Here is a 57,671-nt window from a genome sequence, read left to right as displayed (position 1 = left end):
CTTTCTCGAGAAGATTTCGCCACTAGGTCCGGTCTTTATGGTGAAAATGACATTTCCACGGCTTGTGAACGCAGGAAAAGCCATAAAGAATGTGATCAATCCATAAATCATCGCCAGTAATCCGCCGCCCAAATAAAGCAGGGCATATTTAGATTCAAACGTGAGGGCTTCAGACACCAGCCAGACGCCCACAATAAAGGCGCCCCCTGTAGCGAGGAACAGCCATATTCTAAAAAACAGTCTGCTTTTGACCTTAATTACTTCATTGTTTTTCAATTGCTATTCTCCTTTATCGCTCTTTAGCAAAAAAGTATTCCTTTTATCACATCTTTATTTGCTGTTACGATAGAAAATTCATTTTGGGTAATACCTGTTACCAGCCAAGTATGATGGCTGCCAGGCAGAACGAAAGCCATGTCAGCCACTTGCGGGGAGTTGTCTTTATCATAAACCAGCCGCATCAGCGTATCCATTTTTCCTTTTCGCAAAGCCAGATCATTTACAAAACGGGTAACGTCCTCTTGGTGATCATGCTTATCTAGAAACTCCTTGAGATGTGTGGGAGTGTCTGAAGCGCCCTCCAAAAGCAATTCAAATTCAGTTGATGTCAGAGAGATCAGTGATTCTTTGTGATCTTCTGCATCTATTATATTTAAAAACTCGGATGTTTTAGAGAGTAATCCATTAGTTGAATCCATTTTTTTGATTCTATGCACCTGTTCATCAAACAGCAATTCATGAGAGTAAGTACCAAACTTTGAAACATGGCAGGATATATTCTGTTCTTTGCCTTGTTCATCAAATTTGGACAGCTTCACTGTATAGTCGGCGTCGTTTAACACATGGATAAACGGACAGTATTCGTCCTTTAGCCGATATTGATGATTCCGATATTCCGCCGCATCTTTGGCTAAGAGTGAGCGGCACGCGGCTTCAAATAAGGCGCCGAGCTGTTCATCTTCTATTTCGGGAAAATAGGCTTGTTTTAAGGCCATTCCCTGTTCGAAAAACCCTTCGCTGTAAAAACAAAACAAGAGTTCTTCTATGCTGATTGTAAACTGCTTCATTGTTTATTCTCCTATCCAAATGAAAATTTCCCTTTAAGGAAATGGGTTGCGCCGTGTATGAGCGAATCCGCTGTTTTCTTTGCTTTTTCTATTCCTTTTTTCGCACTGTCTATCCCTTTATGTATCGTTTTATTCGCCGCATCTATGCCGTCATTCACTGATTTGACGACTTTGCCGGCTGATTCCAGTCCTTTTTTGGCTGTATCAACGACAGCATGGATCGGTTCTTTAAGTTTTATCGCTGCTTTTTCAGCATAGACTGATGTGAATTTTGCGATTTTTTCCCCAACAAACCCTCCTACTGCCGAACCAATTGTGCCTCCGATTACTGTGCCGACAGGACCTAACACACTTCCTACGGCACCGCCCACAACAGCACCAGCTGTGGCACCGCCGGCAACAAAAATCGTATTATTCACAGCATTCCCGACGGCCTTGGCGTTTTCACGCTTGAGAACTTCGGGTTTGTCCTGGTATTTTGCATAATTTTCAGCAATTTTCACGCCTGCTCCGAATGTTTCGGTCGCACCGGTAATCAGTGTGGCGGTAATGGCATTTCCTTTCGCGAATCTCAAGCCCGTTTTTCCCACATCCTTCAAAGTGGAGCGTACGCCGGCTTCATTAAGAAATCCTTTTGTGTAGCTTCTGACGCTGTTTGAAAAATCCACCGTGTCCTGAGGGAAGTATTTTGTAAACTTTTTATGTACCAAATCTGAAAATGGACGGTTTGTCTTTTTCAACAAATATTTAGGATTCAAAAGCACTCTTGCCGCTTTTTGATAACGTGAGCTGTCAACGGCCCTGGAAATATCCAAGAGCAGTTTTGAGTGCTGGGCTGTATGCAAGCCGCTTGGCTGTTTCACAAATTTCGTAAGCCCTAATCCGTAATATTTTCCCTGCGTCAGCATAAGAGCGGTTAAGCTTGTCATCGTACCGTATTTGTCGTAGGCATTGTAGAGCTTTCGCAAAATATCATCTTGTTCCACAAATTTATCGCCCGTTTTTCTGATGAAAATCTCATTGTCACTTAGCTTGGTGACGAGCGCTTTTCCTGAGCTCCACGCATCGCCCACTCCGGAAAAACAGCTGCTGTAGCGGGGATCGCATTGCAAAATCATCTGCCCCAGCTCCACATGCAGGTCCTTATATTTGTTTTCCATATCAGTTAATTCAGTGACTACATCATTTGCAAGCTGTTCGAGCTTATCCGGATCAATTGCAATGTTTCCTGACACACCGTTCACCTCCCGAGTTTATGTCTTTCCTCTCTTGCTTTACGCTCCAGTTCTTCCATTCTGGCAATTTCAGCTTTTCGTTCTTCTATTTTGACAGCGGCAGCCTTCAGCTCTTGGCTTGTTTCAAGCAGCTCCTGTTCGAATTGATCGTAGGCGGCTTTCGTTTCCTCGAAATCCTGGTCAAACGAATCTCTTGATTTGCCCTGCCAAGCATCTCCCAATGCAGATAACCGGGATTCAAGCAGCATTTTGGAGCTTCTGACCTCTTCTGCGGCCGCACTGTACTTGTTTGCCAGCTCAATGACTTTATATGAGTCCAACTTTTGTCCCCTGCCTTTTCTAAATTCACGCACAATTGGATGTTTTATATAAATGATTATAAATAATTCGGCATGTATCCGAATCGTACAAAAGAACCTTTTCATAAGAATTGGAAGGGCGTATATTCACTTAAAATTCACAGTTGGTGAGACTTTAAGATTACAAAAAAGGTAAAAAAAACAAATCCCTCAGACATAAGGCAAATGAGAAATTTCCCGCTCTATGGGAAAAAACACTAAAGTTGATCAAATGACCTAAGTGCGCCAAACGTGTTACGGGACGGGCTATCTCATGGTATAAATGGAATTGTAAACGTTATCAAGGAGGTCGTCATATGAAGAAAAAATCATTCTCAATCGTAATAGCGGGCGGAGGGAGCACTTTCACTCCAGGGATCGTACTCATGCTCTTGGACCATTTGGAGGAGTTTCCGATCAGAAAGCTGAAGCTGTATGATAATGATAAGGAGAGACAGGATCGAATTGCAGGCGCCTGTGACGTTTTTATCAGAGAAAAAGCGCCGGATATTGAATTTGCAGCGACGACTGACCCGGAAGAAGCTTTTACAGATGTCGATTTTGTTATGGCGCACATCAGAGTAGGGAAATACGCGATGCGTGCGCTTGATGAGCAAATTCCGTTAAAGTACGGAGTTGTCGGCCAGGAGACGTGCGGGCCGGGCGGGATCGCATACGGTATGCGTTCGATCGGCGGTGTGCTTGAAATATTAGATTACATGGAAAAATACTCGCCTGATGCGTGGATGCTCAATTATTCCAATCCGGCGGCAATTGTGGCTGAAGCTACGAGACGCCTTAGACCGAATTCTAAAATTCTCAATATCTGTGATATGCCGGTTGGGATCGAAGACCGGATGGCGCAAATTCTTGGCTTATCCTCAAGAAAAGAAATGAAGGTCCGCTATTACGGATTAAATCACTTCGGCTGGTGGACATCAATTCAGGATCAAGAGGGCAACGATTTAATGCCGAAGCTGAAGGAGCATGTATCTCAATACGGCTATATTCCGAAAACAGAGGCTGAAGCGGTGGAGGCGAGCTGGAATGACACATTCGCCAAAGCGCGTGACGTGCAGGCAGCAGATCCTGACACACTGCCGAATACGTATTTGCAATATTATTTGTTCCCGGATGATATGGTGAAAAAATCAAATCCGAATCATACGCGGGCAAATGAAGTGATGGAAGGGCGCGAAGCTTTTATTTTCAGCCAATGTGACATGATCACACGTGAGCAGTCCTCGGAAAACAGCGAAATCAAAATCGATGATCACGCATCATATATCGTTGATCTTGCCCGGGCGATTGCCTACAACACAGGTGAAAGAATGCTGTTGATCGTTGAAAATAACGGCGCAATTGCGAACTTTGACCCGACTGCGATGGTCGAGGTGCCATGCATTGTCGGCTCAAATGGGCCTGAACCGATTACCGTCGGCACCATTCCGCAATTCCAAAAAGGGCTTATGGAGCAGCAGGTATCCGTTGAGAAGCTGACTGTTGAAGCATGGGCGGAGAAATCGTTCCAAAAGCTGTGGCAGGCGCTAATTTTGTCAAAAACAGTGCCGAACGCGCGTGTGGCAAGACTCATTCTCGAGGATTTAATGGAGGCCAACAAAGACTTCTGGCCTGAGCTTGATCAAAGCCCGACCCGTATATCATAACTGAAATTCCCCCATTTTCGAATCTGTAATTGTATATAATAGAAAGAAAATGGGGGGATCTGATATGCAGCTCGAAGAACTGATCAATCAGCACTACAGCAAATTGAATGACAACGATTTTCATATTTTAAAATATATATTGAATCATAAGCACACATGCTATCACCTTGGAATCGACGCGCTGGCCAAAGCTTGCAGTGTATCGCGTTCCTCAATTTTACGGCTTGCCCAAAAGCTCGGTTTCAGTGGCTACAGTGAATTTCGCGTCTTTTTAAAGTGGGAAGATCAGCCGGAAGAAGGCGAGAGTATGAGTTTTGAAAAGCTGCTTGATGATATTGAAGCAAATTTGAAGTTCTTAAGGACAAAGGACATGACGGACATGTGCCAGCTGATTGATGAAGCTGACCGCATTTTCGTCTACGGTTCTGGAAATGCGCAAAAGATATGCGCCCGCGACCTGCAAAGAATGTTTATTCCGCGTCATCGCTATCTTATTTTGATTGAAGACACGAATGAATTTAATCTGATGCGCGGGGATTTTAAAGTGAACGATCTGTTTATCATCATTTCTCTTTCCGGAGAAACACCGGAGCTGATTCCTCAGGCAAGAATGCTTTCTGCAAAGGGTATTCCCTTTATTTCCATTACGAATTTAAAAAACAATGTCCTCGCCCAGCTGACTCCGCATAATCTTTATGCGACAAGCAAACCTGTGACATTAAGCGATAAAACGGAAATTGTCGCTTTTGCACCGTTTTTTCTCGTTGGCGAAGCATTGTTCCGCGCATATGTTGATTACAAAGAGGCAGAAAAAAATGACAATGAGTAGCAGGGGGTTCTGGTATGATGCAAAAAATTCAGCGCTTTGGAAGCGCGATGTTTGTGCCTGTTTTATTATTCGCGTTCGCCGGCATTATCGTCGGTATCAGCACGCTCTTTAAAAATAAAACCCTCATGGGACCGCTCGCCGATCCTGACGGTTTTTGGTATCAGTGCTGGTATATCATTGAGCAGGGCGGCTGGACTGTCTTTAACCAAATGCCGCTCTTATTCGCCATTGGCATCCCGGTTGCTTTGGCGAAGAAAGCTCAGGCACGCGCTTGTTTGGAAGCGCTTACCGTCTACCTGACATTCAACTATTTTGTCAGCGCGATATTGACGGTATGGGGAGGAGCATTTGGCGTCGACATGAATCAAGAGGTCGGCGGAACGAGCGGGTTAACGATGATTGCGGGCATAAAAACGCTCGATACCAACATTATCGGAGCCATCTTTATTTCTTCGATTGTCGTCTTTTTGCATAATCGCTATTTTGATAAAAAACTGCCCGATTTTCTCGGCATCTTTCAAGGCTCAACATATATCGTGATGATTTCCTTCTTTATTATGATCCCAATTGCCTTGGCTGTGTCTTATATTTGGCCGATGGTTCAATCGGGAATCGGCTCGCTTCAAAGCTTCCTGGTTGCTTCTGGGGCGGTGGGCGTTTGGATATACACGTTTTTGGAACGGATTTTAATTCCGACCGGCCTTCATCACTTTATTTACACGCCGTTTATTTATGGCCCGGCTGTAGCGGAAGGCGGGATCGTCACGTATTGGGCACAGCATCTTGGCGAATATTCGCAAAGCGCCAAACCGCTGAAGGAGCTCTTTCCGCAAGGCGGATTCGCGCTTCACGGCAACTCGAAAATCTTCGGTATTCCGGGTATCGCCCTGGCTTTTTATGTGACAGCCAAAAAGGAAAAGAAAAAACTCGTCGCAGGGTTGCTGATTCCTGTCACACTGACAGCGATTGTCGCCGGTATTACAGAGCCAATTGAGTTTACGTTCTTATTCATTTCACCTTTCTTATTTGCGGTTCACGCCGTGCTTGCCGCCACAATGTCGACAGTTATGTATATGGCCGGCGTCGTCGGAAATATGGGAGGCGGGCTGATTGAGGCGGTGACCTTGAACTGGATTCCGCTCTTTGGCAGCCACGGTATGACATATGTGTATCAAATTTTGATCGGGCTCTCGTTTACAGCAATTTATTTTTTCGTCTTCAGATTTTTAATCCTCAAATTCAATATCGCTACACCAGGACGGGAAAAGGATGAACAGCAGGAAACAAAGCTATATTCGAAAAAGGAATACAGAGAACGAAAAAACAAGGATGAAACGGCCTCCGCTGCTGAAACGGCTGATGACACCGCTTTTCTGTATATTGAAGCGCTGGGCGGAAAAGACAACATCACTGAAGTCACAAACTGCGCCACCCGCCTCAGAGTCAGTGTCAAGGATGAAACAAAGGTTGAACCCGACAGCGTATTCCGCGCGCTTGGCGCACACGGCGTTGTCAGGAACGGGAAGGCGTTTCAGGTGATTATCGGATTAAGCGTACCGCAGATGCGGGAGCGTGTGGAAAAAATACTAAATGAATAGGTGAAATTATTTGATCAGTGCGCTGTTTAAAGACAGCGCTTTTTTGTTTGTCATACGTTTGCCACTTATAAGTGCAAGGGATGTTATGTTTCTTAAAAATTGAAACCAATAGGGGGAGTAAAAATGGAAAATTATACAACGTTTTTAGGTCTTTACAAACCTGAAAGCACTGAAAGTATTGAAATTGATTCCAAGCTTGCCGAGAATTTCGAAACGATTGATAGTAAAATTGGGATTGCATTAAGTAATGGAATAACAACTTTTGAAAACTTAAATGAAAGACTCAAAATGTATGAGAACAGATTTGAGTACCTTGATGAACGAAACGTAATGGATTATGGAGCTAAAGGAGACGGGGTCACAGATGATACGCAAGCATTTCATGATGCGATGGCCGAAGGTGGCTATCTCATAAAAGTCCCTGCAGGCGTATTTAGGGTATCTGGCTTGCTCGTTCCTTCGAATACAATGCTGGTTGGAGCGGGTAAAAAAAGGACCATCATCAAGTTATTAGACGATACGCCAGTTGGTCACTCTGTACTCACCAATAGTGATCATACAAATGGTAATGAAAATATCTACATTGGACATTTGACACTGGACTGGAATAAAGATACGCGTCCTGCTGGATGGAAGATCCCTAAGGGGCCCACTTCAAGCTGCTTGCTTTTTGCAAATGTGGATTACTCTTTTGTAGAGCATGTTTTTGCAAAAAATGCCGGCCTTCACGGGTTTGATGCTACAAGCCCTAATTATAACAGACACGGAGAAAATGATGATCCTACCTTTTATCAGCCTGGTGGCTGCAACTTTGTAACCTTCTCATATTGCGAAGCAACAGGCTCTGGCGATGATAATTTCACATGTCACTTTGGAAAGCATACGACTTTCAGTCATTGTCTTTCTTACCATCCGATGGGGTTAAATGATGGGTCTTCAAATACAAACTGTTTTGAAATCGATGATGGCTCTCAGGATGTAATGGTTGATAGCTGCATCGCAATTGGAGGAGTTCGAGGATTTGAAATTAAAGCTCATGATTATGCTCCGGCCGCAAAAAGAGTTCAACTTGTGAACTGCCGCGCCTATGAAAATGCAATTAGTTTTTGCATTCGGCATATAGGACACCACACAGCAAGTGATCCTCAATCAGCATCAGCTCATGACGTTCAGCTGGCTAACTGTATCGCATATAACCCTAAGCCGAGTGATCTGTACAAAGGGGCAGGGCCGAATGCATTGCAAATTTCAGGTTACGATGGCGTCAATGTGGTTAATTTTCATGCTATATGCGATGATTCCTCCATTAACTATAAGGGAAATTCAGTCGTAAGCGTGTATTATAAAGGGCGTCTAATCAATTTAAAGAATATAACGATTCGAGGATTTAAAACTGCTGATAATGATCTTTATATTGTAGGTGGCGACAATTCCGTCGGCAAGGTAATGATTGATGGTGTGACATTGATCGATTCAGCCGAAAAGGGTGTTGTTTTTGGGAGCGGTATGTACGAGTCTGTAGTTAGTAATGTATGGGGGCAAAGATCGCCTAAAAATAACAGTGGTACAGTTGGGATTTTTTCTGTTGACCCTGATCTTAATGTTTCTAATTGTGACTTTTCAGGCTACGAAACAGATTTTAAGATTGGCGGCGTTGTGACGCCGTACTTTTTGTTTAAACATAAAGGAAGCGGGATTATTGGCTCTCGTGATTCCCACGCTACTGGAAATAATAATTTTGTAGCTGGATCTGTTCGAAGCAGAGCAACTGGGGCTGCTCAATCTTCTGTGATAGCCTCATATAATACGATCAATCCGAACTCAGACTCAGTTGCTCTAGGATGGGCAAGTGGGAGCACACCATCCTCATCAAACAGAAAGATAGAATTTCATGCAAAAGATGGAACGATTAAGGCTTCAGGAAGCATAAAAAGTTCCCAAACGTTCTCGGATTACGCTGAATATTTTGAGAGCCTAAGCGGTGAAAAAATTCCGGCAGGAACCCTAGTTACATTGGAGGGTGATAAAATTAGACCTGCAAAAAAAGGTGACTTTATGCTTGGAGTTATTTCTGAAACAGCTGGTGTGATACTTGGTGAGTCAAGCTTCCATTGGTCTGGAAGATACCTGAAGAATGATTTTGGCGGGTATATTTATGAAAAACAGAAAGGTGCCAATGGCCAAATCGTCATGGCGCCTATGGAAAACCCTGATTATAAGCCAGATAAGAACTATGCCTCTAGGGAAGAGAGGGATGAATGGAATGTTGTGGGCCTTGTAGGACAGGTTTATGTAAGATGCGACAGCACAGTAGAAGCCGGAGACTTTATTCAAGCGCATAACAACGGAATTGCTACAAAAACGGTATCTCCTAAACAAAGGTGGCAGGTCATGAGAGTCATCAAAGAGTTCGACAAAAGTAAGGGATATGGAGTGGTTTTAGTTTTTATTCGGTAACATTAAAATGTACAGATTCTAAATAGAGTGCTTAACAATGCACTCTATTTAGAGTTTTAATTAGATTTTAGAAATTTTTCACCGCATTTTTATGAGATTATATTCCTCGCAAAAAGGTCTTCATTTTAAAATTTATCTTTTTCATTATTCCTACGGTTCCAGCAATCTTCCTAATTTATCTAAGTCTATCCAGCACCTCAACTTGAGTAGAGTAAAATCTTTGATATTTTTTAATGAACGCAGATCAGCAGTGAATAGCTCTCGAATAAAAGATAAAGTGATTTTGGTTATAGATAAATTCAGTGCTTTTCTATGCTTTCATAACACTTCATGACAGTAAAATTCTTTCATCAAGCCCTATAAACAATTAAAATAAAAAGTACATATTGCTAAAAGGGGTTTGGAGGCTTTTACATGCAAAAGGCTTTGTCGTTTTTAAAACCACATTCATTGCTGGCGGGAATTGCTCTGATTCTTATGCTGACGGAGCTTGCAGTTGAACTGATGCAGCCTTTATTGATTGCAAAAATCATCGACGATGGGATATTGAAGCAAGATCTGCGGCATGTATGGATATGGGGCACGGTCATGATCGGGCTGACCGTGTTATCCTTTGCGGCGGGGATGCTGAATTCCTTTTATGCCGCCCATGTCAGCCAAAGCTTTTCCTATGATACGAGAAAAGGGCTTTTTCAAAAAATCCAGTCCTTCTCCTATTCCACATTTGGACAGTTTTCGTCCTCTTCTTATATTACAAGGCTGACGAACGACGTCACACAGGTTCAAAATATGATTTTTATGAGTTTGCGGTTTATGCTGCGGGCTCCCTTAATGATTGCAGGCGGCATTGTGCTATCGCTTGCCGTTAATGTGAAACTCGGCTTTTTTCTGCTTGTGACCATTCCGATCCTGATCTTGTTTTTGCTATGGGTATTAAGGAAAGGCGGGGCACTGTTCCGCTCAGTGCAGAAAAGGCTGGATCAAGTGAACACTATCATGCAGGAAAATTTAATTGCAATCAAGCTGATCAAAGCGCTGCTTCGCGGCAGCCACGAAGTCAAACGATTTATCAAAGCCAACACAAGGCTGATGGAAAAAACGGTTTCGGCCTTTCAGCTTGTGGAATTCACGATGCCTGTACTGATGCTTTTGATGAATCTCTGCATCCTTTTGATTTTGTGGGCGGGGTCCTACAGTATCACGAGCGGAAGCACTCAGGTTGGCGATGTTGTTGCGATAATTAACTACGCAACACGAATTACAGGCGCGCTTTCGATGTTTCCATTTTTGATTATGATTTTCACCAGGGCGAAAGCTTCAGGGGATAGAATCGGCGAGGTGCTTGAAACAGAAGGCGATGAGCGGGAGGAAGGCATCATATCTGATCGTTTGTCAGGACGGATTGAGTTTCAGCATGTATCCTTTCGCTATCCTGAAATGGACAGAGAAGCGCTCAGGGATGTCTCATTTTCTGTAAAACCAAGAGAAACGATCGCGATTCTCGGTGCGACGGGCTCGGGCAAGTCCACGCTTTTTCAGCTCATTCCGCGGCTTTATCAGCCGGATTCAGGCCGCATTTACATAGATAAAAAGCCGGTTCAAGATTTTCCGGCTGAAGGGCTGCGCAGGCAAATTGGATATGTACCTCAGGAAGTCCTCTTGTTTTCCGGCACAATCAAAGAAAACATCGCTTGGGGCAAAGAAAATGCTTCACTAGATGAAATAATGGATGCGGCCAAACATGCGCAAATTCATGAAACGATTTTGAAGCTCCCAAATGGATATGACACAGTTTTGGGGCAAAGAGGCGTCAACCTGTCCGGCGGCCAAAAACAGCGAATTTCCATTGCGCGGGCACTGATTCGAAAACCGGCTATCCTTCTATTAGATGACAGCACAAGCGCGCTTGATCTGCAAACGGAGGCGAAGCTGCTTGAAGCAATCAGCACATACCATTGCACAACTTTGATCATTACACAAAAAATAACCACGGCGATGAAAGCTGATCAGATTTTGCTGCTTGAGGACGGCGAACTGATTGAAAAAGGCACTCATAGTGAGCTGCTTTCTGCATCTCAGTTATACAAGCGCATTTACGAGTCACAATTCGGAAGGGAGGGGAGCGAGTCATGCTAAAAGACATCCGCAAGCCTTTCCAATATCCCAAACTGCCAATTGACAAAAAAGAAGGCGCGAAAAAGCGGGCGAAAGCAAAGGATACAAAGGGCACACTGAGACGAATCTGGTCTTACTTGGCTGAAAGAAAAGGACTGCTCATACTTGTCATGCTGATGGTTGTCATCAGCGCGATATTCGGGCTCCTTGGCCCCTTTGTGATCGGAAAGGCCATTGACCATTTTATCGTCGGGAAAACGGTCAGCGGCTTGATTCCCGTTTTGCTTCTTCTGCTCGCTATCTATATCATTCAGTCCCTGTCGCTTTGGTTTCAAAACTATTGGATGATTACGATCTCGCAGGGCACGGTTTTCAGAATGAGAAGCGAATTGTTCACCCATCTGCATGAGCTGCCGATTCCATTTTTTGATAAACAGCGGCACGGCGAGCTGATGAGCCGGGTGACGAATGACATCGAAAATGTCAGTTCTACCTTAAACACGTCAGTCATTCAAATTTTGTCAAGCGTGATCACCTTTGTCGGGACGATTGCGGTGATGCTGTACATGAGCCCGCTCCTTACATTGATTACGCTGACCATTATTCCGGTGATGGCAGCGAGCCTGAAATGGATCACCAACCGAACGGGAAAGCTGTTTAAAGAACAGCAGAAAAACCTTGGTGATCTGAATGGGTATATTGAGGAATCTGTTTCAGGCGCAAAGGTCATCAAAGCATATTCACGTGAGAAGCAGATTACTGCTGAATTTCTCGAAAAAAACGCTGCACTCAAGACGTCGGGCTTTTGGGCGCAGACGATTTCCGGGTTTATCCCGAAGGTCATGAACTCTTTGAATAACTTAAGCTTTACAATGATAGCGGCAATCGGCGGTTTGTTTGCGCTGAAAGGCTGGATCTCGATCGGCTCCATCGTCGTCTTTGCCGAGTATTCAAGACAATTTACACGCCCTTTAAACGATCTGGCCAACCAGTTTAATACGATGCTGTCCGCAATCGCCGGCGCTGAACGGGTGTTTGACGTGCTTGATGAAAAAGAAGAGCGCGAGGATGAAAAGAACGCCGTGCATCAGCCCATCCAAACAGGCAGCATTGAATTCCGGGATGTGTCCTTCGGTTACGATAAAGGGCAGCAGACGCTGAAGCATTTACAGTTTACCGTGCCTGCCGGGCAGTCCATCGCGTTTGTCGGGCCGACGGGGGCGGGGAAGACAACCGTCACTAACCTTCTCGCCCGTTTTTACGAGCCTAACGAAGGAAAAATTTTAATCGACGGTACAGATATTAAAACCCTTACTAGAGCAAGCCTCAGAAAAAACATGGGGTTTGTTCTTCAGGATTCTTTCTTATTTCAGGGAACGATCAGAGAAAACATTCGCTATGGCAGGCTCGATGCTTCTGATCAGGAAGTCGAAGCCGCTGCAAAAACAGCGAATGCCCATAGTTTTATTGAAAGGCTACCAAAAGGGTATGACACCGTGCTGACGCAAAACGGTTCGGGCATCAGTCAAGGACAGAAGCAGTTGATTTCTATAGCGCGGGCGGTGCTTGCCGATCCGGTTCTTCTCATTTTGGATGAAGCGACAAGCAACATTGATACCGTAACAGAAGTCAACATTCAAGAAGCGCTCGCCCGTTTAATGGAAGGAAGAACAAGCGTCATCATTGCCCACAGGCTGAACACCATTCAAAGAGCGGACCAGATTGTGGTGCTAAAAGACGGTGAAATGATTGAAAAAGGCAGCCATGACGAGCTGATTCGGCAAAAAGGATTTTACGGTGACTTATATGAAAGCCAATTTGAGAAATAGACCTTTGTCCTGCACAGAGGTCTTTTTTGTTACAGATTTATAGTACTTTTATTTCATTTTCGTAAAATGTAACAAAATTACTTGACGTAAACAAGTTATGTATATATACTAGCTTACATTAAGTAAGTGATAACATTTATCAAGGAGGATAAAATGAATAAATCATTTGAAATTGGCACATTACTTTTAAGAGTTATTACAGGTATTATCTTTTTTGTTCACGGTTTATCAAAGTTTCAGGGAATGGAGGGCACCATCCAATTTTTCGGCAGCATAGGCCTTCCAAGCTTTATGGCGTATGTCATCGCAGCGATTGAACTCATTGGCGGAGTGCTGGTCTTCTTCGGATTGGCTACACGTATTGTCGGTGTACTGTTCGCTCTTACACTGATCGGCGCCATCATCACTGTTAAGCTGAAAGCGCCATTCATGGGCAATGCAGAATTTGATTACCTTCTGCTTTTGACATCCATTCACCTGGCGCTTACTGGAAGTCGATTCCTGGCGCTGGACCCATTTGTGTTTAAAGGAAAAAAGAACGGAAACGTTTCAGCATAAGAAAAGAGGCATGCAGCATGACCAGCATTCATGAGGATACACACATTGGCTATGCCAAACTCACAATTCGCAGTCTGGAGCGTTCGCTTCAGTTCTACTGTAACGTCATCGGTTTTCAAGTCTTAAAAAAGACGGATCGCCAAGCTGAATTAACGGCTGACGGGAAACGCGTACTGCTTATTCTTGAAGAAAATCCGAGCGCTGTCGTCTTGCCTGAACGGTCTGTGACAGGCCTTTATCACTTTGCGATTCTTCTTCCGGACAGGAAGGAACTTGGGATCGCGCTCGCCCGCTTGATTGAACACGGCATTGCTATCGGACATGGGGACCATGCTGTCAGCGAAGCGCTCTACCTGTCTGATCCTGACGGAAACGGCATTGAAATGTATGCTGACCGCCCCCGCAGCACGTGGCAGCGTGATCTGGAAGGAAACTATGTCATGACGACAACCGCTGTTGACATTGAGGGCCTTCTGGAAGAGGCAGGAGATGAGCGGAAAACATCGCTTCCGAACGATACAATCATCGGACACATTCATCTGCATGTCAGTGATTTGAAAGAAGCAAAGGCGTTTTATACAGATGTACTGGGCTTTGACATTGTCGGAAACTATGCGGGCATGTCCGCCCTCTTCGTTTCAGCCGGGGGGTACCACCATCATATCGGCTTAAACATTTGGGCGGGAAGAAATGCGCCGCCTAAACCGACAAATGCCAGCGGACTAGACTATTACACTGTTGTCCTGCCTCACCAAGAGGAGCTGGTTTTAGTGGCGAACCGAGTCAAACATGCCGGGTATTCGATTGAAGAGACGGAAAACAGTTTTCGTGTGAAAGACCCTGTTTCCGGCGCCTATATTACATTTGTGATTTAACTGCAATCCCTTTGCCGAAAAAACGGCAGAGGGATTTTTTATTTTCCAGAAACTCCTGTCAAAAATGCCCTCAGGCAGGTATGATAAGAAGGGAATTGGGCATCGGGAGTGATGAGCGTGAAGGCTCTTTTTTTTACTAGGATTTTCACCTTAATGGTAAGCTGTTCGGTTTATTTTTTTCTTGTAGAGGATGACAGCTGGTTTGAGTATTTGTTCATCGCTGGCGGTGCGAGTGTATTCTTAGCAAATCATCTCTTATTAAGGGTACAGAAATATGCAATTATTTTTTGTCTAATTGATATTGCAGTTGGCTTTTCGTTCGGTTTCATGTTTCCGGGTACAGGTTTATATATTACATTGCTCAGCCCGGTTGCTGTTACCTTTTTTCTGAAGGGATTTGACCGAAAAACGGTATGGTCTGTCCTGTGTTTTTGTTTTATGATGTGGCTGATTGTTCTATTACGCACATATCATATGCTTGGTGATGAATATGTGATGGATCATTGCATCAGCATGACATTCGTTGTCTTCTGCGGTGTCGTGGGCAAATTAATCCGCAAGCTGTTGGAGGCTCAGGATACGGCAAAACAGCAGTTTCAGGAACTGACGGAGTCCCATCTGGCGCTGTCTGCCGCACATCAGGAGCTCCATTTATATGCGAAGCAAGTTGAAGAGCTGACTGCCATTTACGAGCGGAACAGAATGGCGCGGGAAATCCATGATACAGTGGGGCATAAAATGACGGCCCTTCTTGTCCAGCTGCAGCTTTTGCGTGAATGGCAAAAAAGAGACAGCCAAAAAGCGGATGAGACAGTAGGTGTCTGTGAAACACTTGCCCGTGAAGCGCTTGATGATGTCCGCTTATCAGTACGCACTCTGCAAACTGAAAACGATCCTTCGCTAATCGAATCGCTGAAACAGCTGACAGAGGACTTTTGCAAAAATGCAGGAGTCACAACAGAATTTGCGGTCAGCGGCGATCCTGCAATCATCCCGCTGTCTCTCCATCCGACCCTGATCAGAACGGCGCAGGAAGCACTGACCAATGCCAAACGGCACGGCGGCGCCACAGCTTGTTCGATACAGCTTGCCTGCACAACGGACAGCATCAACCTTGTCATTAAGGATGACGGCAAAGGCAATCCCGAGGCAGCACTTGGTTTTGGCCTCTTGAATATGAAAAAGCGGGCAGCGGAACATGGCGGAATGATCCGCTTTGAAAGCGAACAGGATCAAGGATTTACTGTAAATGCAGAATTTTCACTTGTCAATAAAAAATGGAGCTTCAGGCCCGTGCAGCAAAAGGAGAGTTTATCATGATTAAGATCATCATTACCGACGATCAGGATATCGTCAGAGAAGGGCTGGCATCCCTGCTCCAGCTCCGAGAAGAGCTCGATGTGATCGCAACGGCGCGAAACGGACAGGAAGCATTCGAAAAGGCGAAAGAGCTGGAGCCGGATATCGTATTAATGGACATCCGCATGCCGGTTTCCAACGGGGTGGAGGGAACAAAATTAATCACAAGCTCGCTGCCCGGCGTAAAGGTTTTGATGCTGACAACCTTTAAGGATTCAGCGCTGATTGCTGAAGCGCTTGAAGAAGGAGCAAGCGGGTACCTGCTGAAGGATATGTCGGCAGATACGATTGTAAAAGCGGTGATGACTGTTCATTCTGGCGGAATGGTGCTTCCCCCGGAATTGACTGCCCAAATGCTGAATGAATGGAAGCGTGAAAAACAGCTGAAAGGAATAAATGAGATAGAAAAACCTAAGGAGCTGCTCGGCCTGACCGAGCGCGAAATCGAAGTTCTGGCTGAGCTGGGGTACGGGCTGAATAACAAAGAAATTGCCGAAAAGCTTTACATTACAGAAGGCACAGTCAAAAACCACGTTTCAAATATTATCAGCAAGCTGGCTGTCAGGGACAGAACCCAAGCCGCCATTTACTCGGTCAGATATGGTGTATCTGTCTTTTGACATATGACGTTTTGCATATACGCTTCTCTGAAAAGGCCTTTTACAGGCCTTTTTTTCATGCCCTATGTTCTATCTGCCGCTACATGCCGCACGCCTTTCTTTCTTCTACAATGGCAATGGATCAAAAAAGGAGTGAGACGACGTGCTGCAAGCAGAAAATATCAAAAAGGCATATGGGAAAAAAACAATCGTGAAAGGTATTTCTTTTTCCCTCCAAAAGGGGGAGTCGTTCGGTCTGCTCGGGCCAAACGGTGCGGGGAAGTCCACAACCATCTCGATGATTTCCGGCCTTGTGCCGCATGACAGCGGGAACATCACGGTGGGCGGCTATGTCATCGGAAAAGAAACGGCCAAAGCGAAACAAAAAATCGGCATTGTTCCGCAGGAAATTGCATTATATCCGACGCTGACGGCTCATGAGAATCTTATGTTTTGGGGGAAAATGTACGGACTTACGCACGGTGAGGCCAAAAAAAGATCGGCAGAGGTCCTTGAATATGTCGGTCTGACTGAGCGGGCTAAAGATAAGATTGAAACATTCTCCGGGGGGATGAAACGAAGAATCAACATCGGTGCGGCTTTAATGCATAAGCCCGAGCTGCTGATTATGGATGAACCTACTGTCGGTATTGACCCTCAATCGAGAAATCACATTTTAGAAACGGTTAAACAGCTCAACGAAACGGGCATGACGGTGATCTATACGAGTCATTACATGGAAGAAGTTGAGTTTTTATGCGACAGGATCGGGATAATTGATCAGGGGGAAATGATTGCGATTGGCACAAAAACTGATTTGTGCAGCCGCCTTGGGGGCGATACCATCATTCAGCTCACGGTCAGCGGGATCGATGAAGCGTTTCTTTTGGCGATCCGTTCCCTGGCCCATGTGAATGATGTAACAGTCCAAGAGTCAGAGCTCAAAATTGACATTTCTGCGGCCCATCATGAGAAAGTCGTCACCAGCCTGCTTGCTGAAGCCGCTGCTCATCATATAAGCCTGCTGTCTCTTCAAGTGCAGGAACCGAATCTGGAGCGCCTGTTTCTGAATCTGACCGGCCGCACGTTGCGGGATTGAGGAGGGACGGCCATGAAAAAAAGCATATGGATCGCATGGAAAGATGTGAAAATCAGAATCACGGACAGAAAAGGGTTTATGATGCTTATCCTAATGCCGCTCATCCTAACCTGTATTTTAGGCGCAGCGCTCGGATCAGTTGTTGACGGAGGCAGCCGGATTGATGACATCAAAGTCGGCTACATTCAATCAGACCAGTCAGATGCAGCAAACATGTTTACAAAAGATGTTCTCAAAAAAATAAAGTCAATAAAGGTCACAAAAGTCGGCAGCAAAGACAAGATGAAAAAGCTGATTGATGCAAAGAAAATCGATGTAGGCATCGTTATCCCGAACCATTGGGAAGCCGGCAAAACCTCAGCTGTTGTTAATGCCGCTCCTGATCAAACATTGAAAAGTTCCATCATTGAAACAGCTGCAAGCTCATTTATAGAGCAATATAAAGCGGTAAAGGAAGCCGCGTCAGCCTCAATGGACTACATCAGCAAAACGGAAGCTGTACAGCAAGGAAAACTTGACCCTGCACAGTTTGCAGAAAAGCTGGCAAAGACGCTAGAAAAAGAAACAGGTGACAAGCTTACTATTGCGGAAAAATCTGTGGGCAGCAAAGCCGTTACCAGTTTTCAATACTATTCGGCGGCAATGCTTTGCATGTTTATGCTGTTTCATATCACAGTCGGGGCGAAATCATTTTTACAGGAAAAGGATACGGAGACGCTTGCCAGAATGCTGATGACGCCTGCGCAAAAATCCGTCATTCTCTTCGGAAAATGGCTTGGGACGTATCTGTTTGCCATCATACAATTTTTCATATTTCTGATCGTCACAATCAATGTATTTGGTGTGGACTGGGGCGGTAATCTGCTGTTCGTGAGTGTACTCGGGCTTTCTTACGCCGCAGCTGTATCTGGTATTTCAATGCTGCTTGCGTCGTGCATCAGCGATATGAAAACTGCAGATGCGATAGGCGGCTTCGGCATTCAATTGCTTGCGGTTCTCGGCGGGTCCATGCTGCCGCTGTACCAATTTCCGGACGTCTTGCAGTCTGTATCCAAAGCGGTGCCAAATCGCTGGGCGCTTGACGGCTTTCTTTCTTTAATGGAAGGGGGAGGCTGGGCTGACCTTCAAAAGCCTGTGCTTCTTTTTGCGGCGATCGGCTTTTGTTCACTTGTAATTGGTATCAGACGGCTTCATACAAGATAAGGAGGTACAAAAGGTGAAAAAAATTCTAGCCATTTGCGGCATTGAGCTTTCTCTCATTTTTAAGAAGCCACAGAACTATTTGATCATGTTTGCTGCCCCGCTTTTGCTTACCTTTGTATTTGGGAGTATGCTCAGCGGCAATGATGATAAGGTGCGGCTTGCAATCGTTGATCAGGACGATACGATTCTCTCACAGCATTATATTCGGCAGCTGAAGGCACACGATGATATGTATGTATTCGAAAACATGTCTGAAAGCAAAGCGTCAGAAAAGCTGAAACAAAAGAAAATTGCCGGGATCATCGTCATTTCCCGCTCGTTCCAGACACAGCTGGAAAAAGACAAACATCCTGAACTGATTTTCCGTCACGGCCCTGAGCTGTCGGAAGCGCCGATGGTCAAACAATATGCAGAAAGCACATTGGCAACGCTCAATATTCAGGTGACCGCGGCAAAAACGGCATCGCAGACAGCTGGAGAGAACTGGAAGGCTGCGTATAAAACCGTTTTCGCCAAAAAACATGAAGATACAGTTCCGGCTGTAACACGACAGACGCTCAGTGATAAAAAAGAGGGTGCGGAAGCAAGTGACACAGCCTCCAGAGCAGCAGGGTTTTCCATCCTGTTTGTCATGCTGACCATGATGGGAGCGGCTGGAACCATTTTAGAAGCAAGAAAAAACGGCGTATGGTCCAGATTGCTTACAGCCTCTGTCAGCCGAGCCGAAATCGGTGCTGGGTATGTGCTGTCCTTCTTTGTCATTGGCTGGATTCAATTTGGCATATTGCTTCTTTCCACCCATTGGCTGTTTGGCATCAACTGGGGGAATCCGGCTGCAGTTATTGTATTAGTGTCGCTTTTTCTATTGACCGTTGTCGGCATTGGATTGATGATTGCGGCCAATGTCAGAACGCCAGAACAGCAGCTTGCGTTCGGCAACTTGTTTGTCATCGCAACATGTATGGTGAGCGGGATGTATTGGCCGATCGACATTGAACCGAAATTTATGCAATCCATCGCTGAATTTCTTCCGCAAAAGTGGGCGATGAGCGGGCTGACAGAGATTATCGCTAACGGTGCCCGCGTCACAGATATTCTCGGAATCTGCGGCATCTTGCTTGCTTTTGCTGCGATCACTTTCGTAGCGGGGCTTAAGGCGCTCCGAGCCTAAAAAACATCTGCCGTTTAGGCAGATGTTTTTTTGCATGTGGGTACATTCGTATGGGTGCAGCCTGAACTGCGGTTAATCCTTATCTATCATAGCTAAAATTGATTCCAGCCAAGAAACGTAATTTTTCTCCCGCTCCAGCGCTTTCGTCAGCACAAGATAGTGGCCGAAGTCCGGTGAAGAAAATGACATCGGCTCTGCTGAAGCCATAAGCTTTTCATAGCTTCCCTGTAAGTCAGAAAGCTTGGCCTGGCGTTTTTGCAGCTGGTCTTTGAACAAATCAGAAGCCTCCTGGCGCGATAGACAAGAAATGAAATAAGCCTTCAGCATAAATTCATCCTTCACCGTCTCGGGTATCGGCTGGTGGCGGATCAGCCAGTCATGCAGCTCCTGCTTTCCGCTGTCTGTCAGGGTGTACATCTTTTTCTCCAGCTTTGTGCCCTGAATCGTTGTCCGGAACGTGATAAATCCTTCATCCGTCAGCTTTTTGAGCTCAGGGTAAATCTGGCTGTGCTTGGCGCTCCAAAACTGGCCGAGCTCCTCTTTAAAATAACTCGTAATATCGTATCCACTCAATTCGCCTTTTCGCAAAAGCCCTAATATGGCGTATTTTAATACTCTCATGCTATCCTCCGTGTCTGGCTGTTTCGCAAAACAGATGAGCCGGTGCTCAACTGTGATTCTAACTGCCTATTCCCCTTATTATAGAAAAGGGAGGAAGGGAACACAACCGGGCTCTTTGGAAATGAAGATAAAAGGTTTGTCAGAAGGTATCCGATTTATCTCCGTCAATATAAAAGAGATTTAAATTTAATTTTCAGAAAAAATATTAACCATATTGATTTTTTATGTATAATAGGAAATTGGTGGTATAAACATTTTAAGGGGGAATAAACGTGAAAAAAGTACTTATGGCATTCATTATTTGTTTATCGCTGATTCTATCTGTTTTAGCCGCTCCGCCGTCTGGCGCAAAAGCTGAATCAGTACATAATCCTGTCGTTCTTGTTCATGGAATAAGTGGTGCATCATACAACTTTTTCGCTATTAAAAACTACTTAATTTCTCAAGGCTGGCAAAGCAACAAACTGTACGCAATTGATTTTTATGATAAAACAGGAAATAACCTAAATAACGGCCCGCAGCTTGCTTCATATGTTGACCGTGTTTTAAAAGAGACGGGGGCAAAAAAAGTAGATATTGTGGCTCATAGTATGGGAGGCGCCAATACGCTGTACTATATTAAATATTTAGGCGGGGGCAATAAGATTCAAAATGTCGTAACGCTTGGCGGGGCTAATGGTTTAGTGTCATCAACGGCGCTGCCGGGTACAGATCCTAATCAAAAGATCCTCTATACATCTATTTACAGTCTCAATGATCAAATTGTAATCAATAGCTTGTCTCGGTTACAAGGAGCGCGAAACATCCAGCTTTATGGCATCGGTCATATTGGCTTGCTCTCTAATAGCCAAGTGAACGGCTATATCAAAGAAGGGCTGAATGGCGGAGGCCTCAATACAAATTAATATCTTCATAAAAAACCTGCAGTCTCCGTTACGGCAGGTTTTTTGCATTTTTCTAGCAATATCGTCTGAGAAAGATACACCAATAAGCCAGAGGGGTTTATGACCTTAGTCTATCATGCATACGTCAATTTATGACATCAGGCACTTTTTCAAATAGAGCGGACATGTTAAGGTACAACCATCGATTTCTATCAATTTGAAATAAAAGGAGCGCTGTTATGCAAATTAAAGAAATTTTTATGATCCGCTGCATTTCGTGCTTAAGTGTCGTCTTGCTCCATATCATTTCAATGGTCCTGATGCTTCAGGCAGAAGCTCTTGCAGATATTTCTCACACTGTTGATTCTTTCCGAACACTCCTGATGTTCAGCACGCCCGCTTTTATTTTCATCTCTGAATTTTTACTGGCCCGTTCTTATCCTGATGGGGTGCCTGACGGTTTTTTAAAGAAGCGGGGAAAAGTGATTTTTGTTCCTTTTTTATTTATCGCGGCCATCGATGCGCTGCTGATGACCAGTGCGATGGGGGGAGAGGTAACCTTTCTCGCGTTTGTGCAAAAATATCTGGCGAACGTATTCTTAGGAAACTTTATCGGATACTTCATTCTCGTCATCTTTCAATTTTACATGCTGCATATGATGTTTCATGAGTATTTGAAAAAAGCATCGCCGAAATGGGTGCTGTCTATCTCATTTGTGGTGACAGCCGCTTATTTAGGCTATTTCTCCGCAGCCAGCCCGGCTCCTGCTTCTGAAGAGGGCGGGGCATTTCCGTTCTTCTGGGTTCCGTTCGCAGGCTGGCTTTTCTACTTTTGTCTAGCCTACTATTGCGGAAAAGAATACAAGCGTTTTTTAGCGCTGCTGAACCAATACCGCTGGGTGGTGTACGGCGCCGCAATTGCTTCTGGGGCGCTGGTTGTCACTGTTTCATATGTCGGTGAAATCGGCATGATCAGCTCGAAGCGGCCTGATATCATGCTGTATTCAACAAGCATGATTTTCCTGTGCTTTCACTTGTTTTCCAAAATGAAGCATGTGCCGAAAATCATGATGTTTATTAGCAACTATTCCTTTTCGATTTATCTGCTTCATGCTTATTTTATGATTATAGGCTACGTGTTGCTTTTGAATATGCCCGACATTCCTGCCGTACCGGCTGTTCTCCTGCTGTTTGCCGTGTGTACAGCCGGCCCGATTCTGACCTCGTGGGCACTGAATAAATTCAAATACGGATATTTATTTGTGGGGAAAATTTATCAGCCGAAACAGAAGAAGGTAACAGTCGAAGTGCGTGATCACGCAGGGTGAAAAACAAGCGGCAGGAGGGCTCCTGCCGCGTTTCTTTACTTCTCATCCGCTTGCAGAACTGTTTTTAAATATAGTTTTGCAGACTCAGCAAGTCCAGATACATCAGCTTTTTCTTCATCGAAATACAGGGCGTTTTGAATGATGCCGTCATTCATATTGAGGAAAAACTTGGCGATAGTCGCAAGAGGCTGAAGCGGCTGAAACTCTCCCTGATCGATCCCTTTTTGCAATAGCTTTGAAAATCTTTCCACAAAAAGATCATACCTTTTCTCCAAATACTGCCTACGTTCCTCATTCCGCCAAGCTGTCACTAAATATTCAAATTGCACCGGCGCCAGCGTATCTGCTACATCACGCAGGCCCTCAGTCAGTTCATCCAAATAGATTGAAATGGCGGACCAAACACTTTGGTGTTCAGCTGATTTATCAAGCTTTCGGAGTCCTTCATCCAGCCCTGTTTCAATAATGCGGCGAAACATCTCCTCAGTGCTTGAAAAATAAAGATAGACACCGCCCCGGCTGAAACCTGACTCTTCTACAACGTCCTTCATCGTCGTTAATTCGAATCCTTTACGTTTAAAAACCGTTTTGGCAGCCTCTAAAATCTTTGCCTGTCGTTTATCCTTGTGCTCCTTTGTTACTTTTGGTGACAAGATATCGCCTGCTTTCTGAAACTTTCTTACCTACAAGTGTAATCAACCCAATCAAGATCAGCAAGCAGCCACAGACAAGAAAAGCAAGTGAAACACCGATCCATTCCGCCAGCATGCCTCCGCCCGCCATGCCGAGGATGGAGGCGAGGGTTGTCGCGCTCTGAATGGCGCCAAACACCCTGCCGCTGTAATCAACCGGCACTGTTGTTTGCACGAGAATTTGAAATGGAATATGGACCAGACCAAAAGCCGCTCCCATGATGAAAAAAGCGAAAATAAAAAGAGCAATGCCGGCAATTCCCATTCCGCTCAGAAATGGCACGCCTCCAGTTGCTAGTCCAAGCAGAAAGGTCCCAGCTGAGAAATAAAGAAAATAAGAGGTGATTCGCCGTCTGCCGGCAATTGCCGCCGTAAGGAGCATGCCGGCTCCGCTGACGGCCATGCACCAGCCTGCAAGCTCAGGCGGAGCGCCTGAAAAAGAACGGATAAGAATGATAGCCTGGGAATCACCAATCTACAAAACAAAGAGAACGACGCAAGCTGTGAGTAAGCCTGTTAATAGAAGCGGCATCCGTTTCAAAAACTGAAGGCCTTCCTTGATAGAAGTAAGTGCTGGTGTTTTTTTTTGAGGTGTATTGGCTTTTTGTAAAAAAGCATCTCTGGGAAGGAAAAACAAAATGACAGCGGAAAGAAAGAAGGCGCCGGCGTTTATATAAAAAACAGAGTGTATCGAGAAAGCAGCGATCAGTGTGCCGCCAAGGGCAGGGCCGAAGATTTTTGAGCTGTTATCAATGATGCTGCTGACGGAAACGGCCTGCTGAATGTGTGCTTCCGGAGCCAATTCCTTAAGCTTTCTGTTTTTAGCAGGTAAAAAAAGTGAAGAAAAACAGCTCTGAACGGATAGCAATACGTAAAGCTGCCAAAGCTCACTGACATAAACGCAGCTGATAACAGTGAGGGCACGGCCGATTTCAGATAGAAACATAATCGTTTTTCTGTCAAAACGGTCGGCGAGTAGGCCCGATACAGGTCCAAGTACAATGACAGGCAAAGCAAATGACATCATTAAAAGCGACATATCTAATGGTGAAGCATCCAGCTGAAAAGCGGCTAAGGTTAGCACGGCCAAAATGTGAAGCCAGTCTCCAAGTGAAGAAATGGTTTGCGAGGCTAACAGTGTCATCAGCCCTTTTTGAGTGCAAAACAACGGTTTTTCCATGATTCATCCTCCTAAATAATAAAAATGACACTAGTGTCGTTTTTATTGTATGGGAAAAAGACGCAATACACAATCTTTTTCTTGTAAAATAAAGGAGAAGCTTGAATAGAAGGGAGAACATGCATGACATCAGTCAATCTAAGCTACCCAATAGGAGAATACAAGCCGAGGGAATCCATATCGAAGGAGCAAAAAGATAAATGGATTCAAGTGCTTGAAGAAGTGCCGGCAAAATTGAAGCAAGCTGTAGAGGGCATGACGGACAGCCAGCTTGACACACCGTACCGGGACGGTGGATGGACCGTTCGGCAAGTTATTCATCATCTGGCTGACAGTCATATGAACAGCTATATTCGTTTTAAATTGAGCTTGACGGAAGAGACACCGGCTATCCGTCCGTATGATGAAAAAGCATGGTCGGAGCTAAAAGACTCGAAAACGGCAGATCCGAGCGGCTCACTCGCGCTTTTGCAGGAGCTTCACGGAAGATGGACGGCTCTGCTCCGCACCCTGACGGATCAGCAATTTAAGCGCGGATTTTATCACCCTGATACAAAGGAGATCATTACCCTGGAGAACGCGCTCGGCCTGTATGTCTGGCACTCACATCACCATATCGCTCATATTACGGAGCTTTCCAGACGGATGGGGTGGTCTTAACGCTTTTGCCGGCGGAAAGCCGGAATACTGATAGCAGCAATCACCAGAAGTGAGATCACAGCAGCCGCTGCATATAAATGATCATAGCCGCTGGCGACACTCGCATGAATGGCGTCGCTTATCGCGGTTTTGACTTCAGGAACGGGAATGCGTTCGATTTGTTCTTGTAAAGAAGAAACATCAGAACTGTCGATCTCCGGAATCATCTGCATCGCCTTTTCTGAATATCCGCTGTCCGATAAGTGGCTACTGATCTCATCACCTATTTGGTCAAACCCGGCTGTGATAAAACCTGCATAAAGAGTAGGCGCCAAGGTCAGTCCAATTTGCCTTACTAATGAAAGCGTGCCAAGAGCTGTACCCTTATTTGTTTTTGCCGCTTCTGATACAAGGACGTTCAGCGGAGCGCCTAACAGAAAGCCAAAACCGATCCCAGCTGCCACACTTGCGATCACAAACTCCCATTTTTCCGTCACCCAGAGCGGAAATAAAGCAAACCCCGCACATGAGATGATTCCCGAAAGAATAACGGTTTTTACAGGACCTTTTTTGTCGGTAAGCGCTCCGCCAAGCCAAGCGCCGATTCCGGAAGCCAACGCAAGCGGTGTCATCCAATAGCCTGCTTTTGCGGCAGGGACACCCAAATACTGCTCGACATATGACGGGATAAAAATGACTGCCGCCAAGAGCCCCCCGGATAACAAACCGATGATAAGCGTGCGCTGAAACATATGGTTTCGCAGCAGAGAATACGCCAAAATGGGATCGCCTCCTCGCATTTCAACTCTCTTTTCATACGAGATAAGCGCTGCAAAACAAAGTATGCCAAAAATAATACATCCATAAACCTCCGGATTCCCCAAGCTGTGTAAGAGATTTGCCCCGTCAAGGTTCGTCATGCCGTACATCACGGCTAAAATCGACAGGGATAGAAGGAAGATTCCGGCCGTGTCGAGGCGCTTAGCTTCAGGTGCTTTTGTTTCCGCGATAAAGTATGCGCCGAAAACAACCAATAGCACGGCAATCGGCAAATTAATCAAAAACAGCCAATGCCAAGACCCGGTCCAATCAAGCAGAAAGCTTCCGATATTTGGCCCGAGCACAGCGGCCATCCCGTTCATTGCGCCAAGCAGCCCAAGGGCCTTCCCCTGTTTTTCCTTTGGGAGAGTCGCGAGAATGTGAGAGCTGCCGATGATGAAAATCCCGCCGCCTCCAAGCGCCTGAATCAGCCGCGATATCAGAAAGAGCGGGAAGCTTTGGCTCAAAGCAACAAGCAAAGAACCAAGTCCGAACAGGCAAACCTCAATGAGAAAGAGTTTTTTTCTGCCGTAGCGGTCGGAAAGCTTTCCGACGATTGGCACACTGACGCTAAGACCAAGCGTATAAAGGGTAATGCCCCATGATCCCCAGGAAGGAGAGACGGAAAACGACTCGTTTATCGTTGTTAAGGCAGCTGAAATAATTCCGTTATCTAGCGCAGCCATAAATACACCAATCGTAAACAGGCTGATCGCCCACTTTTGGCCTTTCTGCTCTGTTAATGCTTCAGACATATTCATCAACTCCTTTTTTATTCATTCAAAGTATATTATTCATTTTAAATGAACTAAATGTCAAATAAAAAAAGCCTGCTCCCGCAGTTTGCGGATGACAGACTTACAGATTTATTCTTTTTTCGCTTTCTCTAATGCTCTTGAAAGGATAGACAGCCCTTCGGAAACAGCCTGCTTTTCTTCAGGGGACAGCAGCTCTAATGAACGCTTCAATTTCAGGTGGCCTTTTTCATACAAACCCCGGAAAATCTTTTTCGCATTCTCTGTCAACTGAACAACTACAGAGCGGCGGTCCTCTTCAGAATGTGAGCGTTTGACAAATCCTGATTTTTCAAGCCGGTCAAGCAGCCCAGTTGTATTGGACAGGGAAGCCCCCATTTTTTCAGCAATGTCGCTCACTTTCAATGTTCCATGGTTGTTTAATAGCATCAGCACCTTCATTTGCGGCATGCTCATATCCAGCTTCATCCACTCGGACACATCACCGAGCCCGGCGGACGTTAAGACTTTCATATAGAGCACCCATATTTCCCGTTCCTCCGATGAAAGAATGTTTTCGTTTAATACTGTTGTATCGTGTAAATTATATTCCATTTCATCACTTCCTCATCATTCACTCCTCTTACCATATTACTCGATTTTCACTCCTGAAAGAAAGTGAGCAAAACCGCATGCGGGACTTTGTCCGAAAAATAACGGTAGTGTATAATGAGTTGGAGATTATTGGGGGAGAGGATCGAACTAGAATATGATTGGAGAGACCATTGCTGATTAAAAAGAATGCTTTATCAATATTAAAAATCGTTTTTCCTATTGCTGTTTTGCTATTTGTTATTTATCAATCGAAAAAAGAACTGACAAATCTGTCTTTCAAACGTACGCTCATGGTCATCAACGGACTGGAACGAACGGACTTATTCATGCTTGTGTTGATCGGCTTGCTGGCTGTTGCGGCCATGTCGCTGTATGATTACGTCCTGAAATACTCACTGCGCCTATCGATCACAAACGGAAAAGTATTCAGGGTTTCCTGGATCGCCAATTCATTTAATAATGTGCTGGGCTTCGGCGGTTTAGCCGGCGTCGGGTTAAGAATGATGTTCTATAAGGAGCATACGAAAGACCATAAGGCACTCGTGAAAGGAATCGCCTGGCTCACATCATCTATGCTGCTCGGATTATCTGTTTTCAGCATTTTCGTCGCTGCGAGAGTGCTGCCAGTGGATGAAGTGATTCATGAAAAGCCTTGGCTATGGGCGGTCGTTATCGGTTTTGCGCTGATATTGCCGCTGTCTTTGGCGGTGTCCAAAATAAAAGACCGCAAAGCTGGGGACGAAGAGAATGCGGATAAAGTGAAAAATCCGATTTTCGCATATATTGGAGCTTCAGTTGTTGAATGGCTCATGGCCGGGATCGTCATCTATTTTGCTTTGTTCGCTATGGGCATTCATGCAGATATCAGGTATGTGTTCGGGGTGTTCGTCATTGCGGCGATCGGAGGAATGATCAGCCTCGTGCCGGGCGGCTTCGGCTCGTTTGACCTTTTATTTTTGCTGGGGATGGAGCAGCTTGGCTATCATCAAGAGGCCATCGTTACTTCTATTGTGTTGTACAGGCTCGCCTACTCATTTATCCCATTTATCTTGGGGCTGTTCTTTGCCGCCGGCGACCTGACGGAAAATACAATGAAGCGGCTCGAAACGAACCCGCGCATCGCACCGGCAATTGAGACGACAAACGTTCTGCTTGTTGTTCAGCGTGCGGTATTAGTGAGAATTTTGCAAGGCTCGCTTTCCCTTATTGTGTTCGTAGCAGGTCTGATTGTCTTGGCCTCTGTTTCCTTGCCGATTGACAGGCTGACGGTTATACCGCACATTCCGCGCCCGGCGCTTTTGCTGTTCAACGGCCTGTCCTTAAGCTCAGCGCTCATTCTGCTAATTTTGCCGATTGAGCTTTATAAACGGACAAAACGTTCCTATACGATGGCCATTACAGCGCTTGTCGGCGGCTTTGTGTTCAGCTTTTTAAAAGGGCTTAACATCAGCGCGATATTCGTACTGCCGATGATTATCGTATTGCTTGTGCTATTGAAAAAACAATTTGTCCGCGAACAGGCATCCTATACACTGGGACAATTGATATTCGCTGTGGCGCTGTTTACTGTGGCGCTCTTTAACTACAATCTGATCGCGGGCTTTATTTGGGACCGGATGAAGAAGGTGCTGCGTCACGAATATTTCGTCCACAGCACCTCGCATATTACACATGCAACCATCATGGCGATCATTATTGTGCCGCTGTTCTTCTTGATATTTACAGTGGTCTATCATAAGAGAACGAAACCGATCGGAGAGCAAGCTGACCCTGAGCGTCTTGCTGCGTTTCTTAATGAAAAAGGCGGCAACGCGCTGAGCCATCTTGGTTTTCTTGGAGATAAGCGGTTTTATTTTTCCAGTGATGGGAATGCACTGCTTCTATTCGGGAAAATCGCCAGAAGGCTGGTCGTGCTCGGCGATCCGTCTGGCCAAAGAGAATCATTCCCGCTCGTGCTGGAAGAATTTCTGAACGAAGCGCATCAGAAGGGATTCAGTGTTTTGTTCTATCAAATTGAACGAGAGGACATGGCGCTGTATCACGATTTTGGCTACAACTTCTTTAAACTTGGCGAGGAAGCATATGTAGATTTAAATACATTCACCTTGACTGGGAAGAAAAAAGCCGGCCTTCGGGCAATCAATAACCGCTTTGAGCGGGAGGAGTATACTTTCCATGTGGATCATCCCCCATTTTCTGATGCGTTTTTGGAGGAGCTGAAGCAAATCTCAGACGAATGGCTCGGCTCGAAAAAGGAGAAGGGATTCTCGCTCGGATTTTTTGATCCTTCCTATTTACAGAAAGCGCCGATCGCCTATATGAAAAATGCAGAGGGAGAGATCGTTGCATTCGCAAATGTCATGCCGATGTACCAGGAGGGAGAGATATCGGTTGACCTAATGCGCTATCGCGGCGACGCTCCAAATGGCATTATGGACGCATTGTTTATCCGTATGTTTTTATGGGCAAAGGAAGAGGGCTGCACGTCATTTAATATGGGGATGGCACCCTTGGCTAATGTCGGCACTGCCTTTACATCCTTCTGGTCCGAAAGGTTTGCCGCTGTCATTTTTAATAATGTCAGATACATGTACAGCTTCAGCGGCCTAAGAGCCTTTAAAGAAAAATACAAACCGGAGTGGCGAGGGAAATACTTAGCGTATCGGAAAAACAGATCTCTTTCTGTCACCATGTTCCTCGTTACACGTCTGATTGGCAAAAGCAAAAAAGACTCCGTCTAATAAGACGGAGTCTTTTTTTTATTTCGTTTTTAAGAAGTAGGTTTCAATATCATCAAGCAGGTAGTTTGCGGCTTTAATTCCGCCTGCGGTTGTCCATACGACGTCATCGACTTCATGCGCATTACCTGATTTCACGGCCTTTAGGTTTTTCCATAGTGAACTGCTTGTCCACTGATTGGCCCATTTTTCATTTTCCTTTGCATTATCGGCTTTATAAGTGAAATAAAACAGCACATCAGCATCCATATCAGGAATAGATTCTTTACTGTCAGTTGAGAACGTAAATTGGTCCTTTTGTTTCTTGAACAGTTCTACTTGTTTTTCAGGGCGTTTGAAGCCAAGCTGGTCTAAAATAATCCCTGAGAATGAATCGGTATAATAGATTCTTGATTCACCGGATAAAAAGCGTACGACTGAAACGGTTTTGTTTGTCTGGTCGCCCAGCTTGTTTTTTAAATCAGAAACACGTTTATCAAAATCGGCAATGACTTCCTTGCCTTTGTCCGCCTTATTCACCGCGTTGGCGTATAGAGTCAGGTTATCCTTCCAGTTCCCGGCCAAAGATTCAGCAAAAACAGTCGGCGCAATCGCATTTAACTGATCATAAATTTTTTCCTGGCGCACTTTGTTTCCAATAATCAAATCAGGCTTTAATTCTGCGATGGCTTCCACATTCGGTTCCGTTTCAAGACCGACGTTTTTAACACCTTTCATGTCATCTTTCAGATAGTCATACCACGGGTCGCCCTTCCATGACTTTACGGCTCCGACCGGCTTAATGCCAAGCGCTAAGAGCGCCTCTGTTCCTTCATTAGTTAAAACAACAATCCGTTTTGGAGTGGCGGGAATGTTGTCTGATGTCCCCATTGCATGTTTGACCGTTCTTGTTTTGCTGCTTGACCCCTCGCTGTTACTTTTACTTTCTGAACTATTACAGGCAGAAAGTACTATAACGGCCATTAAAAATACGAATAGCATGCTGATATGCTTTTTCATCTTTTTCCTCCCAATATTGAAATTCATTATCATTTAGATCATAATAAGCAGTGTTAAGAGTGTCAATCCCTAATTGAGGATTATTCTCAAAAACAAACATTACATAGTAAATAACTAGGAGAATTAGATCATGATCTGCAAAAAGGCATCTTCAAAATGGATTGTGTTAGTATGTCTGATTTTCATTTTACTGGCGGCTGTCTGCGCAAGCGTCGTGTACGGCTATACAGGTACGTCATGGAGACAGGTCTATCAGGCGTTTACTTCCTTCAACGGAACAAATGAGCATGTCATCATCAAGGATGTCAGGCTTCCGCGCGCTTTGGTTGCGACAGTCGTCGGCGCCTCGCTTGCAGCCGCGGGCGCTCTCATGCAGGCGCTCACAAAAAATCCGCTTGCGTCACCGGGGATTTTCGGGATTAACGCCGGTGCAGGTTTTTTTATTGTTGCCGGATCGTTTTTTCTGCATATTCAGTCACCTCAGGCATTAGTATGGAGCTCGTTTCTGGGGGCAGCATTTACCGCCGCGATCGTCTATGCAGCAGGCTCGCTTGGGAGGGAAGGGCTGACGCCAATCAAACTGACGCTGGCGGGAGCTGCCATGGCAGCCATGTTTTCTTCTCTGACACAGGGCTTGCTGTCTGTCAACGAACTCGAGCTTGCCCAGGTGCTTTTTTGGCTGACTGGCTCTGTGCAGGGCCGGAGTCTGGATCTGTTGATGACGATGCTTCCATATGCAGCGGCAGCGCTGGTAATCTGCTTCTTTCTCGGCCAAAAAATTAATCTCCTCGTTATGGGAGAAGATGTGGCAAAAGGACTCGGCCAAAAAACAGGCCTGCTGAAATTTGTGATGGCGCTTTGTGTTGTCATGCTTGCAGGGTCCGCTGTCGCCATTGCCGGGCCGATTTCTTTTATCGGCATCATTATTCCGCATTTTGCCCGCTTTGTCGTTGGTAATGATTATCGCTGGGTTCTGCCATTTTCCGCTGTTTTGGGTGCCATTTTGCTTGTTTGCGCGGATATCGGTGCGCGATATATCATTATGCCTCAGGAAGTTCCTGTCGGGGTCATGACCGCCATCATCGGAATGCCTGTGTTTGTGTACATCGCAAGAAGGGGGGCGAAGCTATGAAACTTCGTTTTGGCGTTACTGCGGCTGAAAAGAAAGCATGGATCGTCTTTTTAATTTTACTGGGGTTAACAGCTGCTGTACTCATCATAAGCGCAGGTCTCGGACAAAGGTTTATTCCTCCCTGGGATGTAGCAAAAACATTCTTTGGTGCAGGTTCCAAGCTGGATGAACTGATGATCATGTCGTTCCGCATGCCAAGAATTTTGACGGCTTTATGCGCCGGTGTCTGCTTGGCAGCGGCAGGCGCGATATTGCAGGGGCTCGTCAGAAACCCTCTCGCATCTCCGGATATTATCGGAATAACAGGAGGAGCGGCGGTAGCGGTCGTGCTTTTAATGATGTTCTTCTCAGACCGCAGCAGTTCACTTACGATCAGTCTGTCATGGCTTCCAGCAGCCGCATTTATCGGCGCATCGGCTGTCGGGCTCATCGTCTATTTACTGGCATACAAAAATGGCGCCTCCACATTTCGGCTGGTGCTTATCGGAATCGGATTTTCAATGTCGGCGCAGGCGATGACTACCCTGTTGATGATCAAAGGCCCGATTTACCGGGCATCACAAGCCAATGTATATATCACTGGGTCAGTTTATGGGTCAAACTGGCAGCATGTAAAAATAGCTATTATCTTATCTGTCATTCTCTTATTCATTTGTTTTGTCGCGCTAAAAAATATGAATATACAGGTGCTGGGTGAAGATATTGCGGCGGGTGCAGGAAGCGCTGTGCAGCGAAATCGTTTTTTCTTGCTACTTTTGAGTACGGCTCTTACTGGTTGTGCAGTTTCAGTTGCCGGCACAATCGGTTTTGTCGGGCTGATGGCGCCCCATATTGCAAGACGGCTTGTCGGCTCATCTTATGGCGCGCTGCTCCCAGCGTCGGCACTTATTGGAGCTCTGCTCGTTTTAACAGCTGATATCGTCGGCAGAACCTTATTTGCTCCGGTGGAAGTGCCGGCCGGCGTCTTTACAGCGGCTATCGGCGCACCTTATTTTATTTATTTGCTCTATAAAACAAGAAATTCTTAATCGTTACACCCATTTTCTTAAAAAAGAAAATGGGTTTTTTTGATAATGACTGAAGATTCGTAATTATTTTTGCTATACTGACAGAGACATTGATAAAGAAAGGGCGGCAGATGAATGAAAGAAGCAGAGGTATTAAAATATGAAGCATTTACAAGCAGTCCCGGCAAAGGAAACCCCGCAGGCGTCGTTTTGCGGGGAGACGTTTATACGGAAGACGAGATGCAGATCATAGCTGAGCGTGCCGGGTATTCAGAAACCTCCTTTATCCGAAAAAGCGAGTCGGCCGATCTTGAACTCCGTTACTTTACACCTGGACACGAAATGAATTTGTGCGGTCATGCGACAGTTGCGTCTCTTTACGCATTATGTGAGAAAGGAATGCTGGAGAGCGGTAAAACGTACAGCATCCAAACGAAAGCGGGTATCCTGCCTGTGAAGATTTCTGAAAAAGATGGCCGTATTCATATCACGCTTGAACAGGCCTCTCCGCAATTCAAACCATTTACAGGCGATCGGAAAAAACTTGCGAACGCACTGGGTATCACCGAAGAGGATTTTCATGAAGACCTTCCGATTGTGTTTGGCAGCACTGGCATATGGACAGCCATCGTTCCGCTTAAATCATTGGAGGCTTCCAAAAAAATGGTGCCAGATAACAAACAATTTCCGGAAGTGTTAATTGATCTGCCAAAAGCTTCAGTCCATCCGTTTACCTTTGAAACCGTTCATCCCGACAGCGACCTGCACGGACGCCACTTTTCATCCCCGTATTCGGGAACGATTGAAGACCCCGTGACCGGCACAGCATCCGGCGTGATGGGGGCTTATATGAAACATTATGGCAATGCCGAGCAGCATAAATTTATCATTGAACAAGGGCAGGAAATTGGAAAAGACGGAAAAGTGGAGATCGAAATGAACGAAGCCGGCGGCCATGTGAAAGTGAACATGACAGGAACAGCCGTTTACTCAGAAACCCGTATTCTTAAAATCTAATACGGATGATGGTTTACAAAAAGATGCACTTTCCGTTATCATTATGAAATGATAATCATTTTCAATTGCATAGGAAGGTGAGACGGTATGCCTCAAACCGAACAAATACATCAGCATTCAGTACTGCGGGACATCATACGCAGCAGAAGATCGATTCGAAAGTTTAAACAAGAGCCAGTACCTTCAGCAGTCATTCTTGACATGCTTGAAACGGCAAAATATGCGCCAAATCACAGAGTGACAGAGCCATGGAGATTTATTTACGTTTCCAGTGAGACAGGTAAAGCGAACCTCATCAATACATTTGCAGCGTTCTCTAAGAAATCCAAGCCGGATATGACAGAGGAAAAGCTTCAAAATTTCAAAAACACACTTGGGCGCGTTCCGGGATTTCTCCTCGTCGTGTTTCAGGAAGATGAAAACGAAAGAGCGCGGGACGACGATTTTGCGGCAACAAGCTCGTTGATTCAAAATCTTCAGCTTCTTGCTTGGGAAAAAGGAATCGGCATGGTTTGGAAAAGCGGAAAAATCCTTTATGACAAAGAAGTCCATCAGGCCTTTGGTTTGCAGGATAATGAGCGTTTCGCCGCCATCATACAAACAGGTTATCCTGACGAGGCGCCGGAAGTGAAAAAACGCACACCGATCCGCGACCGGTTCACTGAAATGTAAAAAACCCCTTGTCTCAAACGGAGACAAGGGGTTTTTCATTAACGAGATTTCTTTTTCGCTCTGTTGTCGGCTGCTTTCGCACGCTCTTGCGCTTCGCGGTCATCTGCATCAGCAAGCTCGGTTGAATATTCTTCGTAAACGCCGTCAGTTTCCCTTTTTAATGCATCGGGAACTTGTGGAAGCTTTTGTTTGTTTTTATCACGGTTTTTGTGGATATGATTTCTGCCCATATCAAATTCCCCCTAAAAAGTGATATCAAACAAAGATAGTATTTGGTTTTAAGGGGCTATGTATTCCTACTTCCGCTTAGCAGCTTTTTCCGCTTTTTTAAATTCGCCTGAATAAAGAACTTCCTGCATTTTTTTCAGGTTGGCGCCTTGCTGGTGCTTCTCCCTCTTTTTTTCCATATAAAGGACCTCCTTCAACCATGTTATTCTTAAGGTTGACGCTTCCTGCTGTTTTTATACAGTCTTTCGGTCCGCTATCAGCTGTGAGAGTGCAAATTCAAGATCCGAATATGTAAAACGAAATCCAGAGGTTATCGCTTTTTTAGGAAGAGCGCGCTGTCCTTTCACAATCAAAAGACTCATTTCACCCAATGCTTTTGATAAAAAGAATTCCGGGACGGGGAGCCAGTGCGGGCGGTGCTTCACCCGTGCAATCGCTTTTCCGAATTGCTTCATGTCCACAGGATTGGGCGCGGTGACATTCATTGGGCCTGAGATGCCGGCGTTTTCCACCGCATATCGGATCAACTGGGCCGCATCCTCGACATGAATCCATGACAGCCACTGCCTTCCCGTTCCAATCGTTCCGCCGGCCAGAAACTTATAGGGGAGAACCATAAGCGGTAAAGCGCCTTTTTCTCCAAGCATCACGCCAAATCTCGCATAAACTGTCCGGATACCCATCGCTTCAATATGCTGTCCTTCCTTTTCCCACAGGTGTGCAGTATGGCTGAGAAAATCCTCATCTGACGTTGCAGAATCCTCTGTGAAAGTTTTCTCAAGGCTTGTGCCGTAAATGCCCACGGCACTGGCTTGGATCAATGTCTTCGGCTTCTCCTTCTGTTTCTGAATAAGCCGCTGCACTTCACGCGTCGCATTGATACGGCTGGAGAGAATGTGCTGCTTCGTTTTTTCTGTCCAGCGGCCAAAAATCGATTTTCCCGCAAGGTTTATCCAGACATCAATATGAGGAAGTTCCTGCTCCGGGGCGGCTCCTTCCGTCAGCCATTGGACATATGTCATATTTTTTTGTTCAGTTTCCCTTGCGTTTCTTGATAAAATATAAACATGATGTCCCTGGCGGGTAAGAACGCCTGTCAGATGCTGGCCAAGAAAACCGGTTCCGCCCGTCATTGCGATATTCATGAACATCTCTCCTCATCGTTCTAATAAATATACTTTACCTCATTGTAATAAAAGAAAACGCGTTTCAGGCCTGAGAAGGGAGATTAAGATGCCGTTTATTACAAAAATATCAACGCAAAAAAAGAATACGGAACGCTTCAATATTTTTCTGGATGATAAATACGCCTTCAGTGTGGACGCGGATGTGCTCGTGAAATTTGAGCTCAAGAAGGGAAAAGAACTCGATGATCTTGACATCATTGAGATTCAATACGGCGATGAAGTGAAGAAAGGCTTCAACCGTGCGCTTGACTTTTTATCCTATCGAATGCGGTCGACGAAAGAGGTCGAGGACCACTTAAAGAAAAAAGAAACCTCGCCCCCCGTCATTGCGGAAGTCATCCATAGGCTTAACGATTACAAGTACTTAAACGACCAGGAATTTGCCGCAGCCTATGTCAGCACTCACAAAAAAACAAACGGAAAAGGCCCTGATGTTTTGTTCAGAGAGCTAAGAGCGAAGGGAATTGATGACGATACAATTAAGGAGGCGCTAAGTTCCTTTTCCTTTGAGGATCAGACAAGAGAAGCGGTCAAGCATGTTGAAAAGCTTCTCAAAAAAAATAAAAAGCTTTCGACGAAAGAATTCAAACAGCGCGCCCAGCTGCAGCTTCAGCGCAAGGGCTTCTCATTTGATGTTATCAGCGCGGCGATGGATCAGATTGAATATGAAAATGATGAAGACACAGAGAAAGAAGCGCTGCGCCTTCACGCGGAAAAAGCGTTTAGAAAATACCGCTATGACGGCTCATATGAAAGCGCCATGAAGGTCAAACAATTTTTATTCCGCAAAGGATTCTCACTCGATTTAATCGAGCAATTACTGCAGGAAGAGGAGTACTGAAATGGAGAAACGATACAGTCAAATGACACCTCACGAACTCAATACCGAAATCGCATTACTTTCTGAAAAAGCAAGAAAAGCCGAACAGCATGGAATCATAAACGAACTGGCAGTGCTCGAACGGAAAATTACGATGGCAAAAGCATATTTGCTGAACCCGGAAGATTACTCACCGGGAGAAACATATCGTGTGGAAAACACTGAGGACGAGTTTACCATCAGTTATTTAAATGGCGTTTTCGCATGGGGGTACAGGACCTCTTCCCCCCAGCAAGAGGAAGCGCTGCCAATCTCAGTATTGCAAGAAAAAGAATAAAGCGTAACAGGAGGCTGATGATCAGCCTCTTTTTGTTTGCAGCACATTTACACGAATTCTTAAAGAAAAAATCATTGAATTCACTTGAAAAATCTTTTAAGATGAAACTCGTTGTTTTTTAAAATCAAAGGAGGCGATGACGTTGAGTATCAAAAACCCATCTGTAAAATTTATTATATTTGTTCTTATGATTTGTACATTTTCAATCGGCTATACAGAATACGCGGTGATGGGTATTTTGACGTCGATTGCCAATGACTTTCATATACAGGTTTCATCCGCAGGGCTTCTTGTCACGGCTTATGCGGCAAGCGTTTGTTTGACAGGACCGCTCGTCACCATCATTTCCGTCAAGCTTCCGAGAAAGCCTGTGCTTCTTGGGCTTATGGCGATATTTATCCTTTCAAACCTGATGAGCGCACTGGCGCCGAATTTTGCGGTATTGGCCATTTCAAGAATTTTATCTGCGTCCATTCACGGCGCTTTCTTCGCGATTGCCATGGTATTCGCAAGTGAAATGGTTCCGCCGGAAAAGCGTGCTGCAGCTGCTGCTTCAATGAACGGCGGACTGACAGTGGCTCTAATGCTTGGTGTTCCATTCGGCTCTTATCTCGGAGATGTCCTGAATTGGAGAGCGGTGTTTTCCATCATTACGGCACTTGGTGTCATCGGATTTTTAGGCCTTATGGCTGCCGTGCCGAACAGAAAACCAAAAGTGATCCCAATGCTTATGAATGAGTGGGGGGTTTTTAAACACAAACAAGTGCTGTTTTCCTTCGCGATTACCATTTTAGGCTATTCCGGTGTCTTTATCGCCTACACCTTTATCGAACCCATTTTAAGGCATTCAGCCGGATTCAGCACGGTTGGCATTACAGGTGCTCTCTTTGCGTATGGATTGGGAGGCGTTGCCGGGAATTTCTTTGCTGGAAAAGTACCGCTGCCTTTGCTGACTCGGACGATGATCGGCGTAATGATCGGTTTAATCGGTGTTCTGGCTGTATTTCCTTACATCGCCATTTACCCGGCTGCAGCCATTGTGGCAACGTTCCTATTCGGGGCATGCGCATTCGGCACGCCGCCTCTTCTGCAAACAAAGGTCATTTCCTCATCTGAGGGCGGCACAACCATTGCCGCAGCTGTCAGCGTATCAGCATTTAACCTTGCCAATGCCCTTGGTGCATGGATCGGCGGAATGATTTTAAACGGAACAGGCTCTTATTCCTGGCTGTTTGCAGGAGGTGCGCTTATGACCGCATGCGGACTTGTGCTTTCTACCTTCGCACACTTATCAGAAAAGAAAAGCGTCTACGAATATCAAGTCAATAAAGGGTAAAAACAGCTGCAGTGTATGCAGCTGTTCTTCTTTACCGTTTGCCTGAGGCTCTCATTCTTTCTTGAGGATGCTGATTGATAGATCCGTCAGCACGCTTTGAAGCATAGTCGTCCTTTGCTCTCGGTTCACCCTGAAATTTGTTTTCGTTTTCGTAAGGAAATCCTTTTTCTTTATTTCGGACCATGTCATATCCCCCTAGGTTCGAGATCAAAAAGTTGCGTCTTTCCAGATGAAGACGTAAGGTTAGTATATGGAGAACACCACGTAATAAAGCGTTATTTTTTTCCTGAAGAAAGGAGACTGCACACATGAATATGTACATTGAGAAACTGACTAATCTGCTTCTGGAAAAGAACGAGATGATCAGCTATATACAGGCAAAAACGTGGGTGGAATTGTTATGGAGCGATTTCGAAGCAACCTATGCAAAAGCCGGACACGCCTATCAAGGTGAAAAAATGACTGAAAAAATCGTCACACAATGGATTGAAAACTATGGCGGCCAGCTCCACCTTTTTCAAAGCTCCCGTAACGACGTGAATGATTACTTAAATCAAAGCAGAGGCCTTTTGCACTAAAAACCTGCCGTTAACGACCGGCAGGTTTTTTCATTTTCTTAAAATTACCTTATAAGGAAGAAATCATAAACAAAACATGTTTCACCAGCCTGTCAATCAGGGAATACCACTAATATCTTGTCAAAATGCGAGGAGGAGCTTTATATGAAAAAGAAACAAGTAATGCTCGCTTTAACAGCTGCCGCAGGACTGGGTTTGACAGCACTTCATTCCGCTCCCGCAGCAAAAGCTGCGCCCCTTCACGACATATCTGTCAGCATGCCATCATCCGATTCTTACATCATAAAAACAGGAAAGCTGAATGTCCGGACTGAGCCAAATCATAAAGGTGACATTCTCGGCACTGTATCATCAGAACAAAAAGTAAAAGTCTATGGATTTGTAAATGCCGATTGGGCTCAAATTCATTTCAAAGGAAAAAAAGCGTATATTTCAACCCACTTTTTAATGAAAACCGCAAGCCAAGCGAAAACAATGAAACAGACAGCCTTCTATGCACCGACGCCCGAAAATGGAAAAGCTAAACAGCTCCCATCTGGAACAGAGGTGACAATACTTGGGTGGGGATTCAGTGAAAACGGCGGATTTGACTTCACTTGGGCGTTCGTGGATTATGGCGGAGTTAAAGGCTATATTCACACAAAGGATTTACAAATGCGATAAAAAGGCAGGCCGAGGCTTGTCTTTTTGCCTATGCATGAAACATTTCTCCTTTCTGCACGTAACAATGAGAAAGGAGATGAGGATATGACGGGTTTAGTCGGCGGAGGGCTTATGATCATTGCTGGCATACTGATCAAACTGTTTCCTCCCAAATCGATCAACAGTGTGCTCGGATACAGAACGAGACGCTCAATGTCAGATCAAAGATTATGGAATGAAGCGAACCGTTACAGTGCATCATTAATGATCCTGTCAGGCTTGGTGATTGCGGGAATGGGTTTGCTGCTGGGATCAAACTTGTTTATTCTTCAGCTTATCCTGCTGATTGCCGCCTGTGTCATAACATTTATGCTGACGGAGAAAAGGCTGAAAATCATGACGCACAGTCAAGGAGGAGATAGAAGTGGACGGAGTTAAATGCCAGTTTGTCAATACGAACGGAATCACGCTCCACGTTGCAGCCGCAGGACCGGAAGATGGCCCGTTAATTGTCCTGCTCCATGGATTTCCTGAGTTTTGGTACGGCTGGAAAAATCAAATCAAACCGCTTGTTGATGCGGGTTACCGGGTCATTGCTCCTGATCAGCGGGGCTACAATCTCAGTGACAAACCGGAAGGAATTGATTCGTATCGGATTGATACATTAAGAGATGATATCATCGGGCTTATTACGCAATTCACTGATGAAAAAGCAATTGTCATCGGGCATGACTGGGGAGGGGCTGTTGCATGGCATTTGGCCTCCACACGCCCGGAATATCTTGAAAAACTAATCGCGATCAATATCCCGCACCCGCACGTCATGAAAACCGTAACGCCGCTTTATCCGCCGCAATGGCTGAAAAGCTCGTATATCGCATACTTCCAGCTCCCCGATATACCGGAGGCATCACTAAGGGAAAATGATTATGAAACATTAGACAAAGCGATTGGATTATCCGACCGTCCCGCGCTTTTTACATCCGAGGATGTCAGCAGGTACAAAGAAGCGTGGAAACAGCCGGGCGCGCTGACAGCTATGCTGAACTGGTACAGAGCCCTCAGAAAAGGAAGCTTGGCAGAGAAACCCTCTTACGAAACAGTACCTTACCGAATGATCTGGGGAATGGAAGACCGCTTTTTGAGCAGAAAGCTTGCGAAAGAGACGGAAAGGCATTGCCCGAATGGACATCTCATCTTTGTTGATGAAGCTTCCCATTGGATTAACCACGAAAAGCCAGCCATCGTCAATCAGCTGATTTTGGAATATCTTAAGAACCAATAAGCCAAAATTTCTCTCCATCCGTCTGTCATAATGGCAGACTTTTTCTGTGCGTTTTTTTCATAGTCTGTTTTAAACATGACAAAATAACATTAAAAATCATGAATGTCACCATAAAATTGTAACAAAAAACAGGTTTAAACGACTTTAAAAAAAGGAATAGCCTTACTGAAGATTTGTGTAAAACTCCCCTAAGGCAATACTTAAAAAGAATAAAAAAAAGAAGGTGCCTTAATGAAGCAAGGATTAATCTCGATTATTATCCCGTCTTACAATGAAGGGTATAATGTCAAACTCATTCATGAATCTTTAAAAAAGGAATTTAAAAACATTCATTATGACTATGAAATATTCTTCATAAACGACGGAAGTGTTGATGACACGCTTCAGCAGATCAAAGACTTGGCAGCGACGTGCAGCCGGGTAAAATATATATCTTTTTCTCGAAACTTTGGAAAAGAAGCCGCAATTTTGGCGGGCTTTGAGCATGTTCAGGGCGAGGCGGTTATTGTAATGGATGCCGATCTGCAGCATCCGACATATTTGCTGCAGGAATTTATCAAAGGCTACGAAGAAGGGTATGACCAAGTCATTGCCCAAAGGAACAGAAAAGGGGACAGCTTTGTCCGCTCACTCTTATCATCTATGTATTACAAGTTCATTAATAAAGCGGTGGAAGTCGATTTGCGTGACGGTGTCGGTGACTTCAGATTGTTAAGCCGCCAAGCTGTGAATGCACTTTTGAAGCTGAGCGAAGGAAACCGCTTTTCAAAAGGCCTTTTTTGCTGGATTGGCTTTGATCAGAAAATTGTATTTTATGAAAATGTCGAACGAAAAAACGGCACTTCCAAATGGTCGTTCAGCAGTCTGTTTAACTACGGAATGGACGGCGTCGTTTCATTTAATCATAAGCCGCTGAGATTATGTTTTTATACAGGCATTTTCATCCTGCTGCTTTCCATCATTTATATCATTGCCACATTCGTTAAAATTCTGACTAACGGTATTTCTGTGCCTGGGTATTTCACCATTATCTCAGCAGTGTTATTTCTCGGCGGAGTACAGCTGTTAAGCCTCGGAATTATAGGCGAATATATCGGCCGAATCTATTATGAAACAAAAAAACGCCCGCATTATTTGATCAAAGAAGCGAATATCCCGAACAAAGACCTGCCTGAAACGAACGAATTAAAAAGCATGCGGCGTCTGACAAAAATGCACTGAAAATACCAAGCGCCATTGGCAGTGCTTTTTTTGCGTGTCTATTATCTTAAAAGCAAGACTGGAGAATTCATATGAAAAGAAAACATATCATGATCTATGCGGCCAGTTTGCTGGTGTCCGTTCTGGCACACGCTTTTTTTGTGAAAGAATGGGCGGAAGGCAGGTATATGACAGGTCCGGGTGACGGGCTTGCGCAAATGATCGTATTTAAAAAATTATTATTTGACCAATATACACACGGGAATTTTTTCTACAATTATTCATTCGGACTTGGCGGCGGCACATTCAGTCAGCTCGGCTATTATTTTTCTGCGTCTTTTCTTTTTCTTGCTGTATCCGCCGCTGTTTGGATGCTTCAAGCCGTCCAGCTGATCGGAGAAGCGGATACGCTTTTTTGGGCTGAGTCAGCTGTTTTTATCAGTATTTTCAAATTGAGCTTGATCATCTTTACGTCCGCTTCTGTTTTTCATTATCTTATTAAGCACAGGGCGGCATCGTTCACGGGAGCCGTGTTATACGGCGTCTCAATTATTTATTTCCGTCACGAAGCGTATTGGGAATTTTTCACCGATACAATGGTTTGGCTTCCGCTGCTTGTGCTTGGCGCAGAAAAAATTATTAGAGAGCGGCGTCCGGCGTGGTTTATCGTTGCGTGTTCGCTGACGTTAATCAACAATTTTTACTTTGCATACATAAACCTTATATTCATCGGAATCTATGTGCTGTTCAGATGGCTGATTAGTTTGGAACCACATGAAGAGAAAAGATGGATTCAAATCAGATTATTTCTCGTTTCAGGCTTCATTTCTTTTGGCATCAGTGCGGCGGCGTTTGTGCCGGTAGTATACGGTTTTTTAAACAACCTGCGCCCTCCATACAGCCAGAAAATAGAGTGGCTCAATTTCGATGATAATATCTTATTTTCGAGCCGGATCATCATTGTGCCGGCCGCTTTTCTGCTGTTTTTGTTTATGATTTCTTTTTACAAAAACCGTGTGTTTCGTCTCTTTGCCGGGTTGAGCCTGCTGTTTATTCTGTTTCATTTCAGTCCGTATGCGGCAAGCGTCTTTAACGGTTTTTCCGCCCCGCAAAACCGGTTTGAATATATTCTGGCCTTTACCATTGCGGGAGCAGCTGCGGCTGGTTTGTCACAGCTGTCTGAATTGAAACGGAAAGAACTGCTCCCGGCCGCAGCTGTCGTCCTGCTTCTTTACTTGTATCATATTCAAAGGTATAAGCTCGATATATGGAAGCCTGCGAATGAAAGTATTCTATTGCTCTTACTCATGACAATCGCAGCCTTGTTTGCTGCAGCTTTTGCGAAAAAACGGGCAAAAATGGCTGTGTACGGTATAATCATTCTTTCTTCGCTGTTTGTCGCCAACTCCTATCAAAAATACGCGCTCTCAGAAGGCGGCGATTTGGATAGTGTGACAAAAGAATATCTTACAAGTGAGGAATACAGAGGGCGGGAATCATCTGAGCTCATCAGACGTTTACAGAAGGAAAACGATGATCCGCTCATGAGAATCGACTGGATGAACGGGGTCCGCAATAATACGCCAATCATTTACGGGTTTAATGGCTTCAGCGCCTATTCCAGCATTTTAAACAAAGATCTGCTGGCCTTCTATTGGAATGATTTAAGCATCGATATGGGCAGGGAAAGCGTCAGCCGTTACGCGTCATTGGGAGACAGGGCGAATTTATACAGCCTGCTTTACGGCAAATATTATATGACCGAAAAAACAAACGAAGCCAGCGTTCCGTACGGCTTCAAAAAGCATTTAGAAACAGAGCATTATGCAGTTTATGAGAATCAGTACATGCTTCCATTCGTCAAAACAGCGGATGCCATATACAGCGAAAGTGAGCTGGACCGATTGCCCGCTCTTGCGAAAGAACAGGCGATGTTGAAAGGAATCATATTAAAAGATCCATCAGGAAAAACGGAGCAGACACCAAAACCGTCCAATATGATCACCAAGTCGGACATTACCGCAAAACAAGCCCAGTATCAAAACGGGCTGCTAACCGTAACTGGAGAAAACGGAGGAGAGCTGATCATCACCCCGAAACAGCCATCATCCGCTCCGGGAGACTACTATGTCAGCTTTTATTTGAAAAGCAAAGCAAAAGACAGAGGATTTACGTTAAAGGTAAATGATTATGTCACAACAAGGAAATCGAACAAATCGATATATAAAACCGGAGTAAATAATATAACGGTAAGAGTGCCTAAATCAGGCCATATCTCAATCAATCTTCCGAAAGGAACCTATGAGCTGAGAAACTTAGCGCTCTATGAAGAAAATTACCAAACGCTGAAAAACGCTGTAATGCAAAATAAAACAGAGAAAGCAGACAAACTGAATTGGAACAAAAATCGACTGACCTTTGCCTATCATCTGTCAAAAGACCAGTACATCATGCTTCCGATCCCATATGAAAAAGGCTGGGAGCTGAAGATCAACGGAAAAACACAGAAGATCGAAAAAGCGGATTATGCTTTTATAGGCTTCAAGGCGCAAAAGGGAGACAATCACATTGAGCTGACTTACTATCCGCCATACTTCAAAATATCGGCGATCATATCTCTCGTCAGTCTGCTGCTTGCTGTTTTCTATATAAGACGTAAAAAGCCCGGCTCTATATAGAGCCGAGCTTTAATTTTTTCTGAAGTTTTTCTTCGCTGAATATCCATCCCGTATAGGACGAACGGATCGTGAGATCATGGCCGATATGAACAATCGCGACAAACGGATAATGGCCTTTGCTCCGATAACGCAGGTCGATAAATCTCACCTCATAATGATCTTTAAACGTATCCACTTCCCACCGGTAAACCGGAGAAAAGGACAGAAACGCCGCGATGTTATCATCCTGCTTTGCCGCATGCATTACATCGGTTTCAGGAACAGGCACCCGATTAAATGTATCCAGAATCACGACATGTCCTTCCATGCTTCTTCCTACATAGAAAGCATGTGCTGTCGTCACTGCGATTCGCCATTGCCTGAATTTCATCGTTGGAGAAATAATAATGCTTTCGATCTCATCATGAATCATCTCATGAAGCTTCCGTTTAATTCTCAGCTGCATGATCAGGCGCACCAAATAATAGCCTGCCAATATGATATATAAGCTGAGAAACGTGATGCCGGGACTCCCGCCTGCATACCAAATCGCGATAGCTGCCAGATGGCTGATAAAAATAAACGGATCAAACGTATTAATCAGCCCGAGCGCAACCCATTTTTTCGAAAACGGACGAATGGCTTGTGTTCCATAGGCGTTGAATATATCAACAAAGACATGCAGAACGACTGCCAGCAGTGTCCACAGCCACAGGTGCAGAAAATCGGCCTGAGGATAAAATAAATACAGAATCGCCGGGATGATGACAGACCAAAACAAAACGGCGGGAATTGAATGGGTAAATCCTCTGTGATTCCTTATATAAACAGCATTGTTTTTAAGCTTTAACACAGTATCAATATCCGGAGCCTGAGAGCCCGCAAGCGTTGCGATCATAACAGCGTGAGCCATTGCCGGATCTGATCCGACAACAGGATCAAGCGTCGCAATACCGCCCAGTGCGATGCCCATAACGACATGTGTGCCCGTATCCATAGGTGACCTCCTTGCAGGATGATCCTGCACATTCACTTTGTAAGAAATTCCCCATTTTCATATACCCAATTTTTAAACTGATTCAATCGTTCTCATATGTTTCCGCTTTTTCTTTATTACTATTTAATGTAACATATTATCGTACTGTGCCCTTAGTGTACAACAAAAAACAGTCTAAAGAAAAGCGGGGCGCGAAAGACTGGGGAGAAACACATATGAACGTACTTGAAGACAAATTAAAACAAAAAGACATACAGCAATTTCGCGATGATTTAATCTCATGGTTTGAACGAGAGCAGCGCGTTCTGCCGTGGAGAGAGGACCAAGATCCATATAAGGTGTGGGTATCTGAAGTGATGCTACAGCAAACGAGAGTAGAGACAGTGATTCCTTACTTTCTCCGGTTTGTGGAACAATTCCCGACAGTGGAAGCGCTCGCTGATGCTGATGAAGAAAAGGTGCTCAAAGCATGGGAAGGGCTCGGCTATTATTCGCGAGTTAGAAACCTGCAAAGCGCGGTAAAAGAAGTGAAACAGGAATACGGCGGCATTGTCCCTCCAGACGAGAAAGATTTTGGCGGGTTAAAAGGCGTCGGCCCTTATACAAAGGGAGCGGTGCTCAGCATTGCCTACAATAAACCCATTCCCGCAGTTGACGGAAATGTGATGCGTGTCATGTCCAGAATTCTTTCTATTTGGGATGATATTGCCAAACCAAAAACAAGAACGATCTTTGAAGACGCCATACGAGCTTTTATTTCCAAAGAAAAACCATCTGAATTTAATCAGGGCTTGATGGAGCTTGGAGCCTTGATCTGTACGCCAAAATCACCCTCATGCCTGCTATGCCCGGTTCAGCAGCATTGCTCAGCATTTGAAGAAGGCACTGAACGGGAGCTTCCGGTAAAAAGCAAAAAGAAAAAGCCCGGGATCAAAACCATGGCCGCGATCGTACTGACTGATGAAGACGGACAAGTGTATATCCACAAACGGCCGTCTAAAGGTTTGCTCGCCAACCTGTGGGAATTCCCTAATCTTGAAACACAAAAAGGGATCAAAACTGAGCGTGAACAGCTCATTGCTTTCTTAGAAAACGAATATGGCATACAAGCTGATATCAGTGATCTGCAAGGTGTAGTCGAGCATGTTTTCACCCACCTGGTATGGAATATTTCAGTGTTTTTCGGTAAAGTAAAACAAGTGTCGGATACCAGCAAGCTGAAAAAAGTAACGAAAGAAGAGCTCGAACAATTTGCGTTCCCGGTGTCACATCAAAAAATCTGGAAGATGGCAGTAGAAGCAGCCGCCATCTCGGCTGCTCCGTAAACCATTCTTAATCGTAAGAGACGCGCGTGCCGTGGCTGTAGTCCGCTTCATTGCGCTTCATTCCGCCGCGCGCTTCAATTTCTTGCGTTAACTCCCGGTATTTTGATTGGCCTTCTTCGTTCAAATAAGGCATAATTTGCTGAAAGGCATGATGAAAATAAGCGAGTTCACTGTTCTTCCAATCTTTTTTGGAAACCATGTTCAATTCGCTCATATCACGTCCGACATACATAACAGAAGACCCCCTTTAAAGTTCTTGCCATTATTGTTTGTGGAAATAAAAGAACTATACGCTACAAGGAGATGAGGAAAAATGGAACAAAATAAATGTGCACTCGTAACAGGAAGCAGCCGCGGTGTCGGAAAAGCGGCCGCGATCAGACTTGCTGAGAACGGCTATAACATCGTCATTAACTATGCACGCAGCAAAAAAGCAGCATTAGAAACAGCGGAAGAAATCGAAAAGCTTGGCGTTAAAGTTCTTGTCGTAAAAGCAAACGTAGGACAGCCTGCAAAAATCAAAGAAATGTTTCAGCAAATTGATGAAACGTTCGGCAGACTTGATGTTTTTGTCAATAATGCCGCATCAGGAGTACTAAGACCTGTCATGGAATTAGAAGAAACACACTGGGACTGGACGATGAACATTAATGCGAAAGCATTGCTTTTCTGCGCTCAGGAAGCTGCCAAGCTAATGGAGAAGAACGGTGGCGGACATATTGTCAGCATCAGTTCATTAGGCTCTATCCGCTATCTTGAAAACTACACCACGGTCGGTGTATCAAAAGCAGCGTTAGAGGCTTTAACCCGTTATCTTGCCGTTGAGCTTTCACCAAAACAAATTATCGTCAATGCTGTTTCAGGCGGAGCGATCGACACAGATGCGCTGAAGCACTTCCCGAATAGAGAAGATCTGCTTGAGGATGCGCGCCAAAATACGCCGGCGGGACGCATGGTCGAAATTAAAGACATGGTTGATACTGTGGAGTTTCTAGTGTCTTCCAAGGCTGACATGATCCGCGGACAGACAATTATCGTTGACGGCGGACGCTCACTGCTCGTTTAAAAATTTTTAAAAAAGAGGAATAGCTATACGATCACCTGCACATTCTAATGACCGTGGAGGTGATAACAATGGCTAACTCAAATAACTTCAGCAAAACAAACGCTCAACAAGTTAGAAAACAAAACCAACAATCAGCTGCTGGTCAAGGTCAATTTGGCACTGAATTTGCTAGCGAAACAAACGCTCAGCAAGTCAGAAAACAAAACCAGCAATCAGCTGGCCAACAAGGTCAATTCGGCACTGAATTCGCTAGTGAAACTGACGTACAGCAGGTAAGACAGCAAAACCAATCTGCTGAACAAAACAAACAACAAAACAGCTAATCACTGAAACAGAAAAAAGCACTTCATCTTCGGGTGGAAGTGCTTTTTTCTGTTTGAAAAACGACAAAACTTGTGGAAGGTCTACAGAATGAGTCAAAGGGTTTGCTTTATGGAGATCGAAATGATTAAAGGAGGAAATGTTTATACTTTCATCAGGCTGAAGGAGGAACCGATGACGGAATTTGAAAAGCTGGTAAGTGAACAGATGAAAACGATGGATAAGCTTCTCGATCTCCAATCAGAGCTCGACCGCTGCAAACAAATTGAGGCGGAACTCCGGCATTTGGAAAGGGATGCAAAGCTGCGTGGGATTCAGGCTGAAATTGCGGTAAAACGGAAACACCTTGCCGATATACAGGATATGTTTCAAAAGCAGACAGAGCAGGTCATTCGTTCATATCGCAGCTCAGAAAAGCCGTCTTCCTTTGTGTAGTGCAGGAATGTGCCATTCCCCGGCCGGAATGGCTCTTTTATTTTCATTTTTCAATTTGTAACGTTATAATAGGTAAAAGACGTTGTCGGTAAGCAAATTTGGACATACTAACTGTAGGGCTTTATAGAAAGTAGGGGAGAAATATGGGCTATCCCAAGGAAGGAGAAACCATTCAAATTCACAGCTATAAGCACAACGGGCTGATTCATAGAATTTGGAATGAGACAACAATCTTAAAAAGTACAGAAATGTGTGTCATCGGAGCCAATGACCGGACGATGGTAACCGAATCAGACGGCCGGACATGGATAACCAGAGAGCCCGCAATCTGTTATTTTCACGCAAGACAATGGTTTAATGTCATCGGGATGCTGAGGGAAGACGGGGTTCATTATTATTGCAACATCAGTTCTCCGTTTGCCTATGATGGCGAAGCAATTAAATATATTGATTATGACTTAGATGTTAAGGTTTTTCCTGACATGACCTACAATATTCTCGATGAAGACGAATATGATGATCATCGGAAAGCCATGAATTATCCAAAAGAAATCGACAGTATTTTAAGAGACTACTTAAATACGCTGCTCCATTGGATTCACCAGCGTCAGGGACCGTTTGCGCCCGAGTTTGTCGATATGTGGTATGAACGGTATTTGCGCTACACAAAATAATGGTTACGTAAAAACCTGTTGCGGGGTACAACAGGTTTTTCACATGGGCTCACACACATCATGATAAAGAGAGAGGGGGAATCAACGTGGGGGTTATGAAACGCTACATGCAATTCGTCAAACCTTATAAGAAGCAAATTTTCGTTACAGTGTTAATCGGGATCGTAAAATTCTCCATTCCGCTTGCTCTCCCATTGCTTCTGAAGTACGTAGTTGACGACATTATTCAAGGAGGCGGCACGGCTAGTGACAAAACAACGTCATTGTTCACGATTATGGCGATCATGTTCGCCTTATTTTTAATTTTGCGCCCGCCTGTTGAATATTACCGGCAATATTTTGCCCAGTGGACTGCCAGCAAGGTGCTTTATGATATAAGAGCTAAGCTGTTTGACCATATACAAAAACTGAGCCTGCGTTTTTACGCGAATACAAGAACAGGGGAAGTCATTTCCCGAGTGATTAATGATGTAGAACAAACAAAGGATTTCGTCATCACAGGGCTGATGAATATATGGCTCGATATGCTGACGATTTTGATTGTAATCTCGATCATGCTCACACTGGACGTTAAATTAACGCTGATCTCTATCGTATTATTCCCATTATACGGAATATCAGTGAAGTATTTTTACGGCCGTTTACGAAAGCTGACAAGGGAGCGCTCACAGGCTCTTGCTCAAGTGCAGGGGCATTTGCACGAACGCATTCAAGGCATGCCTGTCATCAGAAGCTTTGCGATAGAAGATCATGAACAGGCTCAATTTAATGAGAAAAACGGTCATTTCTTAGATAAAGCCATCCGACACACGAATTGGAACGCCAAAACCTTTGCGGTCGTTAATACCATTACAGATTTGGCGCCGCTCATCGTCATAGCGTGCGCCGGGTATTTTGTCATTAATGGACCGCTGACAGTCGGAACAATGGTCGCGTTTGTCGGATATATTGACAGAATGTACAACCCTGTTAGAAGGCTGATCAATTCCTCTACAACTTTGACACAGTCAATCGCATCAATGGACAGGGTATTTGAATTTATTGACGAGCCCTATGAACTCACTGACAAACCAAATGCGATAAAGGCCGATCAGATTCGCGGAGGAGTGGAGTTTCAAAACGTTTCGTTTCAATATGAGAAGGACAAAGAAAATATTCTTCATGATGTATCCTTAAAAGTAAATAGAGGAGAAACTGTAGCTCTCGTCGGCATGAGCGGAGGAGGAAAATCAACGCTCGTCAGCCTGATCCCAAGATTTTATGATGTAACAAGCGGCAGACTGCTGATTGATGGGACGGATATTCGCGATTATGAAGCAAGAAGCCTTCGCAACCAGGTTGGTATGGTGCTTCAGGATACCTTTTTATTTAGTGAAACGATTCGGGAAAATATCGCGATCGGCAAGCCTGATGCCACACTTGAAGAGATAATCGAAGCCGCCAAAGCTGCAAATGCCCATGAATTTATCATGAGTTTTCCAGAAGGATATGAGACCCGGGTGGGAGAACGTGGCGTTAAGCTTTCAGGCGGACAAAAGCAGCGGATCTCAATTGCGCGGGTATTCCTGAAAAATCCGCCGCTCCTCATTTTAGATGAAGCTACATCAGCTCTGGATTTGGAAAGTGAGCATTACATTCAAGAAGCAATGGACAAACTGGCGAAGGATAGAACAACTTTTGTTGTCGCCCACCGTTTATCGACAATCACCCATGCGGATAAGATTGTTGTCATGGAAAACGGCACAATCATTGAAATCGGAACCCATGATGAACTCATGGACTATGAGAGCCAGTACAAGCACTTATTTACCATTCAAAATTTGAACTAAAACATCAATCTTATATCCTTTTAACGAAGGATATAAGATTTTTTTGTATATAAAAAAAACCCGGCTGTTTAACCGGGTTACTCTTCTGTTTCTATTTCGCAGTCTTTCGGATGATACGTTTGAAAACTTGTGATAAGTGTTTCTAAATGTTCAAGCTGCTCGCGATATTCCACGGCGCTTGCCATAATATTGAGCATGTTGTAATCAATAAGCTCCTCATCCGTATTCTGCTGATTTTTTAAAAATGACTTTGTTAAAAGCTGCTTATACCGGATGCCTTCTTCAACCGCGTCATCATGCGGCTTGATTTTTCCGACAAACCTCATCAAAATCCGTTCGTGCCAGTAAAGCAGGTAATCAAGTTCTTCAGTCAATGTTTCCTGAAACTCTTCCGGCATATGATAGATCTCGTTTTCCAGACGATGCAGCTTCTTCAATGTATCAAGCGCCCGATTTGCAGTAATAATGGCCTGTCTGAACAGGACAAGCTTTCTTGATTTCACATAAGTCGTTTTCTTAAAGTAACTTCTTTCTTCTTTATATAGAAGATATGTCTGATCAAGCTTGATCATTTTTTCTTTCAGTTTTTCAATATCCTCTTTCAAAATCGAATGCTCTGTCGACTGCCGCATGGACAATCTGATCCACTTCATAATTTCTTCGGTGTTTTCGACGGTATTATGAATCAGTTTTGTTTCGTACTTAGGAGGCAAAAACACAAGGTTGACGATAAAGGAAGAAAGCACCCCTAAGATGACTGTGCTTGTTCTGATCAGCGCGAACATTAAAAAGTCGTCACCGGCAGATTCTAATATCGCAATGACTGTTACAAGAGCAATTGAAATTGTATGTTCAATTTTAAGTTTCAGCATGATTGTAATGACAATAACTGCTGTTAACCCGATCATAATCGGGCTGGGTCCGAAAATAAGGCCGAACACTGTGGCAATCACAGCTCCGATGATATTTGCTTGAACCTGGTCAATAATAATGAGAAAAGAGCGGTAAATCGACGGCTGGATCGCAAATATCGCTGCAATTCCAGCGAAAATCGGCGCGGGAAGCCCGATCCACGAAGCCAAATAAAGAGCAAGTGTAATCGCAATCCCGGTTTTGAAAATGCGGGCACCAAGTTTCATTGGTTTGTGCGTGCATTCCTTTCTATAGTAAATTGTGTGACATAGCAAATGGGCTAATCCTTAAAATTCCCGGTTAGTTTATTTGCTAAACAATTAAGTAATATACAGGGATCGATACAAATATTCAAGCTATTTTTCTAGAAAAAGACCAAAATCTTACACGTTGTTTGATTCCATAAAAAAACAGGAGCCCAAAGCTCCTGTTCAAAGTATCTGATTCTAGTTTTTAAGATGTTTAAAAGCATCCTCGACCGCTGCAAGCGTGTCTTTAATATCCTGCTCTGTATGTGCTGTGGTAATAAACCAAGCTTCATACTTAGAAGGTGCTAAATTAATTCCGCGTTCCAGCATCAGCTTGAAAAACGTAGCGAATGTTTCTCCGTCACTCCGTTCAGCCTGCTCGTAATTTTCCACTTTCTCATCAGAGAAGTATACCGTGAGCGCACCTTTTAACCGGTTGACCGTAATGGTGATGCCGTGTGTTTCTGCGTGCTTCAAAATACCCTCCTCAAGCATAGCGCCAAGGTGATCAAGCTTTTCATACACGCCTTTTTCTTTGAGCACTTCCAGACAAGCGATGCCTGATAGGATGGAAGCGGGGTTCCCTGCCATTGTTCCTGCCTGATAAGCAGGCCCTAGCGGAGCTACCTGCTCCATGATTTCTTGTTTGCCGCCATAGGCGCCAATCGGAAGTCCACCGCCGATAATTTTCCCGAGTGCTGTTAAATCTGGTTTCACCTGTAAGAGATCCTGAGCGCCGCCATACATAAAGCGGAAAGCCGTAATGACTTCATCGTAAATAACGAGAGCGCCTGCATTATGTGTCAATTCATTTACTTTTTCTAAGAAGCCCTCTTTCGGCTCGACGATACCGAAGTTGCCGACAATCGGTTCAACGAGAACCGCCGCGATTTCACTGCCCCATTTATCAAGAGCTGCTTTATAGCTATCGATATCATTAAATGGTACTGTGATCACTTCGTTTGCAATGCTTTTCGGTACACCGGCTGAGTCTGGTGTGCCGAGAGTAGACGGGCCGGAGCCTGCGGCGACAAGCACAAGGTCCGAATGCCCGTGATAGCAGCCCGCAAATTTAATGATTTTTGTCCGGCCTGTATATGCGCGAGCCACGCGGATGGTCGTCATAACGGCTTCTGTACCCGAATTGACGAATCTTACTTTGTCCATAGCGGGAATGGCTTCTTTGAGCATCTTTGCAAATGTAACCTCGTGTTTCGTTGGTGTTCCATACAATACACCGTTCTCTGCCGCTTTTTTAATCGCTTCTGTAATATGCGGGTGGGCATGTCCTGTAATAATCGGACCGTACGCCGCTAAATAATCGATGTATTTGTTGCCGTCCACATCCCAAAAATAAGCGCCGCTTGCTTTCTCCATTGCAACAGGAGAACCGCCGCCGACTGCTTTATATGATCTAGACGGGCTGTTTACCCCGCCGACAATGTGCTGTAATGCCTCATTGTGAAGTTCAATTGATTTTGTATGCAAGAATAAAAACCTCCTATATCTCCATGCGTCCTTTCTATTGTAGCATGCTTCCGAACAAGAACAATGGCTTCGGGCTTCAGATTCAGCTGAGATGGTTGTAATCTGGACAAGAATTGGATACGCTTAATAAAAAAACATCCGGAGGTAACGTAATGACTATAGAAATCGGACAAAAAGCGCCTGATCTTGAGTTAAAAGGCGATCATGGGGAAACAGTAAAATTATCGGATTATAAAGGAAAGTACATCGTGCTTTATTTTTATCCAAAGGACATGACACCGGGATGTACAACTGAAGCATGCGATTTTCGGGACAGTCACGAAAGCTTCGCCGAACTGGATGCCGTCATTATCGGCGTCAGCCCGGACAGCCAGGAAAAACACGGAAAATTTAAAGAGAAGCATAACCTTCCATTTCTGCTTCTTGTTGATGACGAGCATAAGCTGGCGGAAGCGTTTGATGTGTGGAAGCTGAAGAAAAACTTCGGAAAAGAGTATATGGGAATCGAGCGTTCCACTTTTTTAATTGATAAAGAAGGCCGGCTCATTAAAGAATGGAGAAAAGTAAAAGTAAAGGACCATGTAGCCGAAGCGCTTCAAACCCTCAAAGATATGTCGGAAAAGTAAGTCTCTATGATGCTATGCTTACTTTTACCCTGATATCAATTGACAAATTATCGTAGAAAGAGTTACACTAATTATAAACATTACAATGTAAGAATTTTTTTTAGAAGAGAGGTGCATGACGGATGGCTGCACATGAACTAAAAGAAGCCTTAGAAACGTTGAAGGAAACCGGAGTTCGCATTACTCCTCAACGTCATGCGATTCTGGAATATCTCGTTAACTCTATGGCTCATCCAACAGCGGACGATATATATAAAGCTCTGGAAGGGAAATTTCCTAACATGAGCGTAGCGACAGTATATAACAATTTGCGTGTGTTCCGGGAATCAGGTTTGGTAAAAGAGCTCACATACGGTGATGCTTCCAGCAGATTCGATTTTGTGACATCTGATCACTATCACGCGATTTGCGAAAACTGCGGTAAAATTGTGGACTTCCACTACCCGGGCCTTGATGAAGTGGAGCAGCTCGCTGCCCACGTCACGGGCTTCAAGGTAAGCCACCACCGTTTAGAAATTTACGGCGTCTGCCAAGAGTGTTCGAAAAAAGAAAATCATTAAAAATAAGCTGACCGCACGAAACGGTCAGCTTATTTTATTTCGACATTTTCTTTTTATTATAAGACTCATCAAATTCTTTTCCTTCTAATCCCTTATCTAAAGTCAGCGGCTCTCGGCAATGCATGCACATATCGACTCTTCCTAAAACCTTTGTCTCTTTTTCACAGCCCGGACAAATGACGCGAACCGCTTTGGTCGAAAGCATTCCGATCCAAAAGTAAACAACCGTGCTGAGACCGATGGATAAAAGTCCAAGTATCATAAACAAACTAGATAGCAAAACTGACTCTTTGAAAAAGATCCCGATGTACATAATGATAAACCCAACGAAAACCAAACTTAACGCAAATGTTCTGATTTTATTAATTTTGCTGGAGTATTTCGCCATGTCCATCCCCCTCTGATTTAACTATAGCACAAACCCGATGGGATTTTCTTCATGTTTTCGGTTGAACTGGAATTTACATATGGAGAGTTACTGTGAAATTGTTTATAATAGTTCAATGTGTTTAGAAAAAAGGAATTTCGTTTTAACCATAGAATTGAATCAAATAGAGAATAAAAAAATTTGAACAATTGCATTGGAGGAATAGTGATGGAAAATCTTCTCCGTCCAATTTACCAAGAAAGAGCAAGTCATCCCAACACATTGGCTGTCATTATGATTGAGAGAAGAAACAAAACATCTTCCTTAACAGATAACTTTGATGCAGCTTTGCTGGTGATTGTAAAGGATGCTGATGAGCCAGTTTTTATAAAGCATTATGAATTTGATCATCAAACAGCTTCTTTGCATGTGGTAACAGATTCTCAGATTCAAGAATGGATTTTGCTCGGAACAAATAGAAGAATCATAGATTGGATTGTAAATGGCAGAGTTTTGTTTGACCGTAATGAATACGTAGTTGAACTGATTGACAGGCTGAATACATTTCCGTTTGCCGAACGTAAACTGAAGATCGGACTCGAATACGGCAAATTAATCAGAAGGTATGTTGAAGGGAAAGCTTTTTTTGAAGCCAATCAATTTTTAGATGCCTACAACGCCGTTGTTCATGCGCTGCATCATTTAGCACGTATTGAAGTAATCGACAGAGGATTCCATCCCGAAACCACGGTGTGGAGCCAAGTGCGCCAGATGGAGCCGCAAGTGTACAAGTTATATTCCGAGCTGATTGAAAGTCACGAGAGCCTGGAAAAAAGACTTGAATTATTATTCTTAGCAAATGATTTTCTCATCCATTCCAAAGCCGAGATCGGTTCGGCGCATCTTTTCGAAGTAATGAAAGAAAAAGACATTTGGCAATTCGGTGAGCTTCTTCAACATCATGACCTAAAGCACTTTACCCAAGATCTTGGCGTTATGCTTGATTACTTGACAGAAAAGGGACTTATCAACGTCTGCCAGATAGAAACGAAAGGACAGGCTGTCTATCACCGAGGATATTCTTTTAAAAAAGGTGTTGACTCTGATTCTTGACCGTGTTATATTATTAAACGTCGCTGATGCGCTTCTGAGAAAACAAGCTCACAGCGGCGGGAAAATAAATCAAAAAAACATTTGACAAAAGAAAGTCAAAATGTTATATTAATAAAGTCGCTTCAACAAGAAGTGAAAATGATCTTTGAAAACTAAACAAGACAAAACGTACCTGTTAATTCAGTTTTTAAAAAAATCGCACAGCGATGTGCGTAGTCAGTCAAACTAGGGCCTGCACGACGCAGGTCACACAGGTGTCGCCGCAGGAAGCGGTGAACTTAACCTGTGATCCATTTATCGGAGAGTTTGATCCTGGCTCAGGACGAACGCTGGCGGCGTGCCTAATACATGCAAGTCGAGCGGA

At 44.5% G+C, this 57,671-nt stretch carries 57 protein-coding genes, 1 rRNA gene and 1 pseudogene (1 of these 59 running past the window's edge); 40 read left to right on the top strand and 19 right to left on the bottom strand.

The window, feature by feature from the left end; all coding sequences use genetic code 11:
• The 4 genes in view from FB592_RS16620 to FB592_RS16605 are tightly spaced (at most 23 nt apart) and all read right to left on the bottom strand, a layout consistent with a single transcriptional unit that may run on beyond the window.
• A protein-coding gene (locus FB592_RS16620) for a YfjD family protein (protein ID WP_015715517.1) crosses the window boundary here: on the bottom strand, nt 1-276 show its 5' portion. The gene continues 282 nt to the left of window position 1, outside the view; only the first 276 of its 558 coding nucleotides appear in the window; its start codon is at nt 274-276; its stop codon lies beyond the left edge, outside the window.
• A 23-nt stretch (nt 277-299) separates the two neighbouring features.
• A complete protein-coding gene (locus tag FB592_RS16615) occupies nt 300-1,067 on the bottom strand; it encodes a hypothetical protein (protein WP_141949809.1) in 768 nt (255 codons plus the stop codon).
• Nucleotides 1,068-1,078: 11 nt separating this feature from the next.
• Nucleotides 1,079-2,302 carry a hypothetical protein gene (locus FB592_RS16610; protein WP_141949807.1) on the bottom strand — a complete coding sequence of 408 codons (1,224 nt, stop codon included), beginning with the start codon at nt 2,300-2,302 and terminating at the stop codon, nt 1,079-1,081.
• A gap of 5 nt (nt 2,303-2,307) precedes the next feature.
• Nucleotides 2,308-2,622: a WXG100 family type VII secretion target gene (locus FB592_RS16605; RefSeq protein ID WP_014476174.1), complete on the bottom strand. Its 315-nt coding sequence runs from the start codon at nt 2,620-2,622 to the stop codon at nt 2,308-2,310.
• Nucleotides 2,623-2,957: 335 nt separating this feature from the next.
• On the opposite strand from FB592_RS16605, the gene glvA reads away from it, so the two are divergent.
• From glvA to lnrN, 13 genes are all read left to right on the top strand, one after another.
• Entirely contained in the window at nt 2,958-4,307 is a 1,350-nt protein-coding gene (glvA, locus tag FB592_RS16600; RefSeq protein ID WP_041851167.1) for a maltose-6'-phosphate glucosidase, read from the top strand.
• A 64-nt stretch (nt 4,308-4,371) separates the two neighbouring features.
• The gene (gene glvR / locus FB592_RS16595) at nt 4,372-5,136 is read left to right on the top strand and encodes a MurR/RpiR family transcriptional regulator GlvR (RefSeq protein WP_014476181.1); all 765 of its coding nucleotides are present in this window, start codon (nt 4,372-4,374) and stop codon (nt 5,134-5,136) included.
• Between the two features lie 14 nt (nt 5,137-5,150).
• Entirely contained in the window at nt 5,151-6,734 is a 1,584-nt protein-coding gene (malP, locus tag FB592_RS16590) for a PTS maltose transporter subunit IIBC (RefSeq protein ID WP_043940075.1), read from the top strand.
• Nucleotides 6,735-6,857: 123 nt separating this feature from the next.
• Nucleotides 6,858-9,191, top strand: coding sequence for a peptidase G2 autoproteolytic cleavage domain-containing protein (locus tag FB592_RS16585; protein WP_043940076.1), 2,334 nt, complete (start codon nt 6,858-6,860; stop codon nt 9,189-9,191).
• Nucleotides 9,192-9,605: 414 nt separating this feature from the next.
• Nucleotides 9,606-11,327, top strand: coding sequence for an ABC transporter ATP-binding protein (locus tag FB592_RS16580; RefSeq protein ID WP_103803356.1), 1,722 nt, complete (start codon nt 9,606-9,608; stop codon nt 11,325-11,327).
• A complete protein-coding gene (locus FB592_RS16575) occupies nt 11,321-13,135 on the top strand; it encodes an ABC transporter ATP-binding protein (RefSeq protein ID WP_085187149.1) in 1,815 nt (604 codons plus the stop codon). The genes FB592_RS16580 and FB592_RS16575 overlap by 7 nt, the downstream gene beginning before the upstream one ends.
• A gap of 153 nt (nt 13,136-13,288) precedes the next feature.
• Complete coding sequence (gene catD / locus FB592_RS16570; RefSeq protein ID WP_003244204.1) at nt 13,289-13,693, top strand: DoxX family oxidoreductase CatD; 405 nt, start codon at nt 13,289-13,291, stop codon at nt 13,691-13,693.
• Between the two features lie 17 nt (nt 13,694-13,710).
• Nucleotides 13,711-14,568 carry a catechol 2,3-dioxygenase gene (catE, locus tag FB592_RS16565; protein ID WP_064671921.1) on the top strand — a complete coding sequence of 286 codons (858 nt, stop codon included), beginning with the start codon at nt 13,711-13,713 and terminating at the stop codon, nt 14,566-14,568.
• A gap of 117 nt (nt 14,569-14,685) precedes the next feature.
• Complete coding sequence (locus FB592_RS16560; protein ID WP_103803357.1) at nt 14,686-15,888, top strand: sensor histidine kinase; 1,203 nt, start codon at nt 14,686-14,688, stop codon at nt 15,886-15,888.
• Nucleotides 15,885-16,547: a two-component system response regulator LnrK gene (gene lnrK / locus FB592_RS16555; RefSeq protein WP_032726622.1), complete on the top strand. Its 663-nt coding sequence runs from the start codon at nt 15,885-15,887 to the stop codon at nt 16,545-16,547. Before FB592_RS16560 ends, lnrK begins: the two co-directional genes overlap by 4 nt.
• A gap of 142 nt (nt 16,548-16,689) precedes the next feature.
• On the top strand, nt 16,690-17,625 hold the full coding sequence (gene lnrL, locus FB592_RS16545; protein ID WP_021481179.1) for a linearmycin resistance ATP-binding protein LnrL: 936 nt from the start codon (nt 16,690-16,692) through the stop codon (nt 17,623-17,625).
• A gap of 12 nt (nt 17,626-17,637) precedes the next feature.
• Nucleotides 17,638-18,828: a linearmycin resistance permease LnrM gene (lnrM, locus tag FB592_RS16540; RefSeq protein WP_103803358.1), complete on the top strand. Its 1,191-nt coding sequence runs from the start codon at nt 17,638-17,640 to the stop codon at nt 18,826-18,828.
• 13 nt (nt 18,829-18,841) lie between these two features.
• Complete coding sequence (gene lnrN, locus FB592_RS16535; protein WP_103803359.1) at nt 18,842-19,999, top strand: linearmycin resistance permease LnrN; 1,158 nt, start codon at nt 18,842-18,844, stop codon at nt 19,997-19,999.
• A gap of 72 nt (nt 20,000-20,071) precedes the next feature.
• On the opposite strand, the gene padR is transcribed toward lnrN, so the two are convergent.
• Nucleotides 20,072-20,620, bottom strand: coding sequence for a transcriptional regulator PadR (gene padR / locus FB592_RS16530; RefSeq protein ID WP_003233588.1), 549 nt, complete (start codon nt 20,618-20,620; stop codon nt 20,072-20,074).
• A 272-nt stretch (nt 20,621-20,892) separates the two neighbouring features.
• Here padR and estB point away from each other — a divergent pair, with 272 nt between their 5' ends.
• Nucleotides 20,893-21,525, top strand: coding sequence for an esterase EstB (gene estB / locus FB592_RS16525; RefSeq protein WP_003243184.1), 633 nt, complete (start codon nt 20,893-20,895; stop codon nt 21,523-21,525).
• A 218-nt stretch (nt 21,526-21,743) separates the two neighbouring features.
• On the top strand, nt 21,744-22,832 hold the full coding sequence (locus FB592_RS16520; protein WP_041851155.1) for an acyltransferase family protein: 1,089 nt from the start codon (nt 21,744-21,746) through the stop codon (nt 22,830-22,832).
• Between the two features lie 35 nt (nt 22,833-22,867).
• Here the strand turns inward: FB592_RS16520 and FB592_RS16515 are convergent, their stop codons facing one another.
• Both FB592_RS16515 and FB592_RS16510 read right to left on the bottom strand, forming a co-directional pair.
• The gene (locus tag FB592_RS16515) at nt 22,868-23,485 is read right to left on the bottom strand and encodes a TetR/AcrR family transcriptional regulator (protein ID WP_042978133.1); all 618 of its coding nucleotides are present in this window, start codon (nt 23,483-23,485) and stop codon (nt 22,868-22,870) included.
• Nucleotides 23,451-24,704, bottom strand: a pseudogene (locus FB592_RS16510) (MFS transporter). Before FB592_RS16510 ends, FB592_RS16515 begins: the two are co-directional and overlap by 35 nt.
• Before the next feature lie 123 nt (nt 24,705-24,827).
• On the opposite strand from FB592_RS16510, the gene bstA reads away from it, so the two are divergent.
• The gene (gene bstA / locus FB592_RS16505) at nt 24,828-25,364 is read left to right on the top strand and encodes a bacillithiol transferase BstA (RefSeq protein ID WP_003233581.1); all 537 of its coding nucleotides are present in this window, start codon (nt 24,828-24,830) and stop codon (nt 25,362-25,364) included.
• Here bstA and FB592_RS16500 read toward each other — a convergent pair.
• The gene (locus FB592_RS16500) at nt 25,361-26,917 is read right to left on the bottom strand and encodes an MFS transporter (RefSeq protein WP_103803360.1); all 1,557 of its coding nucleotides are present in this window, start codon (nt 26,915-26,917) and stop codon (nt 25,361-25,363) included. The genes bstA and FB592_RS16500 overlap by 4 nt on opposite strands.
• A gap of 111 nt (nt 26,918-27,028) precedes the next feature.
• Nucleotides 27,029-27,511, bottom strand: coding sequence for a MarR family transcriptional regulator (locus FB592_RS16495; protein WP_003233577.1), 483 nt, complete (start codon nt 27,509-27,511; stop codon nt 27,029-27,031).
• Between the two features lie 170 nt (nt 27,512-27,681).
• Here FB592_RS16495 and mprF point away from each other — a divergent pair, with 170 nt between their 5' ends.
• The gene (gene mprF, locus FB592_RS16490; RefSeq protein WP_064671925.1) at nt 27,682-30,252 is read left to right on the top strand and encodes a bifunctional lysylphosphatidylglycerol flippase/synthetase MprF; all 2,571 of its coding nucleotides are present in this window, start codon (nt 27,682-27,684) and stop codon (nt 30,250-30,252) included.
• Nucleotides 30,253-30,270: 18 nt separating this feature from the next.
• Here mprF and FB592_RS16485 read toward each other — a convergent pair whose 3' ends face one another.
• Nucleotides 30,271-31,248 (bottom strand): ABC transporter substrate-binding protein, encoded by a 978-nt coding sequence (locus tag FB592_RS16485; protein WP_141949805.1) that lies wholly within the window; start codon nt 31,246-31,248, stop codon nt 30,271-30,273.
• 130 nt (nt 31,249-31,378) lie between these two features.
• On the opposite strand from FB592_RS16485, the gene FB592_RS16480 reads away from it, so the two are divergent.
• From FB592_RS16480 to FB592_RS16465, 4 genes are all read left to right on the top strand, one after another.
• Nucleotides 31,379-32,380, top strand: a complete 1,002-nt coding sequence (locus tag FB592_RS16480; RefSeq protein ID WP_017696455.1) for a FecCD family ABC transporter permease — start codon at nt 31,379-31,381, stop codon at nt 32,378-32,380.
• Nucleotides 32,377-33,408 (top strand): FecCD family ABC transporter permease, encoded by a 1,032-nt coding sequence (locus FB592_RS16475; protein ID WP_003233568.1) that lies wholly within the window; start codon nt 32,377-32,379, stop codon nt 33,406-33,408. The genes FB592_RS16480 and FB592_RS16475 overlap by 4 nt, the downstream gene beginning before the upstream one ends.
• Before the next feature lie 114 nt (nt 33,409-33,522).
• Nucleotides 33,523-34,404, top strand: coding sequence for a PhzF family phenazine biosynthesis isomerase (locus FB592_RS16470; protein ID WP_103803363.1), 882 nt, complete (start codon nt 33,523-33,525; stop codon nt 34,402-34,404).
• Nucleotides 34,405-34,491: 87 nt separating this feature from the next.
• Nucleotides 34,492-35,076 (top strand): nitroreductase family protein, encoded by a 585-nt coding sequence (locus FB592_RS16465; protein ID WP_003243940.1) that lies wholly within the window; start codon nt 34,492-34,494, stop codon nt 35,074-35,076.
• Nucleotides 35,077-35,114: 38 nt separating this feature from the next.
• Here the strand turns inward: FB592_RS16465 and FB592_RS16460 are convergent, their stop codons facing one another.
• The 3 genes from FB592_RS16460 to FB592_RS16450 all read right to left on the bottom strand — a co-directional run bounded on the left by FB592_RS16460 (nt 35,115) and on the right by FB592_RS16450 (nt 36,449).
• Nucleotides 35,115-35,306, bottom strand: coding sequence for a YfhD family protein (locus tag FB592_RS16460; RefSeq protein WP_003233561.1), 192 nt, complete (start codon nt 35,304-35,306; stop codon nt 35,115-35,117).
• A gap of 66 nt (nt 35,307-35,372) precedes the next feature.
• Nucleotides 35,373-35,483: a YfhE family protein gene (locus FB592_RS16455; protein WP_003223230.1), complete on the bottom strand. Its 111-nt coding sequence runs from the start codon at nt 35,481-35,483 to the stop codon at nt 35,373-35,375.
• Between the two features lie 54 nt (nt 35,484-35,537).
• A complete protein-coding gene (locus FB592_RS16450) occupies nt 35,538-36,449 on the bottom strand; it encodes a TIGR01777 family oxidoreductase (RefSeq protein WP_103803364.1) in 912 nt (303 codons plus the stop codon).
• Nucleotides 36,450-36,537: 88 nt separating this feature from the next.
• On the opposite strand from FB592_RS16450, the gene recX reads away from it, so the two are divergent.
• From recX to FB592_RS16435, 3 genes are all read left to right on the top strand, one after another.
• Nucleotides 36,538-37,332, top strand: coding sequence for a recombination regulator RecX (gene recX / locus FB592_RS16445; protein WP_141949802.1), 795 nt, complete (start codon nt 36,538-36,540; stop codon nt 37,330-37,332).
• A gap of 1 nt (nt 37,333) precedes the next feature.
• A complete protein-coding gene (locus FB592_RS16440; RefSeq protein WP_003244592.1) occupies nt 37,334-37,648 on the top strand; it encodes a YfhH family protein in 315 nt (104 codons plus the stop codon).
• A gap of 142 nt (nt 37,649-37,790) precedes the next feature.
• Nucleotides 37,791-38,984 carry an MFS transporter gene (locus FB592_RS16435; RefSeq protein WP_003243500.1) on the top strand — a complete coding sequence of 398 codons (1,194 nt, stop codon included), beginning with the start codon at nt 37,791-37,793 and terminating at the stop codon, nt 38,982-38,984.
• 31 nt (nt 38,985-39,015) lie between these two features.
• Here FB592_RS16435 and FB592_RS16430 read toward each other — a convergent pair whose 3' ends face one another.
• Nucleotides 39,016-39,168, bottom strand: coding sequence for a small, acid-soluble spore protein K (locus tag FB592_RS16430; RefSeq protein WP_003223241.1), 153 nt, complete (start codon nt 39,166-39,168; stop codon nt 39,016-39,018).
• A 124-nt stretch (nt 39,169-39,292) separates the two neighbouring features.
• On the opposite strand from FB592_RS16430, the gene FB592_RS16425 reads away from it, so the two are divergent.
• The 6 genes from FB592_RS16425 to FB592_RS16400 all read left to right on the top strand — a co-directional run bounded on the left by FB592_RS16425 (nt 39,293) and on the right by FB592_RS16400 (nt 45,367).
• Nucleotides 39,293-39,562 (top strand): YfhJ family protein, encoded by a 270-nt coding sequence (locus FB592_RS16425; RefSeq protein WP_003243789.1) that lies wholly within the window; start codon nt 39,293-39,295, stop codon nt 39,560-39,562.
• A gap of 144 nt (nt 39,563-39,706) precedes the next feature.
• Nucleotides 39,707-40,225, top strand: coding sequence for an SH3 domain-containing protein (locus tag FB592_RS16420; RefSeq protein WP_049140591.1), 519 nt, complete (start codon nt 39,707-39,709; stop codon nt 40,223-40,225).
• A gap of 84 nt (nt 40,226-40,309) precedes the next feature.
• Nucleotides 40,310-40,642: an SdpC immunity protein SpdL gene (gene spdL, locus FB592_RS16415; RefSeq protein WP_049140590.1), complete on the top strand. Its 333-nt coding sequence runs from the start codon at nt 40,310-40,312 to the stop codon at nt 40,640-40,642.
• Complete coding sequence (gene ephM, locus FB592_RS16410) at nt 40,629-41,489, top strand: epoxide hydrolase EphM (protein WP_014479220.1); 861 nt, start codon at nt 40,629-40,631, stop codon at nt 41,487-41,489. The genes spdL and ephM overlap by 14 nt, the downstream gene beginning before the upstream one ends.
• 231 nt (nt 41,490-41,720) lie before the next feature.
• Nucleotides 41,721-42,710, top strand: a complete 990-nt coding sequence (locus tag FB592_RS16405; protein WP_038829475.1) for a glycosyltransferase family 2 protein — start codon at nt 41,721-41,723, stop codon at nt 42,708-42,710.
• Nucleotides 42,711-42,781: 71 nt separating this feature from the next.
• Nucleotides 42,782-45,367: a YfhO family protein gene (locus FB592_RS16400; protein ID WP_049140589.1), complete on the top strand. Its 2,586-nt coding sequence runs from the start codon at nt 42,782-42,784 to the stop codon at nt 45,365-45,367.
• Here the strand turns inward: FB592_RS16400 and FB592_RS16395 are convergent.
• Entirely contained in the window at nt 45,360-46,343 is a 984-nt protein-coding gene (locus FB592_RS16395) for a metal-dependent hydrolase (RefSeq protein ID WP_014476212.1), read from the bottom strand. The two genes, FB592_RS16400 and FB592_RS16395, sit on opposite strands and share 8 nt — an antisense overlap.
• 215 nt (nt 46,344-46,558) lie before the next feature.
• Here FB592_RS16395 and mutY point away from each other — a divergent pair, with 215 nt between their 5' ends.
• A complete protein-coding gene (mutY, locus tag FB592_RS16390) occupies nt 46,559-47,668 on the top strand; it encodes an A/G-specific adenine glycosylase (RefSeq protein ID WP_014479222.1) in 1,110 nt (369 codons plus the stop codon).
• A 7-nt stretch (nt 47,669-47,675) separates the two neighbouring features.
• Here mutY and FB592_RS16385 read toward each other — a convergent pair whose 3' ends face one another.
• Nucleotides 47,676-47,900 carry a hypothetical protein gene (locus tag FB592_RS16385; protein WP_003233542.1) on the bottom strand — a complete coding sequence of 75 codons (225 nt, stop codon included), beginning with the start codon at nt 47,898-47,900 and terminating at the stop codon, nt 47,676-47,678.
• An 81-nt stretch (nt 47,901-47,981) separates the two neighbouring features.
• Between FB592_RS16385 and fabL the strand changes: the two genes are divergently transcribed.
• The 5 genes from fabL to FB592_RS16360 all read left to right on the top strand — a co-directional run bounded on the left by fabL (nt 47,982) and on the right by FB592_RS16360 (nt 51,993).
• Nucleotides 47,982-48,734, top strand: coding sequence for an enoyl-[acyl-carrier-protein] reductase FabL (gene fabL / locus FB592_RS16380; RefSeq protein ID WP_003223262.1), 753 nt, complete (start codon nt 47,982-47,984; stop codon nt 48,732-48,734).
• 68 nt (nt 48,735-48,802) lie between these two features.
• Nucleotides 48,803-49,057 carry a gamma type acid-soluble spore protein SspE gene (gene sspE, locus FB592_RS16375; protein WP_014476214.1) on the top strand — a complete coding sequence of 85 codons (255 nt, stop codon included), beginning with the start codon at nt 48,803-48,805 and terminating at the stop codon, nt 49,055-49,057.
• Nucleotides 49,058-49,229: 172 nt separating this feature from the next.
• The gene (locus FB592_RS16370; protein ID WP_031315502.1) at nt 49,230-49,490 is read left to right on the top strand and encodes a YgaB family protein; all 261 of its coding nucleotides are present in this window, start codon (nt 49,230-49,232) and stop codon (nt 49,488-49,490) included.
• A gap of 143 nt (nt 49,491-49,633) precedes the next feature.
• Nucleotides 49,634-50,164, top strand: coding sequence for a nucleoside tri-diphosphate phosphatase (ntdP, locus tag FB592_RS16365; protein ID WP_003223272.1), 531 nt, complete (start codon nt 49,634-49,636; stop codon nt 50,162-50,164).
• 86 nt (nt 50,165-50,250) lie between these two features.
• On the top strand, nt 50,251-51,993 hold the full coding sequence (locus FB592_RS16360; protein ID WP_009966836.1) for an ABC transporter ATP-binding protein: 1,743 nt from the start codon (nt 50,251-50,253) through the stop codon (nt 51,991-51,993).
• A gap of 77 nt (nt 51,994-52,070) precedes the next feature.
• Here FB592_RS16360 and FB592_RS16355 read toward each other — a convergent pair whose 3' ends face one another.
• Together FB592_RS16355 and FB592_RS16350 are read right to left on the bottom strand one after the other, a co-directional pair.
• Nucleotides 52,071-53,132: an aromatic acid exporter family protein gene (locus FB592_RS16355; RefSeq protein WP_003233537.1), complete on the bottom strand. Its 1,062-nt coding sequence runs from the start codon at nt 53,130-53,132 to the stop codon at nt 52,071-52,073.
• 219 nt (nt 53,133-53,351) lie between these two features.
• A complete protein-coding gene (locus FB592_RS16350; RefSeq protein WP_015715541.1) occupies nt 53,352-54,641 on the bottom strand; it encodes a glutamate-1-semialdehyde 2,1-aminomutase in 1,290 nt (429 codons plus the stop codon).
• A 152-nt stretch (nt 54,642-54,793) separates the two neighbouring features.
• Between FB592_RS16350 and bcp the strand changes: the two genes are divergently transcribed.
• Together bcp and perR are read left to right on the top strand one after the other, a co-directional pair.
• Complete coding sequence (bcp, locus tag FB592_RS16345; RefSeq protein WP_003233532.1) at nt 54,794-55,267, top strand: thioredoxin-dependent thiol peroxidase; 474 nt, start codon at nt 54,794-54,796, stop codon at nt 55,265-55,267.
• A 122-nt stretch (nt 55,268-55,389) separates the two neighbouring features.
• On the top strand, nt 55,390-55,827 hold the full coding sequence (gene perR, locus FB592_RS16340) for a peroxide-responsive transcriptional repressor PerR (protein WP_003223285.1): 438 nt from the start codon (nt 55,390-55,392) through the stop codon (nt 55,825-55,827).
• A 34-nt stretch (nt 55,828-55,861) separates the two neighbouring features.
• On the opposite strand, the gene FB592_RS16335 is transcribed toward perR, so the two are convergent.
• Nucleotides 55,862-56,215, bottom strand: coding sequence for a YgzB family protein (locus tag FB592_RS16335; protein ID WP_014113119.1), 354 nt, complete (start codon nt 56,213-56,215; stop codon nt 55,862-55,864).
• Nucleotides 56,216-56,422: 207 nt separating this feature from the next.
• Here FB592_RS16335 and FB592_RS16330 point away from each other — a divergent pair, with 207 nt between their 5' ends.
• Both FB592_RS16330 and FB592_RS16325 read left to right on the top strand, forming a co-directional pair.
• Nucleotides 56,423-57,307: a nucleotidyltransferase-like protein gene (locus FB592_RS16330; RefSeq protein WP_003243727.1), complete on the top strand. Its 885-nt coding sequence runs from the start codon at nt 56,423-56,425 to the stop codon at nt 57,305-57,307.
• 294 nt (nt 57,308-57,601) lie between these two features.
• Nucleotides 57,602-57,671 (top strand): 16S ribosomal RNA (locus FB592_RS16325); the annotation flags it as partial.

Source organism: Bacillus sp. SJZ110 (assembly GCF_006715455.1).
Classification (GTDB): domain Bacteria; phylum Bacillota; class Bacilli; order Bacillales; family Bacillaceae; genus Bacillus; species Bacillus subtilis.
This window is presented reverse-complemented; position numbering and strand designations above follow the sequence as displayed.

Excerpts from the sequence above, each read along its gene's own strand:
- FB592_RS16615 (WP_141949809.1), bottom strand. The coding sequence starts at position 1,067 with ATGAAGCAGTTTACAATCAGCATAGAAGAACTCTTGTTTTGTTTTTAC.
- glvA (WP_041851167.1), top strand. The coding sequence starts at position 2,958 with ATGAAGAAAAAATCATTCTCAATCGTAATAGCGGGCGGAGGGAGCACT.
- glvR (WP_014476181.1), top strand. The coding sequence starts at position 4,372 with ATGCAGCTCGAAGAACTGATCAATCAGCACTACAGCAAATTGAATGAC.
- malP (WP_043940075.1), top strand. The coding sequence starts at position 5,151 with ATGATGCAAAAAATTCAGCGCTTTGGAAGCGCGATGTTTGTGCCTGTT.
- FB592_RS16585 (WP_043940076.1), top strand. The coding sequence starts at position 6,858 with ATGGAAAATTATACAACGTTTTTAGGTCTTTACAAACCTGAAAGCACT.
- FB592_RS16580 (WP_103803356.1), top strand. The coding sequence starts at position 9,606 with ATGCAAAAGGCTTTGTCGTTTTTAAAACCACATTCATTGCTGGCGGGA.
- FB592_RS16575 (WP_085187149.1), top strand. The coding sequence starts at position 11,321 with ATGCTAAAAGACATCCGCAAGCCTTTCCAATATCCCAAACTGCCAATT.
- catD (WP_003244204.1), top strand. The coding sequence starts at position 13,289 with ATGAATAAATCATTTGAAATTGGCACATTACTTTTAAGAGTTATTACA.
- catE (WP_064671921.1), top strand. The coding sequence starts at position 13,711 with ATGACCAGCATTCATGAGGATACACACATTGGCTATGCCAAACTCACA.
- lnrK (WP_032726622.1), top strand. The coding sequence starts at position 15,885 with ATGATTAAGATCATCATTACCGACGATCAGGATATCGTCAGAGAAGGG.
- lnrM (WP_103803358.1), top strand. The coding sequence starts at position 17,638 with ATGAAAAAAAGCATATGGATCGCATGGAAAGATGTGAAAATCAGAATC.
- padR (WP_003233588.1), bottom strand. The coding sequence starts at position 20,620 with ATGAGAGTATTAAAATACGCCATATTAGGGCTTTTGCGAAAAGGCGAA.
- FB592_RS16520 (WP_041851155.1), top strand. The coding sequence starts at position 21,744 with ATGCAAATTAAAGAAATTTTTATGATCCGCTGCATTTCGTGCTTAAGT.
- bstA (WP_003233581.1), top strand. The coding sequence starts at position 24,828 with ATGACATCAGTCAATCTAAGCTACCCAATAGGAGAATACAAGCCGAGG.
- FB592_RS16500 (WP_103803360.1), bottom strand. The coding sequence starts at position 26,917 with ATGTCTGAAGCATTAACAGAGCAGAAAGGCCAAAAGTGGGCGATCAGC.
- FB592_RS16495 (WP_003233577.1), bottom strand. The coding sequence starts at position 27,511 with ATGGAATATAATTTACACGATACAACAGTATTAAACGAAAACATTCTT.
- FB592_RS16485 (WP_141949805.1), bottom strand. The coding sequence starts at position 31,248 with ATGAAAAAGCATATCAGCATGCTATTCGTATTTTTAATGGCCGTTATA.
- FB592_RS16480 (WP_017696455.1), top strand. The coding sequence starts at position 31,379 with ATGATCTGCAAAAAGGCATCTTCAAAATGGATTGTGTTAGTATGTCTG.
- FB592_RS16475 (WP_003233568.1), top strand. The coding sequence starts at position 32,377 with ATGAAACTTCGTTTTGGCGTTACTGCGGCTGAAAAGAAAGCATGGATC.
- FB592_RS16470 (WP_103803363.1), top strand. The coding sequence starts at position 33,523 with ATGAAAGAAGCAGAGGTATTAAAATATGAAGCATTTACAAGCAGTCCC.
- FB592_RS16465 (WP_003243940.1), top strand. The coding sequence starts at position 34,492 with ATGCCTCAAACCGAACAAATACATCAGCATTCAGTACTGCGGGACATC.
- FB592_RS16460 (WP_003233561.1), bottom strand. The coding sequence starts at position 35,306 with ATGGGCAGAAATCATATCCACAAAAACCGTGATAAAAACAAACAAAAG.
- FB592_RS16455 (WP_003223230.1), bottom strand. The coding sequence starts at position 35,483 with ATGGAAAAAAAGAGGGAGAAGCACCAGCAAGGCGCCAACCTGAAAAAA.
- FB592_RS16450 (WP_103803364.1), bottom strand. The coding sequence starts at position 36,449 with ATGAATATCGCAATGACGGGCGGAACCGGTTTTCTTGGCCAGCATCTG.
- recX (WP_141949802.1), top strand. The coding sequence starts at position 36,538 with ATGCCGTTTATTACAAAAATATCAACGCAAAAAAAGAATACGGAACGC.
- FB592_RS16440 (WP_003244592.1), top strand. The coding sequence starts at position 37,334 with ATGGAGAAACGATACAGTCAAATGACACCTCACGAACTCAATACCGAA.
- FB592_RS16430 (WP_003223241.1), bottom strand. The coding sequence starts at position 39,168 with ATGGTCCGAAATAAAGAAAAAGGATTTCCTTACGAAAACGAAAACAAA.
- FB592_RS16425 (WP_003243789.1), top strand. The coding sequence starts at position 39,293 with ATGAATATGTACATTGAGAAACTGACTAATCTGCTTCTGGAAAAGAAC.
- FB592_RS16420 (WP_049140591.1), top strand. The coding sequence starts at position 39,707 with ATGAAAAAGAAACAAGTAATGCTCGCTTTAACAGCTGCCGCAGGACTG.
- spdL (WP_049140590.1), top strand. The coding sequence starts at position 40,310 with ATGACGGGTTTAGTCGGCGGAGGGCTTATGATCATTGCTGGCATACTG.
- FB592_RS16405 (WP_038829475.1), top strand. The coding sequence starts at position 41,721 with ATGAAGCAAGGATTAATCTCGATTATTATCCCGTCTTACAATGAAGGG.
- FB592_RS16400 (WP_049140589.1), top strand. The coding sequence starts at position 42,782 with ATGAAAAGAAAACATATCATGATCTATGCGGCCAGTTTGCTGGTGTCC.
- FB592_RS16395 (WP_014476212.1), bottom strand. The coding sequence starts at position 46,343 with ATGGATACGGGCACACATGTCGTTATGGGCATCGCACTGGGCGGTATT.
- mutY (WP_014479222.1), top strand. The coding sequence starts at position 46,559 with ATGAACGTACTTGAAGACAAATTAAAACAAAAAGACATACAGCAATTT.
- FB592_RS16385 (WP_003233542.1), bottom strand. The coding sequence starts at position 47,900 with ATGTATGTCGGACGTGATATGAGCGAATTGAACATGGTTTCCAAAAAA.
- fabL (WP_003223262.1), top strand. The coding sequence starts at position 47,982 with ATGGAACAAAATAAATGTGCACTCGTAACAGGAAGCAGCCGCGGTGTC.
- sspE (WP_014476214.1), top strand. The coding sequence starts at position 48,803 with ATGGCTAACTCAAATAACTTCAGCAAAACAAACGCTCAACAAGTTAGA.
- FB592_RS16370 (WP_031315502.1), top strand. The coding sequence starts at position 49,230 with ATGACGGAATTTGAAAAGCTGGTAAGTGAACAGATGAAAACGATGGAT.
- ntdP (WP_003223272.1), top strand. The coding sequence starts at position 49,634 with ATGGGCTATCCCAAGGAAGGAGAAACCATTCAAATTCACAGCTATAAG.
- FB592_RS16355 (WP_003233537.1), bottom strand. The coding sequence starts at position 53,132 with ATGAAACTTGGTGCCCGCATTTTCAAAACCGGGATTGCGATTACACTT.
- bcp (WP_003233532.1), top strand. The coding sequence starts at position 54,794 with ATGACTATAGAAATCGGACAAAAAGCGCCTGATCTTGAGTTAAAAGGC.
- perR (WP_003223285.1), top strand. The coding sequence starts at position 55,390 with ATGGCTGCACATGAACTAAAAGAAGCCTTAGAAACGTTGAAGGAAACC.
- FB592_RS16335 (WP_014113119.1), bottom strand. The coding sequence starts at position 56,215 with ATGGCGAAATACTCCAGCAAAATTAATAAAATCAGAACATTTGCGTTA.
- FB592_RS16330 (WP_003243727.1), top strand. The coding sequence starts at position 56,423 with ATGGAAAATCTTCTCCGTCCAATTTACCAAGAAAGAGCAAGTCATCCC.